This window comes from Frankia sp. AgB32, from assembly GCF_023243045.1.
Lineage (GTDB): Bacteria > Actinomycetota > Actinomycetes > Frankiales > Frankiaceae > Frankia.
The window spans coordinates 57672-115342 of the sequence record NZ_JALKFX010000001.1; the positions used below are offsets into that span (position 1 = coordinate 57672).

Below are 57671 nucleotides of genomic sequence, written 5' to 3' on the forward strand. Positions count from 1 at the left end.
GGCGAGCCCGGCCAGGGCGGTCGCCACCGCGCCCAGCAGCACCCGCCGGCGCCCCCGCCGGACCGCCAGCCGACCGGCGACGGTCGAGCTCACCGTCCCGGCCAGATAGGCGGTGAACACCAGGCCGATCGTGCTGCTCGGCAGGTTGAACGGCGCCTCGGTGAGCCGGTAGGTCAGGTAGTTGTAGGTCGCGACGAAGCCGCCCATCAGCAGCATTCCGACGCCGCACAGGCGCAGGACGTCGCCGTTGCGCAGATGCTGGCGGATCACGCCGCCACGGCCGCTGCGGCCGGCGGCGGTGGCGCGGCGCCGGCCCGGCACGGTGGCGCCGAACACCACCGTGCAGACGGCGCCGAGGACCGCCACCGCGGCGACGGAGACCCGCCAGCCGCCGTGCTCGTCCAGCCCGGCCGGGACCAGCCGGCCGAGCAGGCCGCCGAGCGACGTCGCGGACACGTACATGCCGATCGCCGGCGCCGCGGCATCGGCACGCACCTGGTCGCCGACGTGCCCCATCGCCACCGCGACGACGGAGGACAGCGCGACCCCGGCCGCGCCGCGCGCCACCAGCAGCAGCGGCAGGTTCGGCGCGGCGGCGCCAACCCCCACGCAGAGGCAGCCCGCCACCAGCCCCCCGATCATCACCGGCACCCGGCCGACCCGCTCGGCCAGCGCGGACATCGGCAGCACCGAGAGGGCGAGCGCACCGGTCGTCACCGACACGGTCAGGCTCGCGAGCGTCGCGTCGACTCCGAAGGTCCGCGCGATCTGCGGCAACGACGCCTGCGTCGAATACAGCATCGCGAACGCCGCGAGCCCCGCCGCGACGATCGCGACCTGCAACCGCCGAAGCTCGCCCGATCCGGGCAGCAGCGGCGGATCGGGCGAGGTCACCCTGCCGACGCTAGGACGGTCCGGGCCCGGCCAGACGTCTGTGTGGCCTACCAGGCAGACACCGGGATGTCGTCAGCTCGCCCGGTCAGAGGTGCACCAGCGGTCGCGGGAGGCGCCGCCGGGGCGGTGTTCGTGACGATGTCGTACGCGGTGCCGGTCGTGTTCACCCGGACGGCCGAGTAGCTCAGGCCGGCGATCCGCGCCCCGTACTTCTGGAGCTGGTGCCGGCCGTAGCCGCCGACGGAGAGGATGACCTTGGTGTCCGCGCCCGATGCGCGGATGCGCTGGCCCAGGTCACGGGCATCGCCGACGTTCGCGTCGTACACCACGGTCTGGCTGGGGATGACGCTGGACTACTACGCGGGGCTCGCGGCCGAGTTCACCTTCACCGACACCCGGGCCGGCATGCTCGGCCCCGTGGTGGTGCGCCGCCAGTCAAGCTCGGCCCGGCGCTGCTGGCCGGCTGCACGGTGGTGCTCACGTGGTCCCGGCCGACCGGGCGGCCAGCGAGTACCTCGTCACCCACCCGGGCGTCGACTTCACCGACGTCGACCCGAGCATGCGCATCGCCCAAGGGTAGATCTTCGGCCTGGTGCTGACCGTACTCCCCTACGACGCCGTCGACATCGCCAACGACACCCCCTACGGACTGTCCGGGTCGGCAACGTCAACGTCAACACCTTCATCCTCGACAACGTCGCGCCGTCCGGGCTCCGACCCGGTGGGTGGAGCGGGCTGTCCGGCGACCGATCCGCGCTGCCGTGTGGCCTGGCGGGGGAGTCGCCGGGCGCGGCTGACCCGCGGCACCGGCATCCGCGCCGATTGCGGCCGGGTCAGAACAGGGTCGGCGGCGGGGGTGCGATCGCGCCCTCGATCACGAGCATGCGGCGCTTCGTCTCGATGCCGCCGGGGGCCGAGAATCCGTGCATCGCGCCGCCGGCGGCCAGCACCCGGTGGCACGGCACGACGATCGGCACCGGGTTACGGCCCAGCGCCTGCCCGACCGCCTGCGCCGCGCCCGGCATCCCGAGCCGGGCCGCGACCTCGCCGTAGGTGAGCGTGCCTCCGGGCGGGATCGACCGGGTGACCTCGTAGACCCGCCGGTGGAACTCGGGCGCGCCGCTCAGGTCGACGCGCACGTCGGCCAGGTCGTCCGGCACTCCGTCGAGCAGCTCGACCATCCGGGCGATCGCCACCGCCACCTCGGCCGGCCGCGAGTCGTCGCCACCGTCCGTGATCTCAGGGCCGGTGGCGTGCGCGCGGGTGGCGAGGTAGCGGCGGAGCAGGGCGCGGGTCGCCGCGTCGCTGGCGGCGGGCAGCGCGACGGCGACCAGCCCGGCGTCACTCCATGCGACACCGCAGCGGCCGACCGCCGTGTCGAACAGCGTCATCCCCGTTTCCGCCATGGCCTCATCGTGCCCGAGGGGTCCGACAGTTCACGGGAGAGCCGGCCGCGGTGGCGCGGGGGCCGATCCCGCCGCGTCCTTCAGGGCAGGCGTCTGCGCGACGAAGGCGTCCAGGCGTTCCCAGAGCAGGCGGCGGGTGGGCGCGAAGGTGTGCATGTGCGCCATCCGCCGCGGCCGGAACACGGCCACGTCCCGCGCCGCGATGAACGCGGCGGCCTCGGTGAGCAGCGGACGGGTGACGTCGCGCTCCCCGGACGCCAGCAGGACGGGCACGTCGACGGCGGCGACCTCGGCGGCGGCCAGCGGTGCCAGTTCCTCCACCCAGTGGAACGCCCACGGCCAGTCGATGTCGGACAGGTCGTCGGCCCTCCCGCGGGTGCCATCCGGCGCGGGGCCGGCGCGTGGCGAGGAGCAGAGTTGGACCGGTGGCAGTGGAGGAAATCGGTCCTGAGGCCGGCGGCGGCGCGCGGTGAGCCCGGGACATGCCGTCGCGCTGGCGTTCGCGCTCGTCGCCGCCCTGGGCTACGGCGCCGCCTCGATCGCGCAGGCCGAAGGCGCCCGCCGCGCGTCGGACACGCTGCGGGCGCTGCGTCATCCGCTGTACCTGGCCGGCCTCGGCGGCGACGCGCTGGCCTGGCTCGCGTCCCTCGTCGCGCTGCGGACCCTGGCCGTCTACCAGGTGCAGGCCATCCTCGCCGGGTCCCTCGCCGTCACCGTCATCGGCGCCCGGGTCGTCCTGGCCGCGCGGGTCCGCCGCCGCGACGTCGTGGCTATCGCGGTCACCGTTCTCGCGCTGACGGTCGTGGCGGCCGCGGCCGGGCCGCAGGACCAGGTCCACCCGTCCGCGGCGCTGCGGTACGGCCTGGCCGCGGCGGCGGTCCTCGTGGCGGCCGGTGGATGGCTCACCACCCGGGCCGGTTCACGACCGGCCACCGGGACGCCGCCGTCGCGAGCCGCCCGCGGGCCGGTCGGGCTGCCCGCCGCGGCTGCGGCACTGGCCGGGCTGGCCTACGGGGGCACCGCGGTGTGTGCCCGCGCCCTGCCGACGCCGACCGGTGGCCTGCACGATGCGCCCGCGCTGGTCGGCTCCCTCGCCGCGGATCCGCTCACCTGGGCGTTGGCCGCGTTCGGGATCACCGGAACGCTGCTGTACGCGCACGCGTTGCAGCACGGCCAGGTCGGTCCGGTGACGGCCGTGCTGTGGATCGTCGAGGTCCTCGCACCGTCCGCCGTCGGCGTCGCCGTCCTGTCCGACACGGTCCGGCCCGGCTGGATGCCCTACGCGCTGTGCGCCGTCCTGGCGACCACCGCCGCGGCCGCGGTCCTCGCCACCGCCCCCGCCACGGCGGCCGCCACCGCGGAAGGCCCTCGATGACGCGGCGGCCGCCGGCGCGGGACGCCGAGCTTGCAGGTCTTCGGCCATGGCGCCGGGCCGCTTCACGTCCATGCGGACGACCTCTCGGAAGCCGCCCTCGATCGCTGGCTCGCCTGGCGGCATGATTGCCAGCGAGGTGCCGCGGCAGGTCATGTCCCTGTCCGCCTTCGCGTCGAACCCGCTTGACCTGCTTCGCGATGTAGTGGCCGGCTGTCTCCTCGGCCGAGGCGGGTGACCGAAGGCTCGAAGCGCGCCGAGTGCGCCCTCGGCCACTGTGATCCCTGGGGGCCGTTCGCGATCAGGTCGAGCTGCTGGCCTTTGTGCTGACAGAGGATGCGACTGCCTACTGATGGCTACCCGGCGGATTCTCGCTGTTGAGTGGTGTGTGTGTCCGTGAGCGGACAGAGAAGTTGGGGAATGGCCGGGATTGGGGTGGCTGCGGGCGGGTAGTCCGAAGTCATCGGCATCGTCAACGGCGGGACGGCACACATGGGCAAAAGTTCTTGGCCTGTACCTGGTGTCGTCATCGAAAAAGTTTTCCGGGGCGGTGGGGGGCGGTGGGCCGGCCGGACGTTGCCGGCGCGGTCGAGACAGGCGACATGCTGCACGTTGACCAGCCGGAAGGCGCGGCTTTCCGCGCGAATTCGCTGAATTCGCATCCATGCGCTCGGCCTGGCATCCGTTGTGGGCGGTCGTCGGCGGTTGCCGGAGGGCGCGTAGCATACCGGGCCCGTCGGTGAAAATCTAGGGAGGACGGATTGACTCTCTCCGTCAAACGTCCGGCCGGCCGCCACCTTCCCGTCTTCCTGGGCGAGCGTGCCCGCTGGTCGGCCAGTCGTTTCCTGCGATTCCGCTCATGGTGACCGAGGAGACCGAGGAGTTCAGGATCGGCCCGGACACCAGGGCCGTGAGTGACATGCGGCGTGCTGTGCACCGGATGTGCTGCGACGCGAAGCTGTCCGCCGATGTCTGCGACACCGCCGTCCTGTTGACCAGCGAGACGTTGACCAACGCCATCGTGCACGGCGGCACCGCCGCGCACCTGGTCGTCCGGACGTCATCGGACGGTGTGCGGGTCGAGGTCACGGATGGCAGCAGGCTCCCGCCCGTCGACACCCCCGCGGAAACCGACGCGACGCACGGCCGGGGCGTGGGCCTGATCGACGCCCTGGCGACCCGGTGGGGCGTCCGGCGTCATCCGCCCGGAAAAACGGTGTGGTTCGAGATCGCGCCGGAATCCCGGCCGCGCCGAGTCGCCTGACCCAGCCGGTCGGCAATCGGCGGGTGGACCGGCGGGCGCCTTTCTCGCCGCCCGGTCCAACCGGTCGGGACGTGCAGGATGAGCAGGGCGGTGTCGTCGCTCGCGTGACCCTCGGTGAAGTTCAGGACGGCGGTTTCCAGTGCCTGCGCGAGATGGGCGGCGCCCTGGCCGCCGTCGGCCCGCACGATCTGGCGGAGCCGGTCGTCGCCGAAGAACTCCCGCGTGCGCGGCTGCCGGGCCTCGGTGACGCCGTCGGTGAAAAGCAGCAGACTGTCGCCGGGTTTCAGGGCGAAACGGGTGTCGGTCAGGCTGGGCACCGCCATGATGCCGAGCGCGGTTCCCGGTTCGCCCAGTGAGGTGACGGTGCCGTCGGCGCGGCGCAGCAGCGGCGGTTCATGGCCGCCGAGGGCGAGATTCCCGTGAACCGAACCATCGCCCCGCGGGGGATGCAACACCGCGTAGATCGCGGTGAGGAAGCGGTGGTCGTCGGGTCGCTGCGTCGCCAGTGCATCGTTGAGGTGCGCGAGGACCTGCGCGGGTGACCGTTGCCAGGTGGCGGCGGCGCGGATCGTGTAGCGCGCCAGGGCGGTCACCTTCGCCGCGTCGAGTCCCTTCCCGCAGACATCGCCCAGGGCGACGCCCCACAGCCGATCGTGATGCGGGAACAGATCGTAGAAATCGCCGACGACGTCGGTCCCGACCGCCGTGGCCGGCAGGTAGCGGGCGGCGACCTCGAGGCCGGCGACGTCCGGCAGCAGCGGCGGCAGGAGACTGTCCTGCAGCGTGCGGGCGAGCGCGACGGCCTGCGCCGTGCTGGTCTGGGCCCGGCGGGCGGTCTCGCGCAGCGCCACCTCGCTGGACGCGGCCTTCGCCAGCCCGGAGATCGTGAGGATGTCCCGGTCGGTCCACTGCCGGACGTGGCTGTCCACCGCGCAGAACGTGCCGAGGATCAACCCGTCCGGCGAATGGATCGGGAACCCGATCCACGCGCCGATCCCCATCGACTCCACCGACGGGTTGTCCCTGGTGCGGGGGTCGGTGGCGGCGTCCGTCACGATCAGCTCGGTGCCAGACTCGATGACGTACTGACAGAAGCTCTCGCCCACGGCGTTCTGCCGGTCGGCCGGATCGGTCGCGTCGATGCCGATGCAGCTCTTCCAGAACGACCGCCGGTCGTCGACGACGGTGACGAACGCCCACGGGGTCTCCAGCAGCGTCGCGGCCAGCCGGGCAAGGTTGTCGAACGGCTCCTCGGCCGGCGTGTCCAGCAGACCCGTCGCCCGCACCGCCGCGAGCCTTCGGGGGTCGACCACACCGGGCCGCGGCACAACCCGCTTCCCCGAGGTCACAACGTCTATAGCCGGCATTCTAGGCCGAGTGCCCAGCCCGAGGTCTGCAAACCGCACCCACTCCGCGCGGACAGCATGATCACGATCTCCGGGGCGCTCGCGGTCCGGAGAAAGTGATCAGACCGGGGCGGGATGACCGTCCGCGTCAACGATCGAGAGCCGGACGCCCAGCGGCGTCGCCAGCCTCACAAGGGTGCGCCGACGTGACGGCGTTCCAGCTCGATCCGTCCGCCTACGCTCCGTGGACCAGCACGATCGTCGGTTGAGTCACGATTCTCCCTCGCGGTCGTCAGCGCCCGGCCGGCCAGACGGTACGCGGTCCAGCCGGCCGGGAGATGACACCTGGCCAACGCGCGCGTGCGGGAGGGCCAGGGTGGCTCACCCGATCCCGACCTCGATGACCGCGCCCGCCCCGGTCGGGGCGCGGGCCGCGGCCAGCCGCCAGCGGTCAGCGTCGCCCGCGATGTCAGGATGGTACGCGCACCGCGAAGACCTGTTCGTGGTCGGCGGGCGTCCACATCCAGCCGGCGCCCAGGCGTGAATCCATCTTCTCGGTCGCGTTCACCGGGAGCGGCTTGTCGGAGTTGGTCATTCCCCACCGCTGTGCGATCACTTGGGCCTCGGCACGCGCGGCAGAAACGGCTTCCTGCTCCTCCGCATACATTCCGATGATCCTGAGCGCCGGTTCCTCGATGATGCCGCATTCGATGCAGCCGACCTTGCAGACAAGCCAGTTGACGTTCACAGGAGTTTCCCTCCGCAGGGTCCGCGGACGCCCGCCGCGACCCTGCGGCATACGGCGCCTCACCAGATGCTCGGTCAACTCCCTGACGGCTCCGCCTCGGCCCGCCGGCCGAATCCGTCGCCCACCGCGTCGATCCTAGCTCGCCGTGCCCTCTCGTCCCCGGGCGTTGGATCAGGGGCGAATGAGGACTTTGCAGGATTCCCGGTCGGCGATCGCCTGATAGCCGGCCGGGGTGTCGTCGGGGCAGACCGTCGGCACGCATCGGTGCCCGATGGGGTCACACGTCGTCGACTCTGGTGCGGCTGGGCCGGTTCGGGGAGTGCCTGCCCTTCCAGGTAACGGCAGTACCTCCTCCGGCCCGGTGGCTGTGCCTGCCGTGGACGAGTGGTGGTGAAGGAGGGTCGGACCTGTCTGGGGCTCGAGTTCTTCGGGATATGCCACGGGGAATCCGTCGAAGTGAGCTGGCAGGCCTTCCAGCGCGACCTCCGAACCTTCCCCGAGGAGTGCGGCGGCGTGCGGTACATCCGCGATCAGGGGGCGGACAGCCTGCTCGTGGAACCGTCGAGAGAGATCACGACCGGCCACGGCGCTGATCCTGGGGATGTACGAATGGGGAGGGGTGCTCCTTCGCCGTGGCCCGGGCGGTCAGCCGGCGAGGCCGGCGCGGTCGATGAGGTCGAGGCTGCGTGTCCAGAGGGCGGTCCGGACCTGCTTGTCGAAGGCCTGGGCGTTGGGAGCGGCTTCGCGGGTCCGGTCGTAGAAACGGCCGGTGGTGCCGGCGAGATCGGGGCTGAGGGCGAGGCGGTGGGTGGCGGCGACGCCGACGTCGAGGCTGTCGACATGCCGGCCGATCTCCGCGAGCACGATCTTGGTGGGCATGTAGGTACCGGGATGCAGGCTGTTGACGGTGATCTCAGCCGCGGGCAGCTGCCCGGCCAGCTCGAAGCCGGACATGATCTGGGCGAGCTTGCTCTGGCCGTAGGCGCGGCCGCCGTTGTAGCCGCGCTCGATCATCAGGTCGTCGAAGTCCAACGGATGCTGGCCGAGGGAGGCGACGTTGACGACGCGCGCCGGAGCGGACCGGCGCAGCAGGGGGAGCAGGCCGAGGGTGAGCAGGAAGCCGGCCAGGTAGTTGACGGCGAACCGCAGCTCGTAGCCGTCGACGCTGGCCTGGCGGGTGCGCCCGTCGGGCGCGCCGGTGCCGATGCCGGCGTTGCTGACGAGCACATCGAGCCGGTCGGTCGCCTGCTGCACGTCGTCGGCGAGCCGGCGTACCTGGGCCAGTTCGGCCAGGTCCGCCTGCACCGTCCGGGGCCGCGGGACGCTGTGGGCGGTCTGGATCTCGTCGGCGGCGCGGGCGAGCCTGTCGGGATCCCGGCCGTGCAGGATCAGGGTGGTGCCCTCGCTGGCGAGGCGGTGCGCGAGCGCGCGACCGAGGCCGTCGGTGGCGCCGGTGATCAGGACGGTTCGCTGGTCGGTCATGCGCTTTCCTCTCCCCGTGAAGCGGGCGTTGTATCGGGTGGCGGCAGAGCCTTGCGGTCTGATCGCCGGCGTAGCCGGCTGAACCAGCCCGCGGTCGCGACCGCTTCGCCGATTCCGCCGCCGGCCAGCAGCGCGCCGGCCGCTCCCAGCAGCCGGTCGCCACACTCCTTGCACAGCCGACGACCGGTCACGGAGACGGTCGGCTGCCCAGACCTGCGATTCCCGCACTCGTCACACGTGAAGGCGTTGATGGCAGGTCCTCCGATCCGTGCTCACCGGACGTCGACGTCGGCCGCCCGCTGGCCGCGTTCCTCTAGCCGTCGGCCGCCGTGGCGGGAACCCCGCGGTCAGGGCTGGCCGGCGCCCTGGGGTCGGTCTTGCGGGCGATCCATCCGATGATCTGGTCGATCGGGATGAAGAACTCGTTCAGGGCCGCCGCGCCGTCGTACTCGATCGAGGCGAGCTGGTCAGCGACCAGGCACTGTCGGAGGACTCCCTGGTCGAACTCGATGATCTCGATCCGGGCGTTGCGTATCTCGCACCAGTCACCGTTCGCGGGGAGGACCGAGCGGACGCGGGTGATGTCGATCTGACGTTGCTGGATGGGTGCGGCCATGGTCGGGTGCCTCCTGGTGGACGGGTCGGGCGGGGTCCTCGACGTCAGGCCCGAACATGCGATCGATCGCACCCATCCAAATCATCCCACCTGGCGCGGGGTCCTGCCCTCCTCCGGACCCGCCGGGTAGTAACGGATCCGCGTGCGGCTGACCGGTTCCAGGATTCGGGCGGTGGTGAGAGAGTGCCAGCGTGGGGGCTCCCGAACCTGACGGCACCGCGATCGAGCTGGGCGTGGCCGTTCGCGGTGGTGACGTCGACGCCGTCGTCCGGATCATCGCCGCTGCGCCGGAACTCGTCGCGGCGCCGCTCGGTGGCCCGTTCAAAAGTCGTACCGCGCTGCATGTCGTGACCGACTGGCCCGGTTACTTCCCGAACGGTCCCGAGATCGTCCGGCTGCTGCTGGCCGCCGGCGCCGACCCCGACGGCCGCAGCCCCGGCGAGGAGACCCCGCTGCACTTTGCGGCCAGCAGCGACGACGCCGACGTCGCCGCAGCCCTGATCGACGGCGGCGCCGACCTCGAAATCCCCGGAGGTTCCATCGGCACCCCGCTCGACAACGCCATCGGTTACGCCTGCTGGCATGTCGCCGCCCTGCTGGTGGCCCGCGGCGCCCGGATCGACAAGCTGTGGCACGCCGCCGCGCTCGGCCAGCTCGATCGTCTCCGCGAGCTGCTCGACACCACCGACCCCGCCGCGCAGGACGTGTCGCAGGCGTTCTGGCACGCCTGCAGCGCCGGGCAGCGCCGCGCGGCCGAACAGCTCCTCGCCGCCGGTGCCGAGCTCCACTGGGTGCCCGACCACGCCGAAGGCACCCCGCTCGACGCCGCGCGCAACCCCGGCACCCGCCGAGAAATCCTGATCGGTTGGCTCGTGGAGCAGGGAGCACCCGGGGTGGGGACGGATCCGGGTCAGTAGCGGGGGAACGGGGCCCACTGCCGGATGGCGAACGAGTCGCCGCGGTGTTCGATGAGCCGGGCGAAGAAACTCGACCGGGCCCGCGAGGACCTGGCCCGGCTGCGCCGCGGAAGCCTCCGCCTCCTCGAACAGGGCACGCAGTTCCTGGCGCGGCCCGTCGTGCGGCTGGATACGTGGTTCGTCCGCCGCGAGAATCGTTTCGGCAGTCATGTCCAGTCCTTTGGTGAAGCCGAACGGGTCGGGTCGGAGATCAGGTGTGCCGCATTCAGGGCTGCTTTGTGAGGACGGCGCGGGTGTAGAGCAGGTCGAAGCCCTGGCGCTGCACGTTCTGCTGGGACCTCGAGCCGGGCTGGGTCGTGACGACGGCGATGTCGCAGCCGGCCGCCGTGGCGTCGACGAACCGGGCGGCGACCAGCGCGCTCTGGATGCCGCGGCGGCGGTGCGCGGGTACCGTCGCCGCGCCGCCGAACTGGGCGACGCCGTCGCTGATCCGCAGGCTGCCGCCGCCGGCGAGGACGCCGTCGCGCAGCGCGGAGTAGCGCCGGACGCCGCTCGCCCCGGCCAGGTCGCGCATCGCCCCCAGCAGGACGTCCCGTGGGAACTCCTCGTGCGAGGGCAGTCCCTGGGTGTCCGGCTGGGCGACGCCGTCCGCCATGACGTCGAGCCACGCGTCGAACTCGTCCTCGCGGCTGGCCCGGATCGTCACGCCGGCCGGGGTGACCTCGCGGTGCTCGCCGGTGAGCGCGCAGCCGAGCACGTTCTCGAACGAGACGAGCCGGTAGCCGCGCTCGGTGAGGAACACGCCGATCTCAGGGTCGACCAGGTGGGCGAGCTCGATCTGGACTCCGACGCCGTGCGCGGCGAACGCACGCTCGACCTCGTCGAGCTCGGCGGCGTTCGGCCCGCCGCCGAACCCGAGGCCCGCGACCTTGTTCATGGGCGAGTCGTGCTCGGCGAAGCTCGCGACGCCGCCCGCGATCGGGATCACGAAACCCGCCGCGTCGCCGCGTCGACGGCGGGTGGCCGCACTCGCCTCGGCGATCAGGCGGACCTCGGCCTGTTCGATGCGGGCAGCGAGGTCGACGTCGCAGAACAGCGGGGTCCGGCGGGTGGTCTCAAGGGTCGGGCTGACAGCGCTCATGGTGGTCAGTCAGCCGAACCTCGCCCGGCGTTACACCGCGACCTTGTCGCCCAGGCGACAGACCGGGCCCGCCGGCGGGACGGCCAGACGTCCGACGCGATGGGACGGCGACGGGGCCGGCGCCGCCTAGGCTGGATCGGTGGAGGGCCGACAGACCGCGCCGGTGAGGTCGGCACCGGGCGAGGCGGACGCCGGGCTCGTCCAGGCGCTGCGCGGGGGCGACGAGGCGGCGTTTGCCGCGCTGGTGGCGCGGATGACGCCCGCGATGCTGGCGGTCGCGGCCGAGCACGTTCCGAGCCGGGCGGTGGCCGAGGAGGTCGTGCAGGAGACCTGGCTGGCCGTGCTGACCGGGCTGGACCGGTTCGAGGGTCGATCGAGCCTGCGGACCTGGGTGTTCGCCATCCTGTTCAACGTCGCCAGAAGCCGGGGCGCGCGGGAGGGCCGCACCATCCCGTTCAGCAGCGCCTTCCCGCCGGACGACGCCGGCCCGGTGGTCGACCCGGCCCGGTTCCGCGGACGCGGCGAGGAGTGGTCCGGCCACTGGGCGAGCCCGCCCCGCAGCTGGGACCTGCCCGAATCCGCGCTGCTGTCCCGCGAGGTGCGGGTCCTGCTCCGGGCGGCGCTGGACGCCCTGCCGCCCCGTCAGCGGGCGGTCGTGCACCTTCGCGACGTCCAGGGACTGGCCGCGGAGGCGGTCTGCGCGCTGCTCGACCTCGAACCCGGCAACCAGCGGGTGCTGCTGCACCGCGGCCGGGCCAGGCTCCGCCAGGTGTTGGAGGACTACGTGGATGAGGCGCGCGGGTGACCCGGGGCCAGGACATGAACTGTGACGAGCTCGTCGAGGTCGTCACCGACTTTCTCGACGACGCGCTGGACGCGGCGACGCGCCGTCGTTTCACCGAGCACCTCGAGGAGTGCGACGGCTGCGACGCCTACGTCGGGCAGCTGCGAACGACGGTCGGTCTCACCGGCATGCTGCGGGAGGACGACCTGCGGCCCGACATGCGCGATCGGCTGCTCGCGGCGTTCCGGGACTGGAAGGCGGACACGCCGCCCCGGTGAGGCGCGGTCAGCTCACCGACGGCCGCAGCCGGGGAGTTCCGACCCGGCGGACGACCGTGCCGGCGAGCACGATGAGCGCCGCGACCGCGTAGGCGGTGACCCGCAGCGTCCAGGCGTCGCCGGGCACCTCGGTGAACAGCGAGATGTACAGCGGGTAGGCGGCCGCGGCCACGGCCAGCCATTCCAGCCGGCCGGCGACGATGGCGAGGGTGGCCAGCAGGATGCCGTACCAGGGCTGGGCGGGCGTGGCCGTCAGGAACGCGGCGCCGACGAGCCACAGCGCGGCCCGTTCCGGCGGCACCCGGTGCGGATCGCAGCGCAGCACCGCGACCGTGACCGCGGCGAGCGCACCGACCGCGACGGCCTTCGCGGCGGTTCCGTGCAGGCCGACACCGGCGAGCAGGAGGAACCGGCTGCCCTGGTCGTAGCCCTCGACGTTGAGGTACTGCGGGAGGAAGCCGATCACGGCGGTGCCCACCGCGAGGACATGCGGAAGGTAGGTCAGTCCGACGACCGCGCCGGCCGCGCACAGCAGGCTGACGGGTCGGTATCGCCGCCCCCGTCCGATCATCGCCGGGACGAGCAGCGCCGGGTAGAGCTTGACCGCGACGGCCGCGCCGAGCAGCGCCCCGGCCAGCCACACCCGCCTGCGGGTCGGCGCCGCCGGTCTCGCCGCTTCCGCCGCTTCCGCCGGTGCCGCCGCTTCCGCCGGTTCTGGCGTCCGCGCGGGTTTTGAGGTCTCCGCGCCGGCCGATCGCGGTCCACGCGGGTGGGGTGTCCTCAGCGCGGCGAGGGCGCCGAGGACGAGCAGCGCGCCGAGGACGTCGACGTGCGCGTCGGAGCCGGCGTCGATGCCGGCGAGCGGCGTCAGGACGTAGAAGGCGGCCAGGCGCGGGTCCCGGCCGCGTGACCGCAGCGCCGCCATGAGGCCGCCGACCAGGGCCAGTGAGCCAAGGGAGGCGTAAAGCTGCAGTTTGTGCTCGCGGGGCGGACCGGGCAGCAGGTGCACCGCGGTGAAGTATGCCTGGGCGACCGGCGGGTAGATGGTGTGCGCCCGCGGATAGTTCAGCCGGGTGCAGTGGGGGAGAGGGTCCTCGGCGGTGCAGCCGGCCGAGTTGGGGAACAGCCACTCGTCGCGCTGGCCGTCGAGTTCGGGGGCGAGCGGGCCGTAGCGGTAGGGGTCGATACCGGCGGCCTGCACCCGGCCGTCCCAGGCGTAGCGATAGAGGTCGTCGGACAGCCGCGGGCCGCCGGTGAGGGCAACGGCGTGGATCGCGACGGTGGCGCCGAGGAGCAGCCCGACCGCCAGCCGGCGGGGCGCGGCGAACACCAGCAGGGCAGCGGTGATCATGCCGAGGGCCCACCAGAGCATGGTCAGCCAGAGCAGGGCGGGCCGGCTGACCAGGTAACCCGGCTGCTGCCGCACCGCCACCTCGGTGACGAGCACGCCCGCGAGTCCGACGGCGGCCGCGACCAGCGCGGCCGGGCGCCATCCGGGCGACCGGGCCGGCGCCCCGGCCGTCGGCGTGGCAGGCCCCCGGTTCTCGAGGGCGGTCAGTGCGGTCGGCATGCTGCGAGACTGGCACCGGTTTCGGCCGGTGCGGTGCTGACGGGCCGGAGCTTCTCCGTTCCGTAAGGCTTCGCGACCGCCTGCGCGGGCGGCGGCGGACCTACGGTGCGTGGGTGCGCCTGCTGACGAGACGACTGCCGCATCCGCCCGCGGTCCTGCGGCGGGGTCCGCTGCGCGAGGGCGCGTTCCCAAGCCGACTGCATGATCCGCGGGTGGCCGCGCTGCTCGGCATGTGGCTCGGGGTCACGTTCGGGGTGTGCTTCCTGACGGGGCTGGTGTCCCATTTCATGCAGCACCCGCCGTCATGGCTGGAGTGGCCGGCCCGGCCGACCTGGTTTTACCGGGCGACGCAGGGGCTGCATGTCGCCACCGGGCTCGCGAGCGTTCCGCTGCTGCTGGCGAAGCTGTGGACGGTCTATCCGCGGCTGTGGGAATGGCCGCCGGTGCGCACGGCCGCGCACGCGCTGGAGCGGCTGACGATCGTGCCGCTCATCGCGGGCTCGATCTTCCAGCTCGCCACCGGGATCGCGAACATCGCCCAGTGGTACCGCTTCCGGTTCTTCTTCACCGTCACGCACTACTGGGTCGCCTGGATCACCATCGGCGCGCTGCTGATGCACATCGCGGCGAAGCTGGCGATCGTGCGGGCGAACGTCGGTTCCGGCCGGGCCGGCCGCGCGGAGCTGACCGACCGGCTCAGCGAACCGGAACCGGAGGGGGCCGGCCTGTCCCGGCGCGGATTCGGGATCGCCGTCGGCACCGCCGCCGGTGTGATCACGCTGACCAGCGCCGGCCAGTTCGCGCCCGGGCTGGCCTCGCTCGACCTGCTCGGGCCACGCCGACCGGACATCGGGCCGCAGGGACTGCCCGTCAACCGGACGGCCGTCGCGGCTCGGGTCCTCACGGTCGCCCGGGATCCGGGCTACCGCCTGGAGGTCGTCGGCCCGCGCCGGTTCGTCCTCACCCTCGACGAGCTGCGGGCCTTCGAGCACCACACGTCGAAACTGCCGATCACCTGCGTCGAGGGCTGGGCCGCCGACGCGACCTGGCGCGGTCCCCGGCTGCGGGACCTGCTCGACGCCGCCGGTGTCCCGAGCGGGGCCACCGTGCGGGTCGAGTCGCTGGAGGCACGCGGCGGCTACCGCACCAGCGAGGTGAACCCGTCGCACGCCCGGGACCCGCTGACGCTGCTCGCCACCGGCCTGAACGGCGCCGACCTCGACCTCGACCATGGCTTCCCGGCCCGGCTCATCGCGCCGAACCGTCCCGGGGTGCTGCAGACCAAGTGGGTGCATCGGGTGGTGATGGTGTGAGGACGATCGGGTTCATCGCCGTTCGGGTCCTGCTCGGGGCCGCCGGCCTCGCCGCTCTCGGGTACGGCGTCGATGGGCTGCTGACCATGACCCGGGCGACGCACCCGCCGCAGGCCGCACGCTGGCTGGTCGGCGGCTTCCTGGTGCACGACTTCGTCGCCGTGCCGGCCGTGGCCGTCGTCGGGCTGGTGCTCACCCGGTTCGTCCGGGCGCCGTACCGGGCGGTGGTGCAGGGGGCGCTGCTGGTCAGCGCGACGGTGGCGCTGTCCTCGCTGCCGCTGTGGCGGGGTTACGGCGGCGCGGCCGACAACCCGTCCGTCGACCCGCTGCCCTACGGCCGGAACCTGGCGATCGTGCTGGGCACCGTCTGGGCCGTCGCGGCGGTGCTCATCGCCGCCCGCGTGGTGCGGGCCCGCCGGGCGCGGGCGCTACCGGCCGTGCCCGACCGTCCCTGATCGCCCCGTGCCCCGCAGAGCAGCCAGCCAGAAGCGCGCCCGGCCCGCTCAGGGGCAGCCGGACCCTTGACCGCTACTCCCCGCAGCGGGGCTGCGTGGCTGCGGAGCTTTGTGGTCGTTTGGTATGGATAAAACGGGCGTCGAACCATACAGAACGACAACCGTGGTCCCTCTGAACCGCAGCGGCCCCTGGTTGACGTCGCTCACCGTGACCTTTGAGCCCACCGGCCGGCAGCGGGCGGCAGGGAGCCAGGCGCACCTGACCGGCCAACCAGGCCCCAGCACACACAGAGACGACTCGCCCACCAGCAAGATCGCCCGGACAGGACCTGGCGGCGGCGCCGGGCCAGGGCCAGCGCGGCGAACCGCCGGCCGTGGCCACCCCACAGCTCCGCGAGCTCAAGCCCGGCGGCGGTGGCGTGGTCGTGGATGTTCGCGGGGCCGACGAACGACCAGGGGAAGGGCCTCGACACCCGCCCGTCCGCGCCTTCCAGACGGACCAGTAGCGGGCCGGGCGGCGCCGGGTCGGGTTCCAGCTCGACGAGGACCCGCCCGGCCGGGCCGAGCAGCGCGGCGGCGCGGGTCAGCAGCCGGGTGGGATCGCCGCCGATGCCGATGTTGCCGTCGGCGAGCACCAGCGTCGACCAGCGTCCCTGGCCCGGCAGCGGGTCGAACACGTCGCGGCACAGCGCGGTGGCGCCGGCCCGGCGCGCGAGGCGCACCGCGAACGGCGCCACGTCGATGCCGAGCGACGGCACCCCGCCGGCCGCGAGGGCAGCGGCCAGCCGGCCCGGGCCGCACCCGATGTCGAGCGTGGGCCCGGCGCAGCGGCGCAGCAGGGAGACATCACCCGGGGCCAGGCCGCCGCGCCAGCAGTGCACCGGCAACCGGTCGCGCCGGCCATCCGGGTGGCGCACCCACAGTCGGCCGTCGACGGAGCGCAGCGCCGCCTCGTAGACCGCGGTCGGCGAGGGCTGCGTGGTCGGCGAGGGCTGCGTGGCCGGAAGGGGCTGCGTGGCTGATGGCGGCTGCGCGGCCGGTGAGGGCGCGACGCCCGGGATCGGGGGAGGCGCGGTCGTCCAGCCCGGGGCCGCGGTGGTCGTCATCGCGCTGCCCGTGGACTGGCTGCGACCGGCGCCGATCCTTCGGCCCGGATGGCCCGCACGGCGGCGGCGAACCGTCCGCGGGGGGCGAGCCGCGCCACGGCGTCGGCGTCGGCGGGGGTGTCGACGTCGCGCAGCCTCGGCAGGATCGAGACGCGCAGGCCGGCCTGGGCCAGGCGGTCTCGCTGCCGGGCTCCGGTGTCCGGCCGCGACGTGGGGATGCCGCGCAGCAGGCGGCCGTCGGGGCGGCGCAGGCCAAGGGCCCACCATCCGCCGTCGGCGGCGGGCCCGAACACGGCGTCGGTGTCGGTGTCGGTGTCGACGTCGGTGAGCGCGTGGCAGGCGTTCGCGAGCAGGGCCGTGGTGACCTGCGGGGTGTCCATGCCGATGAGCAGCGCGGGACCCGTGACGGCGTCGAAGGCGGCGCCGAGCCGCGTCTCGAACGGGCCCGCGACCTGCGGGATCACCTCGATCGGGACACGCAGCCACGGGCCGACGGCGCCGTCGAGGACGAGGACGGCGCGGACCGGGCCGAGGTCGGGCTGCCGGGCCGACCGGGTCAGTCGGGTGACGGCTGCGAGGGTGTCCGCGATGGCCGCCTCGGCGACGGCCGCGGCCTGCGCGGGCGTGAAGGGGGGCGTGAGCCGGGTCTTCACCCGGCCGGGGACGGGCTCCTTCGCCATCACCAGCAGCGTCACTGCGGGCGCCGGCTCCGGGGGCTGGGGGCCGGTCACCGCAGGCTCGCGAGGGCGGCCGTCATGTCCCGCACGGTGCGGGCCGTGCCGAGCGGGGTTCCGGTGACCTTCGACCGGCCGGTCCGCTGGTGGTAGTCGACGTCGATCTCGGCGATGCGCCAGCCCGCCTGCGCGGCGCGCAGCAGCAGTTCCAGCGGGTAGCCGAAGCGGCGGTCGGTGATCGGCAGGCGTAGCAGCTCCGCGCGTCGCGCGGCCCGCATCGGCCCGATGTCGTGGACCGGCACGCCGCGGCGGCGCAGCCGCTGGGCGACGACGGCGTTGCCGAGGCGGGCATGCGGCGGCCAGGCCCGCGCGGACGTCGGCCGGCGGCGGCCCAGCGCGAGGTGGGCACCGTTGGCCAGCGCGGCGACGAGCGCGGGAAGCTGCGCGGGGTCCAGCGAGGCGTCGGCGTCGCAGACGCAGACGATGTCGGCGTCGGCCGCGAGCAGTCCGGCCTGCACGGCCGCGCCGTAACCGCGCTGCGGGACGTCGACGACGACGGCGCCGCGCTCGCGGGCGATCTCGGCCGAGCCGTCGCGCGAACCGTTGTCGGCGACGACGGCGCGATAGCCGGGTGGCATCCGGTCGAGGACCCAGGGCAGCGCCTCGGCCTCGTCCAGGCAGGGGAGCACGACGTCCACCGACATCGCATCCTGACGTTGCGTAACCATGATCGCGACTCTAGTGACGATCCGCAACATCGACCCTTACCAAACGAGGAAATCGGGCCAGCAGGCGATCATCATCCGGGCGGACCGCCCGGTCTGCTTACGAATCGGTGACGGACCGCCCGTCGCGGGCCGCAGCGTCCACAGGCGACCTATGGTGGCCAGATGCCCCGCGTCCTCGTGGTCGACGACGACCCCACCGTCGCCGAGGTCGTCGACCGGTACCTGCGCAACGCCGGCTTCGACGTCGACCGGGCCGCGGACGGCCCCGCCGCGCTGCGCGCGGCCGAGGCCGACGCCCCCGACCTCGTCGTCCTGGACCTCATGCTCCCCGGGCTCGACGGCATCGAGGTCTGCCGCCGCCTGCGGGAACGGACCCCCGTCCCGGTGATCATGCTGTCGGCCCGCGGGGAGGAGACCGACCGCATCGCCGGGCTCGAATGCGGCGCGGACGACTACGTCACCAAGCCGTTCTCACCCCGGGAGCTGACCCTGCGGGTGCAGTCGGTGCTGCGCCGCGCCGGCGAGCAGTCGTCGGCCGGCTCCGGGGTCCTGCACGCCGGCCCGCTCGTCGTCGACGCGGACGCCCGCACCGCCACCCGCGACGGCGCCGGGCTGGCCCTCACCGTCCGCGAGTTCGACCTGCTCGTCCACCTGCTGCGCCATCCCGGCCAGGCGCTGACCCGGGCCGCGCTGCTCGAACAGGTCTGGGGCTGGACGTACGGCGACCAGTCGACCGTCACCGTGCACATCCGCCGCCTCCGGGAGAAGATCGAGGACGACCCGACGGCCCCGCGGCTGCTCGTCACCGTGTGGGGCGTCGGCTACCGCTACGACCCGCCGGCATGAGCGACACCCTGCAGGTCATCGCCATCGCGCTGGCCTGCTCCGCGGCCGCCGCGCTGACCGGCGTCCCGCTGCTGCGCCTGCTGCGCGCCCGGCCACTGTGGACGACGGCGGGCGTGCTGTGCGTCGTCCCGATCCTCGCGGTCGCGGCCGGCGTCGTCGGGACCGCCCACGCCATGTTCCTCTCGCAGCACGACCTGCGGGTCGTGCTGATCGTCGTCGTCGTCTCCGCGGTGGTGGCGACGGTTGCCGCGATGCGGCTCGGCCGGCCGGTCGTCACCGCCACCGGCGCGTTGACCCGCGCCGCGGACACCCTCGGGGCGCCGTTCTACCGCGCCGCCGGGCGGCTTCCGACCGCCGAGCTGACCGCCCTCGCGGACACGCTCGACGCGACCCACGTGCGCCTGGTCGAGTCGCGCGACCGCGAACGCGCGCTGGAGGCGAGCCGGCGCGAACTGGTCGCCTGGATCAGCCACGACCTGCGCACCCCGCTCGCCGGCATCCGGGCGACCGCCGAGGCGCTCACCGACGGCCTGGTCGCGGATCCGGTGACCATGCAGCGTTACCACCGGCAGATGCTCGCCGACGCCGAACGGCTGACCGGCATGGTCGACGACCTGTTCGAGCTCGCCCGCCTCCAGTCCGGCGCGCTCGAACTGGCGCTGGAGCGGGTCAGCCTCGCCGACGTCGTGTCCGACGCCGTCGCCACCGTCAGCCCGATCGCCCGGGCCCGCAGGGTCGTCGTCACCGGCAGCGCCGACGCGGCCGTCCAGGTCGAGGCGGACGCCACCCAGGTCGGCCGGGCGTTGACGAACCTGCTGGTCAACGCGATCCGCCACACCCCCGACGACGGCACGGTCGACGTCCAGGTCGGGTGGGCGGACGCCGCCGGCGCACCCGGCGGCGGTGGGACGGCCCGGCCGCGGGACAGCCACGCGATCGTCGCGGTCGCCGACCGCTGCGGCGGCATTCCCGCCGAGGACCTGCCCCGGCTGTTCGACCTCGGTTTCCGCGGCGGGTCCGCGCGCACCCCCGGCCAGGACGGTGACCATCCCCATCAGCCGCGGGTGCGTTCCGGCATCGGGCTGGCCATCGTCCGCGGCATCGTGGAGGCCCACGGCGGTGAGGTCACCGTGCACAACCAGGACGGCGGCTGCCGCTTCGTCGTCGCGCTCCCCGCCGCCTGACGCCGCCGCCTGGCCCGCAGCCCGACCCCGCCGCCCGACCCTGCCGCCCGACCCTGCCGGCGGGGCGTGCCGGCTTCCGCGATTCGTAAGATCCATCCGGCCGCGGTGCCACTAGCGTCGCGGACATGCGGGTTCTCGTCACCGGCGGCGCCGGCTTCATCGGATCACACATCGTCGACGTCCTCGTCGACGCGGGTCACGGCGTCCGGGTCCTCGACGCGCTGCTGCCGGCCGTGCACCGGGTGAAGCCCGCGGTTCCCGACGCTGCCGAGTTCGTCGTCGGGGACGTCACCGACCGGACCGTCGTCGACGCGGTCCTCGACGGCGTGGACGTCGTCTGCCACCAGGCCGCCATGGTCGGCCTCGGCGTCGACCTCGACGACCTGCCCGCCTACACCACCCACAACGACGTCGGCACCGCTGTGCTGCTCGCCGCGATGGCCCGCCGCGGGCTCGGCCGGCTCGTTCTGGCCAGCTCGATGGTCGTCTACGGCGAAGGGGGCTACCGCTGCGCGGACGACGGTCCAGTGCGCCCCGGCCCGCGCCGACCGGCGGACCTGGCGGCCGGCCAGTTCGAGCCGCCCTGCCCGCACTGCGGTGCGCCGCTGCTCTCCACGCCCGTCACCGAGGACGCGCCGCTCGACCCGCGCAACGTCTACGCGGCCACCAAGGTCGCCCAGGAACACCTCGGCGCCGCGTGGGCCACGGCCACCGGCGGCAGCGTCCTGGCGCTGCGCTACCACAACGTCTACGGCCCGCGGATGCCCCGCGACACCTTCTACGCCGGCGTCGCGTCGATCTTCCGCAGCGCCCTCGAGCGGGGCGAGGCGCCGCGGGTCCACGAGGACGGCGGCCAGCGCCGCGACTTCGTCCACGTCCACGACGTCGCCCGCGCCAACCTCGCCGCGCTGCAGCACGACGCCACCGCCGGCCGGCTCGTCGCCGTCAACGTCGGCTCCGGGCAGCCCCACACCGTCGGCGACATGGCGGCGGCGCTCGCCCGCGCCTTCGGCGGGCCGATGCCCCTCGTCACCGGGGACTACCGCGCCGGCGACGTCCGCCACATCGTCGCCTCCTCCGACCGCGCCCGCGACCTGCTCGGCTACCAGGCGGCGGTCCCCTTCGCGGAGGGCATGGACGCCTTCTCCCGCGCCCGGCTACGTGACTGACGGATCTACCGCCCACTGAAGGCTGTCGCGCAGCGCCGGTCGCCACACGCCGAACTCGTGACCGCCGGGCCGCAGCCGCAGGACGACATCGAAATGCGGGCGGTGGGACAGGGTGGACGCCATGCTCAGGGTGTCCGACAACGCTTCATGGTCGCTGCGCCCGCTGTCCATCCACACCCGCATCGGTGGGGACGGTGCCAGGGTCGGCGCGTAGTCGGCCGGAGTGTTCGACGCGGCGACGAGCGCGAGATCGGGCCGTTTCCCGAACAGGCCGACCATCCCTCCGGTGTGCGTGGGCCTGTCCATCCCGGACATGTCCACGATCGTCGCGACGAGGTCGCGGTGGCGGAGCCCGAGATTCAACGCGCAGAAGCCGCCGGCGGACATACCGGCGAAGATCCGGTCGGTGCGGCGCGGGATCGTGTGCAGCCGGGCGTCGACCGCGGGGATGACGTCGTCGACCAGGTAGGTCTCGATGTGCTCGCTGGGCCGGTCGACGCACTCGCTGTCATCGAGCCAGCTGCGGCTCAGCCGCGGGGCGACGAGGATCGCCGGCCGGCCCTCATCGGCAAGCAGCGCGCCGACCTCGGCGGCCCGGTTCGCCCGGTACCAGTCGACCGGGGCGCCCGGCGAGCCGTGCATGAGGTACACCACCGGGAAGCGTGCCCGCGGTTCGGTGAAGTACTGCGGCGGGAGGTAGACCAACGCCTCGCGGACACCGAAACCGCTGCGGACCCCGGCGATCGGCAGGCCGACGACCGACCCGCCCGGGTGCCGTCGCGGCCGGGGCGGCGCCGGAGCCACGGCCTCGTGCACCGATGCCGTCGGCCACGACTGGATGCCGAGGACGTCGTCCACCCGGGGCAGGTAGCTGTAGTGGGCGTTGACGAGATCCGCCGCTGTCGCCAGCGTCAGCAGCACCGAAATCCCCGCCATCGCGACCAGCGCCGCACGTCGCCGCCGGGCCAGCAGCACGCAGCCCACCCAGGACAGAATCGCAAGCGCGGCCAACGACAGGATGAACCACCTGCCGATGACGACCAGCGATCCCAACATCCACCTCCACCCGGCACGGAGATCCCCGCTGGCGGAGCCCGCGAGCTGCGCCGTGTACAAAACCATCCGATCCTGCCGGACGGATGGTGTGACGGACATGAGAGACTGTACGGCTCGTGCGGGTGCAGAAATTGCGGTCCTGGACGGACCGCGCTGTGCATCGATCCCGCGCATCACCGGCTGAGAAGCCCGAACGCTTCCAGATGTCACCGGTGGCGCATGAATGGTTCGGTCAGCCGTCGATGATAGAAAATGTCTGACCGTAAGGGGGCGAGATGTGTCGGCATCACGACGTCAACTGATCGCCGGTGCGATGCTCGGGGCGCTCACCGGTTGCGCGGCGAGTGGTCCCGGCGCCTCCCGGCACGGCGCACCACGGGGCCCGGCCGCCGCCGGCCGAGGCGGCCCCGGGACCAGGGTGCCTGCCGGCGGCCCAAGAACGATCTCCACGGGACTGCCGGCACTGCCCGCCGTGCCGAGCCGCGCTTCGATCGTGGCCCGCTACGGCGGGCTGGCTCCCCACGCCTGGGGTCTGCACCTGCCGGGAACGATGGGCACGCTGCCCCCGGCCGGAAAGGTCCTCGCGCTCACCTTTGACGCCTGCGGCGGGCCCGGAGGCAGCGGTTACGACCACAGTCTCGTGACCGTTCTGCGGCGATATGCCGTACCGGCCACGCTCTTCCTGAACGCCCGGTGGATCGACGCCAACCGACCGGTGTTCGCCACCCTTGCCGCCGACCCGTTGTTTGAGATCGGCAACCACGGAACCCGGCATCGTCCGTTGTCGACGACGGGCCGGTCGGCCTACGGGATCGCGGGAAGTCGTGACTGCGGGGAGGCTTATGACGAGGTGGCTGGAAACCACGCGAAGCTGACCGCGCTGCTCGGCGCGCCACCGCGTTTCTTCCGCCCGGGTACCGCCTTCTGCGACGACGTCGCGGTCCGCATCGTCGGCGAGCTCGACGAGACGGTGGTCGCGTTTGCCGTCAACGGTGACGGGGGCGCCACCTTCACCCCGGCCCAGGTCACCTCCGCCCTGCTCACGGCCCCGGTCGGGTCGATCGTGATCGGGCACATGAACCATCCCGGCCGGGGCACCGCCCGCGGAGTGGCCGCCGCCCTGCCCCGGCTGCTCGACGCCGGATTCCGGTTCGTCCACCTGCCCCCTCCCACCGTCGGGCCACGCTCGCGCTGAACGACGGATGATCCGGTGCCTGCCGGCGCGGATCAGTGGAGGCATTCCAGCAGGCGCTGGAAGGCGGTCACATCGCCTTCGACGGTGTAGCTGTCCGGGGCGGTGTAGGTGGGGCGGTGTAGGTGGGGCGGCCGGTGATCGGGCGGTGCAGGATCCTGGTGTGGTCGGGGTGGTCGCAGACCACGGTGGCCGTCGGTGGCGCGGGGGGTCGTCGTCGTGCGGGTCGAGGGTGGCCTGTTCTTCGCCAACACCGACTTTCGCGGGCGGCTGATCGGCCGCCGCGCGGTGGGCCAGGCCGCCAGGGCTGCTGACGCTAGGCCGGCAGGGCGCCGAGGCCGGCGACGGTGGCCACGACGGCGTCGGCGAGTTCCTGGCCCTTGACCTGGAAGTGCTGGGCGAAGAACCCCTGGTGCTCGGCGTGCTCGTGGAAGGAGTGCGGCGTCAGCACGGCGGAGAACACCGGAACGTCGGTGTCGAGCTGCACGCGCATGAGGCCGTCGACCACTGCGGCGGCGACGAAATCGTGCCGGTAGATCCCGCCGTCGACGACGAAGGCGCAGGTGGCGATGGCGTCATAGCGGCCCGAGAGCGCGAGCCGGCGGGCATGCAGGGGGATCTCGAAGGCGCCGGGCACCTGGTACTCGTCGACCTCGTCGACGCCGCGCTCGGCGAGCCGCGACCGGAAGCTCGTCACGGCCTGGCCGACGATGTCGGCATGCCAGCGCGCCGCGACGATCGCCACGCGGAGGGAGTCAGCTCGGGCGGGGGTCGGAGTGGGCGACACCGCTCCTCCTCATGATCGTGTCCGGCGGTTCCGCCCAGGTGTCAGGGTGCGCCGCCACCAGCGCCTGGCGAATCATGGTACAGGGCAGCGACTCCGGGTGGCCGATGGCCCCAGAGCTGCTGGACCGTGCTCCGGCTGCGGTGCGTCGCATTCCGAGGGTGGCTGAGTGTTCGCCCCACGGTCCGGCTTCGACGTCCGCGGAGGTATTTCCGCTGCGCCCGCCGCCGGCCCGCAACCCCGTCCGCCGACCGGAGCCGGCCGGCGGACGAGGCGCCGATCTCAGGCGGTGAAATCCAGGTCAATGATCTGGTAGAACCCCTTGGGGGTGTCGGCAACCTCCCAGACGCTGAGCAGGACGTGATATCCCTTCCGCCGTGGTAGGACGATCTCGTGGCGGGTCGGATCCTCCGGGACGAGATCGTCCGCCGCCCAGAAGGGCTGCCCATTGTTCTGGACCTGGTGGAACGGGTCCGGGTCGAACTGGGCTCGACTCAGCGGAGCAGTCGGGTCCCAGTTCTCCCGGGTGATGAAGTAGTTCCATCGTCGGGTCTTGTGGGGGGCATGGAACCCCCAGGTGACGGGCAGCCGCTGGCCGGCCGAGACGGAGTGCTTCTGCCAGTCCGAGCCCGGTCTGTCCAGTTCGGCGGCAAAGTCCTGGCCGGCGCTCGCGATCTTCCCATCGGCGGGCGGGGCGTCGTTCCGGACATCGTCCGGTGCGAATGGATCGGACATTCCGGCGCTCGTGGCGGGAAAGAACTTCCCGGACTCGAGTCCGGCGGCCTGCCATTCGGTGAGATAGATGTACCCGCGGGAGGCCGGTTCCGAGATCGTGCCGTGGCGTGGCGCCACTCTGCTCTGAGTCATGAAAGGAGGGTAGCGCCGCATTTGCTGGTTTGCATTCCGGTAGGACGGGAACGGCGCCGCGCGCACAAGAATTTCTCGGTGCCGGAAAATTCAGCATCCGGCATTTCGGTGAGGTTCGACCAACGGGTCCGCCAGGCCGCTTTCCCGGCCTCATCGCCCAGGCCGGGCGGCCGATGCGATCGAGAGGCTGGCGGCCTGGTCGGTCACGGGCACCGGCCAATGCGAGGCGTCCTGTCGTCCCGACCCTGCCTCGGCTGCGCTCGCCGCGCCGGCGGCCAGGCCGTGGGGTCAGGTGCTGGCCCCGGAACCGGAGCTGCCGGTCATCGTGGATGATCGGCTCTTGCGATGTTCGGTTGTCGTATTTCGGGTATGCCTGAGCTGTCGGCCTTGGGTCTTCGGGTGAGGGCGCGCAGCGTCGTGGGGGTTGTGCATGAACGGCGACATGATCGCGCGGCCCATGGATCCGGACGTCGGGCCGGGCCGGGCCCCTGCCCCTGCCGCTGCCGTCGCGAACGGCTGGGCCCGGGGCACGCACGGGTGGCGCCGGAGCATCGTGCTTCTCGGCGCGATGGCAGCGGTGGCCTTCCTCGGTGGGTGCGGTGGGGCAGGGTCCGACAGTCCGTCCGCAACGCCGCCGCCGGTGATGTCGGCGACCCCGGCCCCGACATCACCGTCGCCCGGTGGCGCGTCGGACGCGCGCTCCTTCGCAACGCCCACCTTCGCGTCCACCGGCCCGCGCAGTGATGCGCGCAGTTGGTCGAGCCAGCCGGCGTCCGAATCGCCTCGGCAGTCGGCGCCCGTCCGGCTCGTCTCCATCCGCAGCGCGCCGAACGTCGACAACGGCGTCCGCTACGAGCGCCTGGTGCTGGAGTTCGCCGGCGGCGCTCCGGGCTACCAGGCGCAGTACGTCCGGTCGGTGGTGCGGCCGGGTTCGGGCGCGCCTCTACCCCTGACCGGTCAGGCCACCTTCGAGGTCGTCCTGACCTCTGCCACCGCCCACGACGACAACGGCACCTCCACGCTGCGCACCCCGCCCGACGGGCACGGCCAGTCCGGTCTGACCAGCTATGCGATCGCCGGCGACTTCGAGGGCTCGGTGCACATCGGTGTCGGGCTGACCCGCGTGACCGGGTTCCGGGTCATCGAACTCACCGATCCCGACCGTCTGGCCCTCGACTTTCTCTTCTGACGCTGCCTGTCTGGCGCCAGCGGCACAGCCCCGCACACCCGAGGTCGGCCGGCGTGTGCGGGGCTGGGCGGACACCATGCGGTCAGTGCCGCCGCGGCGCTGGGGCCACCCCGCTGGGATCCGGCCCGGGCGGGACAGTCGTCGTCAGCTCTGGGCCAGGGGTGGGGGGTTGTGTGGGGGGTTGTGTGGCGGGCGGGCTGGGGAGCGGTGGGGGAGTCGGATCTGGGGGCGACGTGGTCTGGTTCGGCGGTACCGGCGGGACGCTTGGGTGCGCGCCGGCGGCGTCTGTCGGTTCCCGCTGTGCACGCGGCTGTCCTCCCGAGGCGGCCGGCGCGAGCCCGGTCGGCGCCGATCGGGGGCGCGGTGGCGGCGCGGGCAGGGGTAGCGGCGGAGCCGAACCGGTCTGACCGGCGAGTCCGGCTGGCTGCTTGGACAGGATCGTCCGGCGATCGCCGTCGATCAGTACGAGCGCGGGGCTGTCCGGATCGTTGATCCAGACCTGGTCTCCCTCGGTGGTGACGGTCAGCCGTTCCGGCGCTGCCGGCGGGGTCGATGCCGAACCCGGCGCCGTCGGCCCCGGTGCTGGCGTTTCCTGGCCCGCGAGCCGGATCGGGTCGGCGAAGCGCTGGGTGCGGGTGTCGAACACCCAGACCGTGGCGGCTGGCCAGTCGGGCACGTACACACGCCCGTCGTGCCAGAGCGGTGCGCCGAGCTGACCAAGGCTGGAGGCGTCCCCCAACCGGACCGTGTCCCCTCCGGTGCGGGGGGTGTGGCCGCCCGGCTCGGCGGGCCGGGCGATGTCAGGTAGCCCGGTCGGACTGGTGGCCACCCCGGACCGGCCCTGGTCCCCGCCCGGTCGGGCTGGCGGGGGTCCGCCCGCGGCCCCGCTTTCCGGCAGGCTGACGGAACGTGTCCTGCCGGTCGACACGTCGGCGAGCAGCAGCTGGCCGGTCACAGCGTCGAGGACGGGGACAGTGCTCGCAGCCGTGACCGGCGCGGCCACGACCGCGACGGCGGACGAGGCCGCGGCCACCGTTCCCGTGGGCAGTGCCGTGGTCTGACCAGCCTGGCCGCCGACGAGCGGGGTGACGGTTCCGGCGGTGCCGTCGACGACGACGGGTCGGCCGTCGGCAAGGACGAGATCGATGGCGTGCGCGGGCGGGGCGACCCGAACAGGCGTCGCGGGCACCCCGCCGCGGACCGCAACCACCGTGCCGCGGGACCGAACGGGCACCCACAAGGTTCCGTCGTCCGTCTGGACGGTCGATCCGAGGGCACCACCCAGGTCGAGAACGGGGCCGAGGACGGTCAGTCGTCGCCCGTCGAGGCGGCGTATCCGTCCGTTCGGGCCATCGATGACGTAGACGGTGCCGTGGGCTGCGGTGAGCGTCGCCCCCGCGGGTAGCTTCGCCGTGCGGGTCGGAGCGAGTCGCTGCGGCTCGATCAGGTGGAGCAGGTCGGCGTCCTCATCCGCCACGAGGAGATCCGGACCGTCGGCGAGGACCGACAGATGATGGCCGGCGCCACCGGGGATGGTGACCGCCGCATCGGCCCGCCCGGTCGTGCTCTGCAGATGGGTCACGACACCGGTCGTCTCCCAGGGCAGCCAGGCTCCGCCGTCCGTCGGGCGAAGGATGATCGGATGCCCGCCCGGCGCCGTGACGGCCGTCCCGACGCCGACGCAGAGCGCCACGCCGGCGGCGCAGGAGAGGGCCTGGCGAAGTCGTCGCCGGAACATCGAAATGATCGGCTCCAAGCGTGGTGATGAGACGTCCGTGATGCGGCGGATGTGCGGTGCGGCCCGGCGATGGCGAGAGGTCACCCACGACGGGCGAGACGGATGACGGCCTTCACTGCGAGCCGTGGCGGCCCCCGGTCGCCGGGCGCAGGACGGCGTCACTACTGCCCCGCGCGCTGCGGTCCGGCCGGGGCGGTGTCTGTGTGAGGGTGCCACCACGCCAACCCACACAGACACCGCCGGGTGAGCGCCGTGGGAGGGACGCAGCGCTCACCGTTCCCCGCGTGCATTTCTCAATGCGCGCGGGAAGTAGTTGTTGATCACATGATGAATCGTTGACTGTTCGGAGAGGTAGCCCGGAGGGCGTCGTCGTCCTTGGCGGGTTGGACGCGCCATGTCGCCGACAGGTTGCGATGCTCCTGCTGCCATTCGTGACATCCGTGCCGGCGGACGGCGCATCGTGTCGGAACCGCCCCGGCGGGTGGTTGGCGGGCCAGTCCAGCCGATCATCGGATCAACAAGTTTTCTGGTCCATGACACAACGAAGTGAGGCTGCCCGCCGTCTACCGGTGCGGAACGGCAAGTCCGCATGGCGACGACGGTCGCCAGGGTGGCCGTTCCCGGGCGGACCTCCCCCACCGCCCGCTCGGCGGACCGGGCCGGTCGTCCCCCTGGGCCGGCACGGTCCGCCTCCCCGCACGACTGCACGAGATGGTCCAGCCCGATCGGTCCCGATCCAAGGAGGCCCCGGTGACGAACAACCAGACCGCCTGCCCCGATCGGGCCAGGAGCCAGGCATGACGGGCCGGGGAGACGACCGCGCCGACCTGCGCGGTGACCAGCTCGGCGTGGCCGCGTTCTCGACCGCGTTCCACGATGTCGTGGCCAACATCGAGAAGGTCATTCGCGGCAAACGTGAGATCGTGGAACTCGCCACGATCTGCCTGTTCGCGGAAGGCCATCTGCTTGTCGAGGATGTTCCCGGGCTGGGGAAGACGTCGTTGGCCCGCAGTCTCGCGGCATCTGTGAACGCCGGCTGTCACCGGATCCAGTTCACCCCGGATCTGCTGCCGGCAGACATCACCGGGACGCTGGTGTACGACCAGCGCGCGAACGAGTTCGATTTCCGGGCCGGGCCGGTGTTCGCCAACCTCGTCATCGGCGACGAGATCAACCGTGCCTCGCCCAAGACGCAGTCCGCCCTTCTGGAGGTCATGGAGGAGAGCCGGGTCACCGTCGATGGAACGGGCTACCCGGTGCCCCGTCCGTTCATGGTCGTCGCGACGCAGAACCCGATCGACATGGACGGCACGTACAGCCTTCCGGAAGCCCAGTTGGACCGGTTCCTGATGCGACTGAGGATGGGTTATCCATCCGTCGAGGCGGAGCTGGAAATCCTGGAAGGTCGGCAGGTGGGCCGACGGGTGGAGGACCTCAGGCCAGTGATGCGGGCCGAGGACGTCATCGCCCGATCGGCCCAGACACTCGCCGTGCACGTGGCGCCCGCGCTGCGCCGCTACCTGGTGGACCTGGTCGTGGCGACCCGGGCGGTGCCGGACATGGTCCGGCTGGGTGCAAGCCCACGCGGAAGCATCGCCATGCTGCGCGCCGTGCAGGTGCGCGCCGCCGCGCAGGGCCGCCTGTTCGCCACCCCCGACGACGCCAAGGCCGTGGCGGGCCCCGTTCTGTCCCACCGACTCGTGCTCAGCCCGGAGGCCGAGCTGCGGCGGGTCATCGCCGAGGACGTCATCGACGAGATCCTGCAGTCGGTTCCGTCGCCGCGCCGGCTCGTCGGCATCTGATCGTGCCCTCGTCCGAGCGACGTCCCGGTCACGGCGGCCATGACGTCGGGCTGTTGCCGGTCGGCGAGAGCGAGGCGGTGACCACTCCGCTGGCGGCCCCCGCGGCCCCTGGCCACGGGGCGTGGCGTCGCGAGCCGCCGGTGCCACCGGCCCGGCGCAGCGGACAGGCCGCGCGCGGCCTGGGTGAGAGGCATCGCCCAGACGTGGAACCGATCTGGTCGGTCTCCGCGGAATCGCCGAGGTCGACCTGGCGGCGCCGGCGGGTGCCCAGGCCTCGCACCGGCCCGCCCGCCCGGGTGGCCGCACGGCCCGAACGCGCCTCGGGAGGACCCCCGGAGCCGGCCGGTGTCACCCCTGCTCGCTCCCGGGCGCGGCTGACCCCGCTCGGCTGGGGGATGCTCGCGGCGGTCACTGTCCTGCTGGCCGGCGCCCGCATCCTGCGGTACGCAGAGCTGGACGTGCTCGGCGGCACGGGGATCGCGTCGGTCGGCCTCGCGGTCGCCTTCTGCGCCCGCCGCCCGCGGGTGTCGGCGGTGCTACGAACGTCGCCGGGACAGGTTGCCCGGGGTGAGCCGGCCGAGCTCGTCATCGCCCTGACGAATCTTTCCCGCTGGTCGTCGCCGGCGTTCCTACTCCGGCTCGCCGCCGGCCCGGACCCTGACCTCGTCGACCCGCCGGCTGCTTCCGTCGTCGCGAGTGGTTCCGCCGCGGATCGGGCTGAGCTGGCTGGAGCCGCTCGGCAGGAGGTGGTGCTGCGCATTCCCCATCTGCGGTGTCGTGGGAGTAGGTCGTTCGTGCTTGCACTGCCAACGCACGACCGGGGGGTGCTGCGCCTGGGGCCTGCCGAGGTGATCAGATCTGACCCGTTCGGGCTCGTCGTCCGTCGACAGGCACTGGCGACCGATGCGACGTTGTACGTCCGCCCCCGCGTGCGACACCTCGCCCCGCTGGCCTCGGCCCCGTCCCGAGAGCCGGATGGTCAGACCGGGCGTGGCACGGTCGGGGGACTGGAGATTCACACCCTGCGCCAGTACGCGGCGGGCGAGGACCTTCGTCTCGTGCACTGGCCGTCGAGTGCCCGCACGGGCGAGCTCATGGTCCGCACCCACGTCGATCCCACCGAACCGGCCGCCACCGTCGTGCTCGACGTACGGCCGGGCGCCTATCCCCCGGGACGGCCGGGAGCCGCGGCGTTCGAGGAGGCGGTCGAAGCCACGGCTGCCATGGTGATGACCTGTGCGCGGGAGGCGTTCGGCGTCCGTCTCGTCACCACCGCGGGGCTTCGGGTCGCTGGCCGGCGTCGCCGGCAGGACGCCGACGTGCTGCTGGACGAACTCGCCGCCGTCCGTCTCGATGAGCGCGCCACCCTCGACGTCGTCGGCACCCTGCGTCGGGGCGGGTTCGGCACCCTCGTCCTGGTGACCGGTGGCTTTGACCGGCAGGCGCTGGCGGCGCTGGCACCCGTCGGTCACGCGTACGGCCGGGTGGTGCTGGTACGCGTCGGGCCGAGGTCAGTGGCGACCGCCCGCGCCGTGGACCGGCGGGACTCCTCCGATCGGGCGCGGCTACGCCATGTGCCACCCGTGCGCGCCACGGGGCTGCCCGGTTGGGCAAGGTCCCGGCTCCCCGGTGGGTACCATCCCGACGAGCTCGGCCTGCGGACCGCCGGTCGAACGACCGTCATCGATGTGCCGGAAGCGGCGGCGCTGGCAGCTCGGTGGCCTGCGGCGGGCCGGTCGGGCTGGGCCGTGGCGTGGGACGGCCGTCGGTGAGCGCCGACACCGGGAGACGGCCCGGTCCGGTGGGGCGCGACATGCACCCCCCGGCCGGGCCATCTACCGCGGTCAAAGCTGGCCTCGTGCCCGAGGGCGCGGAGTCGGGCGACGGCGCCGGGTCGCCCCGAGGAGGTCGCCTGGGCGGACTGGTGCTGGTCGCGGGACTCGCGCTCGTGGGCGGCTTCGGGTTTCGTCACGTCTTCGCCGGCCATGATCTTCAGGTGATCGTTCCGGTGGCGGCGTTCGTCCCGGTGATCCTGGTCGGGGCACTCGGCGGGCGCCGTCGACCCCTGCCGCTTGCCGTCACCATGGCGGCCTGGGGCGGCGGCTTCGTGGTCTGGGCGGCGGCGACTCTCGCATCGTCGGCGGGCGATGTGCAGGGTCGGCTGGACCTGGTCCGTTCCGGGGCCCTCACCGGCTGGTCACGCCTGCTCGACACCGCGCTTCCCGCCCCCGCCGAGGCTGACCTGCTGCTTGTACCAGCCGTGCTGACCTGGTTCGCTGCCGCGCTCGGCGCCGAACTCGTGGTGCGCACCAGAACCCGGCTGCTGCCCGCGTTGCCTGCCGCGGTTCTCCTCACGGTCGGCGCGGCCTACGCGGCCCCCGGCGCCTCGGCCGACCTGCCACTCGCCGGCGCCTTCGCGGCGCTCGCGGCCACCCTGCTCCGCCTGCGCCGGGAAGGCCGGGTGTCAGCTTCGTCCACCACGGCCTCGCTGACGTCCGCGACCAGGTCGGCCTGTGCGGTGGCCGTCGTCGTGGCGGTCGGGGTGGGCCTGGCTGGCGGTCCGCTGCGCGTGTCCGGACACCGGCCGCCCGCGGATCCGCGGACGCTGCGCACCACAGCCGCGACCTCCCTGCCGGAGCTGAGCCCCCTGAGTCGGCTCGCCGGCTGGACCGCCCATCCCGACCAGGTTCTCCTTCGCGCTCAGCTGACGCCTGCCCCGTCCGGACCAGTGGCGCTGCGACTGGCCGTCCTGGATTCGTACGACGGCGCGGACTGGACGACCACCGCTCGTTACCTGCCGGCGGGGCAGGCGGTCAGCCTGCCCCCGGCCAGCAGTCCACCCGCACCTGGCCCGAGCGGAGCAGGCAACGACCGGTCGACCCCGGTGACCCAGGATCTGACCATCGAGGGTCTCGCCGGCAGCCTGGTGCCGGCCCTGGCTCGGCTGAGCCAGTTCTCGCTGTCGCCAGCAGCCGACGGCCGCGGCGACTTCGCGGTCGCACCGAGCGACGGAACGCTGCTCCGGACCAGCCCACTGCGACCCGATGACAGATTGCGCCTGGTTTCGGCCCCGCCCGTCGACCGGACCGCCGGGCAGCTGCTCGCCCTCACGGTCTCCCGGACAGCGGACAGCGCCCGGTACCTCGCGTTGCCGACCGATCTTCCGCCGGTACTGCGCGGGCTGGCCGTCGTCGCGACCGACGGCGGCACGTCCCCCTACCAGCAGGCCGCGCTGCTACGGCAGTACCTGATGGCCACCTTCGTCTTCGATCCGACCGTTCCCGCCGGCCACAGCCTCGCCCACATCAGCCACTTTCTCGAACAGACCCGGCGCGGCACCTCCGAGCAGTTCGCCACTGCCTTTGTCCTGGCGGCCAGGCTCCTCGGACTGCCGGCGCGGCTCGTCGTCGGCTTCACCGCGGGTGGCACCGGTGGTGGGCCGCGCACGGTCCGCGGCGCTGACGCCCTCGCCTGGGCAGAGATCGACTTTGCCGGTGTCGGTTGGCTCCCGTTCTTCCCCACCCCCCGAGCGGGCGATGCGCGCGGCGCGACCGTCGCGGGATCAACGCAGGGCGAGTCCTCCGCGCAGACGTCTCTGGTCAACGCGGTCCTCAGCGCGGCCGCGCCGTCCGATCGGGCCGGTACCACCCGGCCGAGGGACACGGTCGTGCCGTCACACGGGCTGCGGCCGCAGTCATCCGACTGGGCTCGCGCGGCCCGATCGGCGGCGGCAGGGACCGGTGTGACGTTCGCCGGCTACCTCCTCCTCGCCTGGGCCACGCCGCGCCTGCGGCGACGGCGATCACGCCACGGCGGCGACGGCAGATCCCGGATCGTCGCCGCCTGGCGCCATGCGATCGACCTGGTCGAGGACGCCGGACATCCGGTGTCACCCGCGGCGAGCCCGACCGAGGTCGTCGCCGCGGTGGGCCTCGTGGACGAAGCGGGCGGAACCGCGCTTCGAGGCCTCGCTGATCTCGCCACGCTCGCGCTGTTCGGGGACGGTCCGGCCCGGTGGGGCGCGGCCGGTGGCCGGCGCGCTGCCGACGAGGCGTGGCGGCAGCTTGGCGCGCTGGAACGTGCCGTGCGGCGCGCGGTTCCGCGTCATCGCCGGCTGGCACACCTGATCGCGCCGCATACCGTGGCCGTCGAGATCCATCGATGGCGGGTTTCCGCAGGCCGCGGCGGGTATCCCCCAACCGGACGGTCTGTGCGGTGCGACACGCCATCCGACCAGGCCAGCTGTCGAGGGAGGGGAACCAACCATGGCGCAGGCGATGAAGGGGCACACCAGGCCCGCCGGAGCGGGCACCTCCGACCACGAGATGGCCAGACAGGTGGCTAGCCAGATGTCGAAGGACCGGGTCGCCGAGGCGATCTTCCAGCGGGAGCGCGGCGGAGCAATGAGCGACCGGGAAGCAGCCAAGAGCGAGAAACTCCCACGTTGACAGCGGGCGCCGTCCCGATGGCCGTGCAGCCCGCTGCCAGTTGCCGTATGCATGAGTCATGCAGCAGCGTCCCGCCGAAGTGGGCCAGCGTGGGCCTGGCCCGGACGGGCCGGGTGGCGAGGGCGAGGGAGAGGCAGCGTCGGCGGACCGTCCCTTCAGCACAGCCGGCACCCCCGAATCGGTCTGGCAGGACTGGCGACCGGGCTGGGCCGAACTCGATCTGCGTAGTCCCCCGCAGCGCGTGGTCGTGGTGGCGCCCCACCCGGACGACGAGGTTCTCGGCGTCGGGGGCCTGCTCGTCCTCCTGCGCTCGCTAGGGGCGACGATCTCCGTGGTCGCGGTGACGGACGGCGATGCCTCCCACCCCGGATCACCGACCCTGTCCGCCGCGGAGCTGGCCCGCCGGCGCATCGCCGAGCAGCACGCGGCGTTGGTGGTGCTCGGGCTCGGCGACGTCGCGGTGCATCGCGCCGGGCTCGGCGACGGTCGGGTCGCCGGCCACGAGGAGGCACTGGCCGACCAGGTCGAACCGCTGTTGACGCCCGACTGCTGGGTGCTGACGACCTACCGCAACGACCGGCATCCGGACCATGAGGCAACGGGGCGTGCTGCCGCGTTGGCGGCTGGCCGGGCGGGCTGCCGGCTGATCGAATACCCCGTGTGGACCTGGCACTGGGCCGTCCCGAACGACCCGCGCGTGCCCTGGTCCAGTGCTCGGGTCGTGCCGTTGCCCGCGGCGACACAGCAGGCCAAGCACCAGGCCGTGGAGTGCTACCGGTCGCAGATCGCCCCGCTTTCCGATCATCCCGCCGACACGGCGGTCCTCACGCCGGAGATCCTCGCGAGGCTGCTGCGCCCCGCGGAGACGGTGTTCGTCTGAACGGCGGGTAGTCCGTTCGGAGGGGCCCGGCGGGGATAGGAAGACTCTGGTCCGTGTTGCGGATGTGTTAAGGAGTCGTGCTCTGGTGGCCCTGGATTGGCTTCGCGACTAGTGTGCCACTGAGAACTGCATACCGCTGCCGCTCACACCCGCGCGGGAGAGTCCCGGGGCGCATCGCGCCGGGACGCCGAAGGAGCAAGCTCTCCCCAGAAACTCTCAGGCCCCCAACCGCCGGGTCAGGCAACTCTGAAAAGTGGACATTTCGATGTTCCGCCGACGGTGAAAGCTGCGGCCACCGGCCACGACCCTCCGGGTCACAGGCCGTAGACGGTGGTTCAGTGAATCTCTCAGGCCAATGACAGAGGGGGAGGCCCGCTGCGGCGTCGGTTCGATCCGTCGTCGCCCGACCTCCGGAGCAGCTCACCGTGCCTGACAACCTCCCGGCCGCCCCCGGCGCCCAACCCTGCGTGGACACGATCCCGTCGGACATCCTCCGTCCGGGCGGTGCGCCTTGTCCGGCGGTGCCAGCGGCGTCCTACCCCCAGTTCGCCGACCGCCACATCGGCCCGGACGACGGCGCCCAGCGCGCCATGCTGTCCGCGCTCGGCTACTACTCGCTCAGCGCGTTGACCGATGTTGCGGTTCCGGTCAGCATCCAGGACCGCACCCTCGACCTCCCGGCACCGCTGGACGAGTCGGCCGTGCTCGCGTCGCTGCGGGCGCTCGGTCGCAACAACCGGCCGGTGCCGTCGATGATCGGTCTGGGCTTCCATCCCGCGGTGATGCCGGGCGTCATCCAGCGCAACGTCCTGGAGAATCCCGCCTGGTACACGGCCTACACGCCCTACCAGCCGGAGATCTCGCAGGGCCGGCTGGAGGCGCTGCTGAACTTCCAGACGATGGTGACCGACCTGACGGGCCTGGACGTCGCGGGCGCGTCCCTGCTGGACGAGCCGACCGCGGCGGCCGAGGCGATGCAGATCGCGCTGCGCTCGGCCAGGCGCGGCCGCCGCACGTTCCTCGTCGACGCCGACACCCTGCCGCAGACGATCGCCGTGGTGGCGACGAGGGCTGAGGCGATGGGCGCGAGCGTCGAGGTCGTCGACCTGGCCGACCCGGCCACGGTGCCCGCGGCCGTCTGGGAGTCGGCGTTCGGGGTGCTGCTGTCGTACCCGGGGCCGAGCGGGGCGGTGCGTGACCCGAGCGCCGCGATCGCCGCGGCGAAGGAGCGGGGAGTCACCGTCGCCGTCGCCGCCGACCCGCTGGCGCTGACGCTGCTGCGCTCGCCCGGCGAGCTCGGCGCGGACATCGCGGTGGGCACCACCCAGCGCTTCGGTCTTCCGCTGTCCTTCGGCGGCCCGCACGCCGGCTACCTCGCGGTCCGCCAGGGCCTGGAGCGTTCCCTGCCGGGCCGGCTGGTCGGGGTGTCCGTCGACGCTGACGGCGCCCCCGCCTACCGGCTCACCCTGCAGACCCGGGAGCAGCACATCCGCCGGGAGAAGGCGACCAGCAACATCTGCACGGCACAGGTGCTGCCGGCGGTTCTCGCGTCGATGTACGCCGTTTACCACGGTCCACAGGGCCTCGCCGGGATCGCCCGGCGCATCCACGGCCTTGCCGTGCGGCTGGCCGCGGGGCTGCGAGCCGGCGGTGTCGTCCTCGAATCAGAGTCGTTCTTCGACACGGTGGTCGCGACGGTTCCCGGCGCCGCCGCCGAGGTGGTGGCGCGAGCCCTCGATCATGGCGTGAACCTGCGCCTCGTCGATGGTGATCATGTCGGGGTCTCCTGTGGAGAGACGACCGCCGAGGCGGATCTGCGGGCCGTGTGGGCGGCGTTCGGCGTGCCGGTCGCGGCGGCCGCGGCGACGGTTGACGTGGACGGCCCGGTGCCCGCGGCGGTTCCCGTCGCGCTGCCCGCTGATCTCGTGCGCACGAGCGGTTATCTGGACCATCCGGTGTTCCACCGGTACCGGTCCGAGACCTCGATGCTGCGTTATCTGCGGCGGCTGGCCGACGTCGACCTCGCCCTCGACCGCGGCATGATCCCGCTCGGTTCGTGCACCATGAAGCTGAACGCGACGGCCGAGATGGCCGCGGTCACCTGGCCGGAGTTCGCGGACATCCATCCGTTCGCGCCGCTGGACCAGACCGCCGGCTATGTCGAGATGATTCGTGACCTGGAGGAGTGGCTGGCGCGGATCACCGGGTACGCCGGGGTTTCCGTGCAGCCGAATGCCGGCAGCCAGGGCGAGTTCGCGGGGCTGCTGGCAATCCGCGCTTATCACCGGGACAAGGCGGCGCCCGGGGCGCCGGTGCGTGACGTCTGCCTCATACCCTCGTCGGCTCACGGCACCAACGCGGCCAGTGCGGCGATGGCAGGAATGCGGGTCGTCGTGGTCGCCTGTGACGACGACGGAAACGTCGACCTCGACGATCTCGCCCGCGCGGCGCGCGCGAACGCGGAGGTACTCGCGGCGTTGATGGTGACCTACCCGTCGACGCACGGGGTCTACGAGGAGGGCATCGGGCAGGCCTGCGCGATCGTGCACGAGGCCGGCGGCCTGGTCTACGTCGATGGCGCGAACCTGAACGCGCTGGTGGGACTCGCCCGGCCGGGCCAGTTCGGTGCGGACGTCAGCCACCTGAACCTGCACAAGACGTTCTGCATCCCGCACGGCGGTGGCGGCCCGGGGGTCGGGCCGGTCGCCGTCGGTCCGAAGCTGCTGCCCTACCTGCCCAACCACCCGTTGCAGGCGGCGGCCGGGCCGGAGACCGGCGTGGGGCCCATCTCGGGCTCACCCTGGGGTTCGGCAGGCATTCTCATGATTCCCTGGGCCTACATTCGGATGATGGGCGCGGAGGGCCTTCGCAGAGCCACGTCGGTCGCCGTGCTGAACGCGAACTACATCGCCCACCGGCTTCGTCCGCACTATCCGGTCCTGTACGCGGGCCGGGATGGTCTGGTCGCGCACGAGTGCATTCTCGACCTGCGGCCGCTGACGAAGGAGACCGGGGTTACTGTCGATGACGTGGCAAAGCGTCTCATCGACTACGGTTTTCACGCGCCGACCATGTCTTTTCCGGTCGCGGGAACGCTGATGGTGGAGCCCACCGAAAGCGAGGACCTGGCCGAGATCGACCGTTTCTGCGAAGCGATGATTGCGATTCGCCGCGAGGCCGATCAGGTGGGCGCGGGAGTCTGGCCGCGAACGGACAACCCGCTGCGTAACGCGCCGCACACCGCTCAGATGGTGACTGCAGACGAGTGGCCGCACCCGTATTCCCGCTCGGTTGCCGCCTATCCTGTCGCCGGGCTGCGGGCGGCGAAGTACTGGCCGCCGGTCCGGCGCATCGACGGGGCCTACGGTGACCGCAACCTGGTCTGCACCTGCCCGCCGGTCGAGGCGTTTGTCGAGGTCGTCGAGGACGACCCCGTGCTGGTAGCGGCCAGCTGACGCAGCCGGTGCCACCCCCGCCGGAAGTCATCTCCTGGCCGGCGGATCCGTCCTGGCTTCCGCCGGCCCGAGCAACTGCTTCCGCGTCGTGACCGGACCGGCGCGGGGAGTGCCGGTCGCCCTGGCAGGGGTGCGCGGGCACCAGAACCGTAGGTTTCGTTTGCATGCCGGCAGTGTGAATCCTGTGGATCCCGGCGGGGTCCGGATTGTCGCCGCCTCGGCTCCCGCTCGCCATCCCGCAGTTGAGGTCACCGGCGTGGGCGGCGAAGCCTGAGGCGACGGGCGTACATCGTCGGAAATCCGGGCGGCAGCATACCTGGGACGAGGCTGGCCAGCCGTCCCGACGTGCGCTTTCGCTGCGCTGGGTTGCTGCGGGTGAGGTATTTGGTGACGCATCGTCAGCGATCTGATCGCCGACTTCTGTGACCCTTCCGTAAGGTCATGGTTGGACACGCGGGAATCTCACGTAACGGAAGAATTCCGGGTCGTGGCCCCCTTGCTCGGCGGTGCCCGGACGGGTGGCTATTGACCACTGATCGGTTGAGCCTAATAGTTGGGGCCAACTGTCGTGGTGGATTACGGGGTTTAGCCACTCCGACAGATCACCGATTGGGCAACGGAAGGGTGCGGCGGATGGATCTACGGTTGGAGAAGCAGGTCGCACATCTGCGCCGGAAGGCGGTTGACGTCGGTCTCGGGCCGGCTCTGAAGCTGGTGCGGGACAACATCGTCCCGACGGCTCGACGTAATCGCAATGACGACCGCCACCTGGCGCTCCTGGTGTCGTTCGTGCTGCAGGAGACATCGAACTGCATCGATGTGGGCGCGCACCGTGGCGATGTGCTCCGGACAATTCTGCAGCATGCACCGAGGGGGCGGCACATTGCGTACGAACCCCTGCCGCACATGGCCGCCGCACTGCGGACGGACTTCCCCTCGGTCGAGGTGCGCCAGGCCGCGCTGGCCGACGAACCCGGCGTCCTGCCGTTCGCCTACGTCCGCAGTCGGCCTGCCTACAGCGGACTGCAGGACCGTGTTCCGGACACGGAGGACGTCGAGCACATCGAGGTCGAAGTCCAGGTGCTCGACGAGTCGCTGCCCGCTGACTACGAGCCAAGCCTGATCAAGGTGGATGTAGAGGGCGCCGAGTACAGGGTGTTCCGGGGGGCCCGCAAGCTGATCTCCGCGAGCCGTCCCCACCTGGTGTTCGAGTTCGGCGCTGGCGCCCGCGACTTCGGCACGACGGCGGACGAGATGTACACGCTCGTCGACGGCGATCTCGGGATGCGGATCTTCGATCTGGATGGCAACGGTCCGTACACCCTGCCGAAGTTTCGGGACACCTTCGACACCGGGCGGCACTTCAACTTCGTCGCACATCCCTGAGGACTGCCCGAGGCGACGTCCCCGATGATCTCCTGTGCGGTCGGCGGTGACCGCTGGACGGCTCGCTGGGTGACCCGCGACGGTCGTCCGGCGGGAACCCCCCCGCGCGGGAGGTGAGAGTGGCTGCACGCTCGCCGCTGGCGCTTCGCGGGCCCGCATGGTGGCCGCCGTGGGCGCGAGATGCCGACTCGCCGTCCCCCGATCGGGCCGCCTCGTAGGGGCCCCCAGCTCGACGGGGGCTGAACTTCTGGTGAGGAACCGTTCCGCCGCGCCCCGAGTGGGTCCCGGCGGCCCCGCTTCCCACTGCGCGACCGCGGGTTCTGGCCAGACATGGCCCCCGCCGCCCGGGTGGCCCACGTGCCAGGTGGCCCACTTCTGCCGGTAGACAGCCCGGTCGGGCGATGCCGGCCTGGCATCGTCGAGCCAAGGCGCGGGTAGTTCTTTCCCGATCGTGCTCGGAGTTACGGCTCCGGGTGTCCATCTGGGTACCGAATGTGCTCACGTGCGGGGCGCGTACCGATGCGCGCGCCGTGGCGTGATCGCGACCTGCCTGAGGTGGCGGTGGATACGAGCCGACAAACGGGGGGAGTGACGGATTCGGCCGGAACACCGATACTTTGACGCTCCGGCATCTGGAACATGCCGGATCGGTAGTGCCCGGGATCCTCGTGGAGGGCGCCGGCGAACCGCAGCACAAGGTTGTGCCGGAAACGACCGCACAGGTGGTGCGTTGCGGACAGAGGTAGGTAATCATGCGATCAGCGGGGTGGGAGGGAATCGTCGACCGGTCCGCGTGACACCCACCGGCACATCCGCGGCAGGTCTCAGGACGTCGTCACCGGTACGGGGGCTGTCCGTACCCAAGAAAGGTCACGAGAGAGGGGCGTCCGTGCGAACGCTCGAACCCACCAGCCTCGACCTCGACGCGATCGAGGCGGACAAGCTTGCCAAAGGCATCACGCTGAGCCTGCTGATCCCGGCCCGTGGCCCGGAGGCAGCCCGGACCGTCGGGGAGATCATTGCTCAGAACCGCCAGCGGTGGATGCAGGAACGCGGCGTACTGGACGAGATCGGCGTTGTTGTCGACCCGTCCTCGGACGGCGACGAGCACGATCTGGTGCGCATCGCGACGGAAGCCGGCGCGAGCTGGGTCGTCCGCGGGCAGTCCGTCCTGCAGCGACATGCTGGGCGGGAGTCGACCGCGGCGGGTGGCAAGGCCGGTGCGATGCGCAGTCTCGCCTACCTTGCCTTCGGCAACCGCCTCATCTTTCACGATGCCGATCTGGAAAGCTACGATCCGTACACGGTCGGGGTGCTCGCGGCGGCGACAACCGCCGGCAACGCGCCACTACTCGTCAATGGCAGTTCTCGCCGGGTGACCGGCGATGGTCGCCCGGGCGGGCGAACCACCGAGATGCTGCGATCGTTGTTGTCGAAGCAGCTAGCCCGATATGTGCCCTCAATCACGCGGACGATCCAACCGCTGATCGGGGAATTCGTGATAGACGCCGATGTCTTCGCCTCCCTGGCCTTCTCCCGCGGGTATGGGGTGGAGACGTCGCTGAAAGTTCTCGCGCTCGACCTGCTGGACTACTCCGACAGCCTCCAGATCGAGTTGCCGATCAAGTACCAGGTTGGCCAGCACTACCATGCCCTCGTGAAACAGTTCCATGAGATCAGTTTCACAATCGATGTTCTGGAAGCGTACTTCCAGCGTCGCCGGGTGGATCCCCATGTCGCCATCTGGCAGATCGCCGACAACTACGACCTGTTGTTTCCCGGCCGGACGTACGCACTCCACCGACCCGCGGGCTACGACGACTCGGACTTCGTGCCGCGACACGGTTTCTACCAGCCGCTTGCCACCGCTCCGGCCTACCAGGCCCGGCTGCCGGAGATAAAGAGCGCCCGTCGGCTGGCCCTGGACGCCCTTGGCCGGCGGATGCGCACCTCGGCCTGATCTGGTCATCATGGGATGGGTGGTCGGACCGGGCGGTCCACCGGCCGGTCACCCGCTCCACCGGCGCACGTCGTGGCCGGGACGGCTGTCCCGCCCGGGACGCCCGACGCGCCAGGGCGTCCCGCCTCCTCCACCGATCGCCTACGCACGGGGCGCCACCGCCGAGCTCCTGCGGCCAGTCGGCTTCACTAGCTCTTCGGGTGGAACGAGAACATTGTCCTAATGTCACTCGTTCGACCTGCGGAGGATGCCGTGTTCGCACCCCTGGTTACGCTGGTCACGCGCCGTCCCCGCCTGATACTCGCCCTCACTGTCATTGTCCTGCTCGGCGGCGGAGTCTTGGCCGGGACCGCGTTCGGCAAGCTCCAGACCGGGGGCTTCGACGATCCGGCATCGGAATCCTCGCGGGCGGCCGATCTGCTGGACGCCCACTTTCACGGCCGCCCGAACGTGCTGCTGCTCGTCACCGCCCGACAGGGCGACGTCGATGACGCACCCATCGTGGCCGCCGGCCGCTCGGTGGCCGCCGACCTCGCGGCTCAGCCAGGCGCCCGCGACGTCGTGTCCTACTGGACCGGCGCGGGGTCGCTACTGCGCTCCCGGGACGGTCGTTCGGCCCTGGTCATCGCCAGCGTCGCGGACGATGACCAGGCTGCGGACGTAGTCGATCGCTACGAGTCCGGTGCCTACTCGCCGTCCGACGTCACCGTCCAACCGGGTGGTGCGGCCACGGCCGGCGCGGACATCGGCAGCCAGGTCTCCAGCGACCTGGCGAAGGCCGAGCTGTTCGCGATCCCCGTCACCCTCGTGCTCCTGGTCCTCGCGTTCGCCGGCGTGGTCGCGGCCCTGCTGCCGCTGGGTGTCGGACTGCTCGCCATGGTGGGTGGCCTGGCGGCGCTGTCCGTTATCGCGAATATCGCCGATGTGTCGATCTTCGCGGTCAATCTCGCGACCGCGTTCGGGCTCGGGCTCGGCATCGATTACTCGCTGCTGATGGTGAGCCGGTTCCGGGAGGAACTGGCTGCCGGACGCGACCACACCGACGCGGTGGCGGTCACGGTGCGTTCCGCCGGCCGGACGATCCTGTTCAGCGCCGCGACCGTGATCGTGACTGCCGCGGTGATGTTGCTGTTCCCGCCTTACTTCCTGAAGTCCATGGCGTACGCGGGCATCTCGGTGACCGTGGTGGCGGTCCTGGCCGCGCTCGTCGTGTTGCCGGCACTGCTCATGCTTCTCGGCGAGCGGGTGAACGCGCTGCGCGTCGGGGGCATCGTCGGGATGGTCCGCAGGCGGTGGGCCAGCCCCCCGTCCGGGCCAGCCGTGGGAGCGTCGCGGGCAGCGGCCCGGGAGGCTGCCGAGTCACCGTTCTGGCGCTCGCTCGCCACGGCGGTGATGCGGCGGCCCGTGCTCGCCGGACTGCCGGTGATCGCCGTGTTGCTGCTGCTCGGAGTGCCTTTCCTGCATGTCAACTTCGGTACTCCCGACGAGCGGGTCCTGCGGCCAGGCTCGGCACCGAGCCGGATCGTCGGCGACGCGTTGCGTGACCAGTTCCCCGTCGACCTCGGCGGCGCCCTCAACCTGGTGGTGCAGGCCCGGGACGGTGCCTCGTCGATCGACCGGTCCGCGCTGGCCACCTATACCGCCAGCCTCTCCCGGCTGCCCGACGTGGCCCGGGTGGACGGTTCGCTGGGTAGCTACGTGCATGGCGAGCGCAGCGTGCCGCCCAATCCGACCAGCGCCCGATTCGCATCATCCGGCGCGCAGATGCTCCAGGTGATCCCCACGGTGGACTACGCGTCCAGCCGGGCGCAGGCCCTGGTCCGGGCCGTCCGGGCGGTGCCCGCGCCAGCGTCCACCACCATCCTCACCGGCGGTGCGCCGGCTGTCCTGGTTGATGGCAAGGCCGCGATCGCCCATCGGCTGCCCCTCGCGCTGAGCCTGATCGCGTTACTGACCGTCGTGCTGCTGTTCCTGTTCACCGGGAGTGTTCTGCTGCCCCTGAAGGCGATCGTGCTCAACGGTCTGTCCACGTGCGCGGTGTTCGGCGTCGCGGTGTGGATCTTCAGCGACGGGCATCTGTCCGGCCTGCTCGACTTCACCCCGGGTCCGCTGGACACCTCCATGCCCGTGCTGCTGTTCTGCATCGCCTTTGGGCTGTCGATGGACTACGAGGTCTTCCTCCTGTCCCGGATCAAGGAGGCCTACGACGGCGGGGCTTCGAACACCGAGGCAGTTGCCGCCGGGCTGGCGCGGGTCGGCCGGATCGTCACCACTGCTGCCGCCCTGCTCGCCGTCACGTTCGTCGCGTTCGCGACGTCCTCCGTTCGGTTCATGCAGATGTTCGGAGTCGGCACGGCACTGGCCATCGTGCTCGACGCGACCCTCATCCGGGGGGTGTTGGTGCCGGCGTTCATGCGGGTCGCGGGTGGGGCGAACTGGTGGGCTCCCCGCCCGCTACGTCTGCTGCATAGCCGGCTCGGGCTGCACGAGTTCCAGCCGTCGCCCCCCGCCCCGGCCCGGCCGGCGCCGCGCGAAGTGGTCCGAACGGGCGGCGCGGAGACGGCCGGTGAGGGCACATCCGCGTGATCATCTCTGGTTAGTGCCGCACCGGTGCCAGGTGCGACACGGGTCACGGTCTCAGAATCGTTCGAAGCCGCGACGGCGCTCCCAGTCGGTCACCGTCCGCTCGTATCCAGCCAGTTCGACCTCAGCCGCGTGGGCCAGATGGGCGACGACCCGCTCGCCGAACATGGCCCGGGCGATCGGGCTCGACCGCCACCGTTGCGCGGCGTCGCGCAAGGTCAGGGGCAGCGGCGGCAGGCCCGCACCCGTGAGGGCGTTGTCGACGCGGCCGTCCTCCAGTGCCAGGCCGTGCTCCATCCCGTAGCGGCCGGCGGCGAGAACTCCCGCGACCGCCAGGTACGGGTTGGCGTCTCCGCCCGGTACTCGATGCTCGAGTCGCAGACCAGGCCCGCTGCCGACGACCCGTACCGCGCACGTGCGGTTGTCCCGGCCCCAACTGATCCCGGTCGGGGCGAAGGCCCCGGGAGCCAGGCGCTTGTAGGAGTTGACATTCGGTGCGAACAGCAGCGTGAAGTCGGCCATGCAGGCGAGCTGGCCGGCGACGAACGAGCACATCAGCGGCGACATGCCGGCGGTGTCGGCCCGCGGGTGGCCCGCGTGACCAGACGGCACATCACCAGCCACGGCGGACAGGTCCGTTGACCTGCCCCGGTCGACGGGGGCCGCGAAAACGGGCCGGCCGCTCTCCGCCTCGCGCAGTGAGAGGTGGACATGGCACGAGTTGCCCTCGCCGGCGTCGTACTTCGCCATGAAGGTCAACGCCTGTCCGGAAGCCGCGGCGAGTCGCTTCGCGGCCGTCTTGTAAAGGACATGGGCATCGCACGTCCGAAGCGCCTGCGCGTAGCGGAACACGATCTCGTACTGGCCGGGATGGACCTCCCCCCGGGCGGACTCGACGGCAATGCCGGCCTGGGCCATCGCCTGCCGGAGGCGGCGGCCAAGCTCGTCGAGTTCCTCAGCTCCGGAAAGCGCGTAGTCGATGTTGTAACGGCTCGCCGGGGTCAGGTTGGACCAGGAACGCCGCGCCGCGCGCTCATAGGACTCGCGGAACGCCAGGAACTCCAGCTCGGTCCCGGCGAGGGCGGTCAGACCCTGCGCGGCCAACGCGTCGAGCTGCCGGCGTAGCACCGCGCGAGGAGAGACGTCCACCACCGTCCCGTCCGGCCAGTAGGCGTCCGCCAGCACCACGCCGCTGGACCGGCGCCACGGCGCTCGGGACAGGCTGGCCAGGTCCGGTCGGAGCCGGAGGTCGCCGAAGCCGTCCAACCAGGGGGTGCGCGGGTAGCCTCCGTCGGTCTGCATGTCGACGTCGACGGCGTGCAGGTAGGCGCAGGCGCCGAGGCCCCCCGGAACGATCTCGTCGGCGAAGTGCTCCGGAGAGACGGCGCTGCCGACGAGCCGGCCCTGCAGATCGACGGTCGCGACGACCACCTCGTCGATGGGATCGTCACCCGCCAGCAGGTCGGTCAGCACCGTCCAGTTGGGCCCGTCTGCCGGCGGTGTGCCCTCCCCCGAACGGGCCGGGGGGCCCGGGACCGCCGTCATCCCGTCTCCGGCCGGGACGCTGGTGCCCCCCGGTCGGGCCCCGGGCCCGTCGGGTCGCCGGGTGGCGCCGCCACCGGGTTCGCGACGGAGCCGCTTGTCAGGTCGAACCCGCCGTCCCGTTCGGCCCGGTCATGGAACCCCGCCCCGGCGAACTGCTCGCGGTTCAGGCAGACACGGTCGAAACGCGGGACGAGCAGATCGATCTGGTGAAAACGTCGTCGCAGCTCGGGGAAACGTGCGTGATAGCTGTCGACGGTCGCGCGGACCAGTCGCCAGAACTCGCTTTCCGCGATCTCAAGATGGTCTTCAACGAGTACGGAGAAGAAGCGGAAGTGGCCGGCGAACACGGCGGAGAGCACCGAGTGCGCGAGCATCGCCCCCGGCCAGCGGCGGCAGTGCTCGGCCACCGCCGGGGGCAGCGGCTCCCGCTCCGGGAAGTCACCGTCGACCAGCTCGATGTCCGCCCCGAAGTCCTTGATCGCGATGCGGCTGGGGAGCTGGTCGGCCGCGAATACGCACAGCACGTTCTCGCCATGCGGGGTGAAGGCGATGCCGTAGCGGTAGAGGTAGTGCAGCAACGGCGGGAGCAGGGCGGAGAACAACGCGGTCAGCCAGTCCTGTGCTGGCTGGCCCGATCGGGCTACCAGCTCGGTGACCAGCGCCCGTCCGTCCGATCCGACCAGGAGCAGCGACGCGAGGCTGCGGGCCTGCTCGCCAGGATCCAGGTGCTGGTCCACCGGATCGCGCCAGAGCACGCCGAGCAGCTCATGCAGCCGGTAGGGCGCTGCGGGGATGCGGTCGTAGGCCGGATGGCGGACCGTGGCGCCCGCGACCTCGGGCAACGGCGTCACCCTGGTCGCCTCGCGCAGGAACGCGTCGGACGTGCGCACGCCGAGCAGCCAGCTGGACACCGCCGGGCCGGCAACGGCGTCCGCCGCCGACATCCCCCGCCATACCAGGGTGTTGCGGATCATCAGGGAGAGCTTGACGTTTCGGCGGCTCGGCACGTCGACATTGGCGAGCGTGCGGACGGCCTGAAGCGGGACGTACCGGTCGGGCGCCTCGCCCAGCGGGACCAGCTGCCCGGTCGCGAGTTCGGCGGCGAACAGCGGGACGATGACGTTCGCCCACTGCCAGGGGTGGACGGGCAACCAGACGTAGTCCTCGGCGGTCGTGTCGATCGCGCCCGTGCCCAGGGCATGGGTGAGGACGTCCGCGAAACGGGCGCGGGTGCCTTCGTCGAGTTCGGTCGTCAGCAGATCCGAGTCGATCATGGCTACCGTCTCGGCGCCGGCTGGTGCGGGGTGCTCCGCCCGGGTCGCGGTGACGGAGCCGATCTGCCGGAAGAGCCCGATCGTCGGATGGGCCGCGACCCAGCGCAGCCGGAAGGGCGTGCGGGCCTCCGGGCTGTAGAGGTCCGTCTGGGCGCCGAAGCCCAGGCGACCCTTGTTGGCGACCAGGCACGGGTGCCCGGCCTGGCGTCCCTCCAGCGCGACGAACGGCAGGTCAGCGAGGTCCGCCGCCGGGATGGCCGATTCCAGCAGGTGCCGGTCCGCGGCCTGCGTCGCCAGTAGGTCCCTGATCACATCGGCGAGCACCTGGTCGGACCAGCCGAGCTGGGGCTGCACGTCCCACAAGAAACGAACCGGGTCGTCAGCGGCATCTTCCCCGAGCCCGGCATGGTCCTCGCGGTGGTCGGCAGGGCCATCGGCCCGTCGATCATCGACGGCCGGGTTGCTCGGCGAGCTCGTCCGGACCAGGGTCGAGGGCTCTATCCACCATGACCCGAACGTGCCCCGCCGGGCCCGAAAGACGTAGGTGCAGCCTGCTGCCGCCAGTGCGTAGGTGCGTGCTGGTCCTCGCCCGATCGGGGGATCATCGACCCCGTCCGTGCCAGCCTGCTGGTCGAGAACTTCAGGGTGGAGAAGGTCCTCGTAGGCCAGCTCGGCGATGAGTCTGACGAGGAGAGCCTGGCCGGCCGACCGCCAGCCGGCCGCCGACGCCCCCGGCGTCCCAGGGTCGCCGGGCGCCGTCGCCGCGGGTGGCGGGGATGTCATCGCTGTTCTTCCTGGCGGAGGACGGCGGGATCCGGCTGGTGCGTCCGCCGGCCCGCAGCTGGCTGTCTCGTGCCCGCGGCTCCTGGCACTACCCGCCCGCTGCCCTGCTCCTGGGGCGAACGGGGGTGCGGGTGGCGCCCGGCTGGTGATGCGCCGAGTCCAGGAACGTCGGCCGGGCTGGTGTCCGACGGGTCCGATTCGGTGGGTGCGCCGAAGGTGGTGAACGCGGAAGGCGGTGGGAGCCGGTGCGCGCGTCCCCCGGTCAGGTCATCGAGGATGACCGCGGACCGCCAGGCGCCGAGGCCGAGATCGGGGGAGCCGACCCCGTGCGTGTGCAGCTCGGCGTTCTGTACGTAGAGGCGGCCCGTCAGCGCGGGGCGGGTGGCCACCCGGTACCGGTCGTCGACCTTGAAACGTCCCGCGTCGTCAAGGTCGAGCAGGTCGGCCAGCGGCTCGAGCAGCGCCGGGCGCCGCGGGGCGTATCCGGTGGCGAGCACGGCTGTGTCCACCGTCAGCTCGAAGGCGCGGTCCTGGTCGCGGTGCCGGCACGCGAGGGTGATCTCGCCGCGCTCGCCATGCTGGGATGCCGCCTCGACGGTCACCCCCGGCAGCAGGGTGGCGGCCGGATCCGGGGTGTCGATCGTCCGTTCGTAGAGCAGGTCGTAGATCTCCGCGATCGTGTCTGCGTCGATCGCCTTGTAGAGCTGCCACTGGGCTGGGACCAGGGCGTCCCGACGGTGTCGGGGCAGTCCGCGGAAGTACGCGACGTAGTCGGGAGTGAACTGTTCGAGCCCGAGCTTCGAGTACTCCATGGGCGCGAACGAAGGGGTGCGGGTCAGCCAGGTCAGCTGCTGCACCCCCGGCTGCTGGGTGCGCAGCAGGTCGGCGAAGACCTCCGCGCCCGACTGGCCCGATCCGACCACGGCAATCCGGTGCTGGCCTGCCAACGACGCTCGACGCTGGCGGTACTGGGCCGAGTGGAACGCGAGGTCGGGGGAGATACCGGCAGCGGAGAAAGCCGGCGGAATCGCGGGTTCCGTGCCGATGCCGAGAACGAGATGCCGCGCGGCCACCACCCGAGTGGGCCCCGCGGAGGTCCGACCGGCGGGTGCGGCGCCGGTCTTCTCGGTGTGGGATCCGGTGTGCGTGATGGCCACCCGGAACAGGTCGGCGGACGCGTCCCAGGTGACCGCTTCGACCCGAACCCCGAAATGGGTCGAATCGAGCCCCTGCGCGACCCAGCGGCAGTAGGCGTCGTACTCGCGCCGAGGAATGTGGAAACGTTCGTAGAAGTAGAAGCGGAACAGCCGGTCATGGGCCCGGAGGTAGGCGAGGAACGACCACGGGCTGGTCGGATCGACGAGGGTGACCAGGTCCGCGAGGAACGGCACCTGCAACGTGGTGCCCTCCAGCAGGAGTCCGGGATGCCAGCTGAACGCCGGCGCCTGCTCGAAAAACGCCGTCCGCAGTCCGGGCAGCCCGTCCGCGAGCGCGGCCAGGGACAGGTTGAACGGTCCAAGGCCGATCCCCACGACGTCGTGGACCGGCTCCTCCGACCGGGGCAGGGCACGCCCCGGCGACGGGGCGGCCGCCAAGCCTGGACCGGCGTCGGAGACAGGCGGATTGCTGGACGTCACGCGGCGGCCTCCAACAGCGGGTTCGGGATCTGCACGTAGACCGATTGGGTGGCGACCGGCCCGATCAGCTCATCCCGCCCGTCGACGCAGGTGCGCAGATTGCCCTTGCTGGGCAGCGTGGCATCAGTCAGGAGAATGGTGAGCAGGCGGCGGCGGGAGCGGGGTGGCCGTTGCGGGCCATGGTCCAGTCGGGCGGCCCGCTCCAGGCGCCCGAGCAGGTCACGGAGTCGTCCGAGCAGGCGGGACTCGGCCACGATGCCAGCCGCGCCCAGCGCCCCGACGAGAGCGAAGACGTTGTTCACGAAGAGGTAGTAGATGATCCTTTCGGTGATCAGTGCGTCGTCGAAGACGACGTCCAGACCAGTAGCGAAACCAGGCAACATGGCTTCCGTGGCCACGACGGCCGACTCGGCGACGTAGTAGCCCTGGCTGTCGCGGTACCAGCCGGCGACCGGCCAGCCGTCGTCGTCGAGGCTGACCAGCGTGTTCTGGAGGTGCGCCTCGACGCCGACGCCGAACCGCAGGAACAGGTCCAGCAGGGGGACCACCAGCACATCCAGGTAGCGCGCGAACCAGGCGTCCGCGAGCGCCGCGATCGGCTCGTGGTGGCGCTCTGCCAGCCGGCTCAGGATCCGCGCCAGCATGGCTTCGCGGGCCCGTCCGCGACTGCCGGTCGCCCGGTCCGGCCGCGGGGCGACGAGCGCCGCGCCGCACGCCACCCGGTCGTCCTGTCCGAACGGGTTGGTTCGAAAGGCGGTCTCCAGCCCAAGGGCGCCATGGTCACTGTGCCCGCCAGGAACGTCCGTCGAGAGGTCCGCCTCTTCGTTGCCCCGGGCGGCACCGGAGGCGGAGGTTCGCCGGAGGTCGGGATGGACCACCGCCACCCACTCGGGCTCCCCGATGAGTCGGAAGCTCGGATGCCGCCCGGCCAGTTCCCGGCCCAGGCCGGCGTCCACCAGGCCAGTGATCATTTCGGCCAGGCGGAGCTCTCCGCGTTGCAGGTTCCGCCGGGAGTTGGTGATGCGCAGGCCCAGGGAGAGCTTGAGCATCACGGGGCTGTCGGGGCGCCAGACCGTCCGGACGGACGTGGTCGGATACCACGACGGACCGGACACACCGAGATCGACCAGGAGTCCGTCCGCGAGCAGGTCGCCGAGCGGGCCGTCGCCGGGCGCGAGAAGGTCCTGGGCCTGCCAGGGATGGGCCGGTACCGGCAGGTAGCCGGGAGGCACCCTGCCGCCGGTCGGGTAGCGCGAACCGGTCACGGCAGACCCGCCGGGGAGGGCGGGGGTACGGCCGGCCACAACGGGCCAGGCCAGGCCGCCCGCCGGATCGGCGTCGACGTGGCGGTCCCCGTCCGGGCGATCAGGCGATGCTCCTTGCTGGAGGTCCCCCGAGTCGCGGAACAACGCCGTCAGCAGGCGCTCCGCGGTGCCTCGACCGGCCTGCCGCGCGGCGCCGGCGGCCTGGCCCGACATGTCCAGGACGGAGGGATGCGCGGCGAACCAGTGCAGGGAGAAGGAGCCGGCCCGTTCGGGGGAGTACGCGGCCATCGCCCGGTCGGAGGCCCCCTGCCGACTCGCTCCGGCGGGGTGGAAGGGATGGCCCGTGAGCGGTGCCCGCTCGGCGGACAGGAACGGGGCTGACCGGGCAGGATCCGCTGACGATCGACGGGCGTCGAGATGGCCCGCGATGCGCCGCGCCGAATCGACGATGCGTCCCAGCGCCTCGCTGCCGGCCGCGGCGGGGCGCCCGAGCTCCGCGGTGATCTCCCGAACCAGCAGGGCGGCGAGCAGGCCACTGTCCAGCGGCGACGCCGTCCCGTCCGCAGGCAGCAGCGCCGGCGCGGAGAAGCGGTGCCAACCGGTCGGCGAGCGGTGCGTCAGCGCCACCCGGACGGTCAGGCCGGAGGCTGGTAGCCGCAGCTCGACCGCGCCCTCGGCGGTGATCGGCGGCACCGGACCGCTCTCCCGGAGCCAGCAGCGCAGCAGGGTCTCCGTGACGACGTCGTCGGCGATGACCTCGGCGGCCGTCTGCTCACGCCTCACGGCACGCCTCCTTCATCGGTGGCGTGCTCGTCCATGTCGTCATCGCGCAGGTCGTGGTCCCGGCTGGCCAGCTCGTCCCCGGTCGCGGCGATCAGCGCCAGCAGGGCATCGACGTGGGCCGGGGTGGCGTCGGGATTGAGCAGAGTGAGCTTCAGCTGGACCGCCCGATCGGGCCCCGTCCGGGTCCTTCCGACCACCGCCCGCCCGTCGACCAGCAGTGTGCGCCGGATCTCGGCGTTCAACTGGTCCAACCGGCCGGGTGCGGGTGGCTCGCCCGACCGGGCGGCGGTGGACGGCGGCCGGTAGCGAAAAACGACCGTGCTCAGCGTGACCGGGAAGGCGAGCTCCAGCCGGTGATCGGCGCGGATCGTCCGTGCCGCGTGGCGGGCGAGCTCGTGGCAGGCGTCAACGCGGGTGCCCAGCCCACCCCGGCCGAGGGCACGCAACGTCACGGCGATCGGGAAGCAGTCGGCTCGGCGCGTGGTCCGCGGCGAACGGTCCAGGAGGCTGGGGAAGCCGGCGTCCTCATCGTCGTCCGAACGGAGGTAGTCAGCCTGGGCGGCACGAAGGCTGGGCCACCCGTCCGGTCGGGGGGTGAGGAACACGCCCGCGGCTGCTGGCTGCCACCCCAGCTTGTGTAGATCCAGGGCGACCGAGTCGGCCTGGGCGATCCCGGACAGGAGTTCGGCGAGCCGGTCGGAGAACAGCGCCCCCCCGCCATAGGCGGCGTCCACGTGCAGCCAGCCGAGGGACTCGGGCCGGTGGCCTCCCGGCGGCCGACGGTGGCGTAACCGGGCGCGGTGATCGTCGACGGCGGCGACGAGGTCCGGCAGGGGATCGATGGCGCCGGCGTCGGTGGTGCCCGCGGTCGCCACGACCACGGCGGGTCCGTCATGCGCGGCAAGTGCCTGGCCGAGCAGGTCGACCCGCATCCGATCCCGGTCGTCGGTGGGAATCACCACGACGGGTCGACTGGCCAGGCCAAGGATGGTGGCGGCCCGGTCGATGGACAGGTGAGCGGCGGCGGACCGGAACACTCGTATCGTCGGCTCGTTGGCAGCGTCACGGGCGAGTAACAGGCCCAGAAGATTGGACTCGCTGCCGCCGGTGGTGATCGTGCCACTCGCCCGGGATGGATCGAGACCGGCCAGCTCGGCGAGCGCGGCAACGACCTCCGTCTCCACCGTCGTCGCTGCCGGCGCCTGATCCCACGAGTCCAGGGACGGGTTGAGCGCGCTCACCGCGAGATCGGCGGCGACGGCGACGGCCAGTGGTGGGCAGTGCAGATGCGCGGCGCACCACGGGTCGGCGGGATCGGCGCTGCCCGCGGCGAAAGCGGACACGAGAGCCGTCAGCGCGGCCGGGGCACCGATGCCCTCCTGGGGGAGCATGCTGGCCCGGTCGGGGGAGGCGCCGAGCGTGGCACGGATGGCTTCGCGCACCTGCGACGGTCCACCACGCGGCAGGGGGCCGCCGCGCCGCCGGTTACCGTCGGTCAGCGCTGCCAGCGTGAGACCTACGAGCTCCGGCAGGTCGGACCGGTGGTCGACGGGTCGGGTCACTGCGCCCCGCGCCCGGCGTCCTCGCGGTCTGCCGGGGTGGGCTCGCCGCGCGGCCGGTCGGTCGGGTTCGACCGGTCGGGCGCGGTGACGAGCCGACGGACCGCGGCGTCGAGGGCGTCGGCGAGGGTGGCCAGGACGCGGCTTGCCTGGGCCTCGGTGATGATCAAAGGGGGTAGCAGGCGGATGACCGCGCCATGGCGACCGCCGAGCTCGATGATCAGACCGCGGCGCAGGCATTCGGCCCGGACCAGCGCGGCCAGGCGAGGGTCGGCCGGATGGGCGCCGGCCGCGTCCGCGGCGGCCGCGGGGTCGACCAGCTCGGCGCCCAGCATCAGACCCCGGCCCCGTACGTGGCCCACGTGGGGGCGCGTTCGGGCCAGTTCGCGCAGACCGGTGAGCAGCCGCGCACCCAGGTTCGCCGCACGCTCGTCCAGCCCGTCGCGGCGAACCCGGCGCAGGGTGGCCCGACCGGCCGCCATCGCGAGCTGGTTGCCGCGGAAGGTGCCGGTGTGCGCGCCGGGCGTCCAGACGTCCAGCTCGGCGCGGTACGCGATCACTGCCAGCGGCTGGCCGCCGCCGATCGCCTTCGACATGACGAGGATGTCCGGGGCGATTCCGCTGTGCTGGGCGGCCCAGAACCGGCCCGTTCGGCCTACGCCGGTCTGCACCTCGTCGAGGATCAGCAGGATCCCCCGCCGACGGGTGATCTCCCGGATCGCGCGCATCCAGTCGTCCGGTGCGGGGACCACGCCGCCTTCGCCCTGGACCGCCTCGACGATCAGGGCCGCCGGGGCCGTCACCCCGCCGAGCGGATCGTCCAGCAGACGCTCGATGTAGCGGATGGACAGATCCGCACCGTCCGGACCGGCGGTGGGGAGCTGGCCGAGGCCCACCCCGAACGGGCAACGGTAGGGGTGGGGGAACGGCAGCCGGACGACGGACATCGCGGCGGGCAGCGGGCTTTTCACCGCCACGTTGCCGGTCACCGCCAGCGCACCGGAGGTCATCCCGTGGTAGCCCCCGGTGAAGGCGAGCAGGGTGTGGTTGCCCGTCGCCGTCTGCGCGAGCTTGAGCGCCGCCTCGACCGCGTCGGCGCCGCTCGGCCCGCAGAAGTGCAGCTTGACGTCGCTGCCCAGGCCGGGTGGCAGACAGGCGCGCAGCTCGTCGGTGAACGCGTCCTTCTCCGGCGTGGCCAGGTCGAGGGTGTGCAGGGGAGCGCCCCGCGACAGCGTCTCGGTGATCGCCTGGACCACGTCGGGATGGTTGTGGCCCAGCGCCAGGGTGCCGGCTCCGGACAGGCAGTCCAGGTAGCTCCGCCCGTCCGCGCCGAAGATCGTCGCGCCTTCGGCGCGAACTGGCACGATCGGGAGGGTGCGAGCGTAGGTACGCGCCGCGGACTCTCGCTCGCGCTGACGGGCGAGGATTTCGGCGGGATCCATCGCCGGAGCGAGACGGCCGGCGTCGGTGCCGCTGTATGCGGAAATCGTCATGATGGGCGACTCCCTTCCGAGCGGGCCTTTTGAGGGGAGCCTAACCTAAGTTATCGGGTGGCTGTTGGTTCCTGTGGATGGATCGTGCCTGGCGCCATCGGCGGACCACTCCATAGTCCGCCCGCATAGCTCGCATCGTCGTGTAAACGCCGGTCCCGACGGCGTCCGGAGTGGTTCCCGCCCCAGCGTCGGTGGTCTATCGCACACCCGGGAGGGCTCCATCGGTCCAGACCCGCCGATTCTGCCTGGACCGTCCTGACCATTGGTGTCCCACGGCATTGGCCGCCGCCGGCCGCGGATGTTCCCGCTCTCATGATCGCGACCTCGATACGGGCGGAATGAGACGGCGATCATTTGCTGGGAATTCGACCGTATCGCCACGCTGAAGTCGCGAACCGAGCCAGTCTCGGACGAGGGCCTGTGTCGGCCGGTTACCCGCTGGCGGCGGTATGGCCCGGGCCGGGTGGTGGACACCCCCGTTCAGGGGGTTCCCGACCCGGCATCCGGAGGGAGAACGTGAATGGATCTGCCGCCGTCGGCTGCGCCGCTGCGCGCGTTGCCGGCCGAGCGTCTGCCCCCTGCGGTTCTTGCCGCGGTGCAGGCCTGGCCGGCCGGCGCGGAGACCAGCGCCTATCTTTATGATCTTTCCGTCGCGGCCCGCAACGCCACGGCCCTACGTGCCTGCCTGCCGGCCTGGGCGGAGATCTGCTACGCGGTGAAGGCGAACGGATTTCCGCCGATCCTGGACGCTCTCCTGGCGGGGTCCGGCCAGCCCGGAGCCAGTTCGGCGGAACCCTCCGGGCCGCTCGGGTGGGCCGGTGTCGATGGCTTCGAGGTCTCCTCCGTTCGGGAGGTGCGCCTCGCCCAGGGCGCCTACGAACGGGCTGGCGCGGTCGGGCCACGTCGGTTGGTCGCCTCGGGCCCGGCGAAATCGGTGGCGCTGCTGACCGCCCTCGCCCAGTCGGACGGCTCCGTGGTCAATGTGGAGAGTGTCGGCGAGCTTCGGCGCCTGGCGGCCGTCGCGGGCAGTCTTGGCCGACAGGTCGCTGTCGCCGTGCGGGTGAACCCCGCGCGCGTCGCTCTCGCCGGATCCCTCCAGATGGGCGGGCGGCCGAGCGCGTTCGGCATCCCCGAACCGGACGTGCCCGCCGTACTCGAGCTGGCGGCCGGGCTGGCCCACGTCGATGTGGTTGGCTTCCACGTCCATGCCGTCTCCGCGAACCTCGACGCCGTGGCCCACCTGGACTACGTCCGCTGGTGCCTCGACTTCGCCGTCCGCACAGCAACTGCCGCCGGCGTCGATCTGCGCCTGGTCGACATGGGCGGGGGATTCGGGGTGCCGTTCGAGCCGGACCGGCGCGGCGAGGTCCCCTTCGACCTGGCCCGTTTCGGGGATGGCCTGGCGTCGATGCCCATCCCCGCGGACGTGCGGGCGATTTTCGAGCCGGGGCGGCTACTCGTGGCGGACGCCGGCTGGTACGTCGCCGAGGTGATCGACGTCAAACGTTCCTACGGGACGCACTTCGTCGTGCTGCGGGGCGGCATCCACCACTTCGCCCTGCCGACGTCGTGGGAGATCGTGCACAACTTCGCGGTCGTCCCCCGCACGGGCCAGTCCGTCGCCGGGACCGCGATTCCGGAGATCCCATGCGAGCTGGCGGACACCGACGGTAGACCGGTCACCGTCGTCGGCGAGCTGTGCACGCCGGAGGACACCCTGGCTCGTGACATCACCGTCGGGCCGGTCCGGCCCGGCGATGCCGTCGTCTTCCCGATGGCCGGCGCCTACGGCTACGAGTTCGCCCTCACGGACTTCCTCGGCCATCCCCGGCCGGATCGGATCGTGCTCGACGCGAGCGGCAACCGGGTCAGAACAGCCGGGTGACGATCGTCGTGTCGGTCGGATCGACCTCGGCGTCGGGGCCGGTCGCCTGCCGGCGGGCCATCGGCGTTGCGCGGCCATTACCGAGCAGGACACCCGGCGGCCCGCCGCGCAGCGTGGCGGCCGCGCGCAGGGAACCCGCCAGTCCCGAGCCCGCCCGTCCGGAACCCGCGAGCCCGGAGCCACCCGACGACCGGGACCTGCTCGCTGGCGCCGAGCCCTGCGGCGGGTCCGATGACGGCGGCGTCGACCGGCCGGCGTGATCGCTTTCAGCCTCGGGGCCCGATCGGGGGACTCGGCGTCCGTCGACCGGACCGGAGCCGTCATCCGGCGGCTCCGGTCCCGTTACCCGCGTCGACTCCTGGGAGCCGCCGCCCGATCTCGGCGCCGGGGTGTCGCCCGGCTCGCTGATCGTGGCGGTCGGGCCCGTCTCGCCGCGGGTGGACTCCGCCGGAACAGGCAGATCGAACCAGAGGTACTTGCCCGAGTCCGCGACCACCGTCCCCCAGCTGCCCGCGAGCGCGTCGAGGACCAGCAGGCCGCGACCACCCTCCGCGTCGGGCGCGACGGTCCGGCGCTGCGGCAGGGCGGTCGAGGTGTCCGAGACCGAGGCGTGGATCAGCCCCGGCCGCATCTCGATGAGCAGCCACAGCGGCGGCTGGCCGTACTTCACCGCGTTCGTGACCAGCTCACTGACCAGCAGTTCGGCGGTGCTGCGGGCATCCTCCGGGATGGCCGCCATCCGCATCCCCTGGCGCAGGACGTGGCGAGCCTGCGGAACGGCGGACGGCAGATAGGGAAGCTCGGCGAGGATGTG

46 protein-coding genes and 2 riboswitches (2 of these 48 cut by a window edge) are annotated in these 57671 nt (G+C 72.3%); of the genes, 22 read left to right on the plus strand and 24 right to left on the minus strand.

Features of this window, described 5'->3' with window-relative positions; translation table 11 throughout:
* The 4 genes from MXD60_RS00210 to MXD60_RS00230 all read right to left on the minus strand — a co-directional run.
* Positions 1–894 carry the 5' portion of an MFS transporter gene (locus MXD60_RS00210; protein WP_248816612.1) on the minus strand. 363 nt of this gene lie to the left of the window's left edge, so the window shows 894 of its 1257 coding nt (coding positions 1–894); its start codon is at positions 892–894; its stop codon lies beyond the left edge, outside the window.
* A gap of 47 nt (positions 895–941) precedes the next feature.
* Positions 942–1220, minus strand: a complete 279-nt coding sequence (locus MXD60_RS00215; protein ID WP_248816613.1) for a hypothetical protein — start codon at positions 1218–1220, stop codon at positions 942–944.
* A 507-nt stretch (positions 1221–1727) separates the two neighbouring features.
* Positions 1728–2300, minus strand: coding sequence for a methylated-DNA--[protein]-cysteine S-methyltransferase (locus tag MXD60_RS00225; protein ID WP_248816614.1), 573 nt, complete (start codon positions 2298–2300; stop codon positions 1728–1730).
* Positions 2301–2330: 30 nt separating this feature from the next.
* Positions 2331–2621 carry a hypothetical protein gene (locus MXD60_RS00230; RefSeq protein WP_248816615.1) on the minus strand — a complete coding sequence of 97 codons (291 nt, stop codon included), beginning with the start codon at positions 2619–2621 and terminating at the stop codon, positions 2331–2333.
* A 148-nt stretch (positions 2622–2769) separates the two neighbouring features.
* Here MXD60_RS00230 and MXD60_RS00235 point away from each other — a divergent pair, with 148 nt between their 5' ends.
* Together MXD60_RS00235 and MXD60_RS00240 are read left to right on the plus strand one after the other, a co-directional pair.
* Complete coding sequence (locus tag MXD60_RS00235; RefSeq protein ID WP_248816616.1) at positions 2770–3675, plus strand: hypothetical protein; 906 nt, start codon at positions 2770–2772, stop codon at positions 3673–3675.
* A gap of 856 nt (positions 3676–4531) precedes the next feature.
* On the plus strand, positions 4532–4936 hold the full coding sequence (locus tag MXD60_RS00240; protein WP_248816617.1) for an ATP-binding protein: 405 nt from the start codon (positions 4532–4534) through the stop codon (positions 4934–4936).
* Here MXD60_RS00240 and MXD60_RS00245 read toward each other — a convergent pair.
* The 4 genes from MXD60_RS00245 to MXD60_RS00260 form a co-directional block, all read right to left on the minus strand.
* Positions 4870–6222 carry a PP2C family protein-serine/threonine phosphatase gene (locus MXD60_RS00245; protein WP_248816618.1) on the minus strand — a complete coding sequence of 451 codons (1353 nt, stop codon included), beginning with the start codon at positions 6220–6222 and terminating at the stop codon, positions 4870–4872. The two genes, MXD60_RS00240 and MXD60_RS00245, sit on opposite strands and share 67 nt — an antisense overlap.
* 529 nt (positions 6223–6751) lie before the next feature.
* Positions 6752–7030 (minus strand): hypothetical protein, encoded by a 279-nt coding sequence (locus tag MXD60_RS00250; protein WP_248816619.1) that lies wholly within the window; start codon positions 7028–7030, stop codon positions 6752–6754.
* 645 nt (positions 7031–7675) lie between these two features.
* On the minus strand, positions 7676–8512 hold the full coding sequence (locus MXD60_RS00255; RefSeq protein WP_248816620.1) for an SDR family NAD(P)-dependent oxidoreductase: 837 nt from the start codon (positions 8510–8512) through the stop codon (positions 7676–7678).
* 313 nt (positions 8513–8825) lie between these two features.
* Entirely contained in the window at positions 8826–9128 is a 303-nt protein-coding gene (locus MXD60_RS00260) for a hypothetical protein (protein WP_248816621.1), read from the minus strand.
* Positions 9129–9319: 191 nt separating this feature from the next.
* Here MXD60_RS00260 and MXD60_RS00265 point away from each other — a divergent pair, with 191 nt between their 5' ends.
* Both MXD60_RS00265 and MXD60_RS00270 read left to right on the plus strand, forming a co-directional pair.
* Positions 9320–10045, plus strand: coding sequence for an ankyrin repeat domain-containing protein (locus MXD60_RS00265; protein ID WP_248816622.1), 726 nt, complete (start codon positions 9320–9322; stop codon positions 10043–10045).
* Between the two features lie 51 nt (positions 10046–10096).
* A complete protein-coding gene (locus tag MXD60_RS00270; protein WP_248816623.1) occupies positions 10097–10327 on the plus strand; it encodes a hypothetical protein in 231 nt (76 codons plus the stop codon).
* Here the strand turns inward: MXD60_RS00270 and MXD60_RS00275 are convergent.
* Entirely contained in the window at positions 10311–11186 is an 876-nt protein-coding gene (locus MXD60_RS00275; RefSeq protein ID WP_248816624.1) for a GNAT family N-acetyltransferase, read from the minus strand. The two genes, MXD60_RS00270 and MXD60_RS00275, sit on opposite strands and share 17 nt — an antisense overlap.
* Before the next feature lie 139 nt (positions 11187–11325).
* Here MXD60_RS00275 and MXD60_RS00280 point away from each other — a divergent pair, with 139 nt between their 5' ends.
* Together MXD60_RS00280 and MXD60_RS00285 are read left to right on the plus strand one after the other, a co-directional pair.
* Complete coding sequence (locus MXD60_RS00280; RefSeq protein WP_248816625.1) at positions 11326–11991, plus strand: RNA polymerase sigma factor; 666 nt, start codon at positions 11326–11328, stop codon at positions 11989–11991.
* Positions 11988–12248, plus strand: a complete 261-nt coding sequence (locus tag MXD60_RS00285) for a zf-HC2 domain-containing protein (RefSeq protein ID WP_248816626.1) — start codon at positions 11988–11990, stop codon at positions 12246–12248. The genes MXD60_RS00280 and MXD60_RS00285 overlap by 4 nt, the downstream gene beginning before the upstream one ends.
* A 7-nt stretch (positions 12249–12255) precedes the next feature.
* Here the strand turns inward: MXD60_RS00285 and MXD60_RS00290 are convergent, their stop codons facing one another.
* Complete coding sequence (locus MXD60_RS00290; protein WP_248816627.1) at positions 12256–13818, minus strand: glycosyltransferase 87 family protein; 1563 nt, start codon at positions 13816–13818, stop codon at positions 12256–12258.
* Positions 13819–13931: 113 nt separating this feature from the next.
* Between MXD60_RS00290 and MXD60_RS00295 the strand changes: the two genes are divergently transcribed.
* A complete protein-coding gene (locus tag MXD60_RS00295; RefSeq protein ID WP_248816628.1) occupies positions 13932–15131 on the plus strand; it encodes a molybdopterin-dependent oxidoreductase in 1200 nt (399 codons plus the stop codon).
* Complete coding sequence (locus MXD60_RS00300) at positions 15128–15586, plus strand: hypothetical protein (RefSeq protein WP_248816629.1); 459 nt, start codon at positions 15128–15130, stop codon at positions 15584–15586. The genes MXD60_RS00295 and MXD60_RS00300 overlap by 4 nt, the downstream gene beginning before the upstream one ends.
* A 203-nt stretch (positions 15587–15789) precedes the next feature.
* Here MXD60_RS00300 and MXD60_RS00305 read toward each other — a convergent pair whose 3' ends face one another.
* Genes MXD60_RS00305 through MXD60_RS00315 form a run of 3 tightly spaced genes read right to left on the minus strand, consistent with a single transcriptional unit; the run spans position 15790 to position 18070 of the window.
* Positions 15790–16692, minus strand: a complete 903-nt coding sequence (locus MXD60_RS00305; RefSeq protein ID WP_248816631.1) for a methyltransferase domain-containing protein — start codon at positions 16690–16692, stop codon at positions 15790–15792.
* Complete coding sequence (locus MXD60_RS00310; RefSeq protein ID WP_518467081.1) at positions 16689–17423, minus strand: TIGR04282 family arsenosugar biosynthesis glycosyltransferase; 735 nt, start codon at positions 17421–17423, stop codon at positions 16689–16691. Before MXD60_RS00310 ends, MXD60_RS00305 begins: the two co-directional genes overlap by 4 nt.
* Positions 17420–18070, minus strand: coding sequence for a glycosyltransferase family 2 protein (locus tag MXD60_RS00315; RefSeq protein WP_248816759.1), 651 nt, complete (start codon positions 18068–18070; stop codon positions 17420–17422). The genes MXD60_RS00310 and MXD60_RS00315 overlap by 4 nt, the downstream gene beginning before the upstream one ends.
* Positions 18071–18256: 186 nt before the next feature.
* Here MXD60_RS00315 and MXD60_RS00320 point away from each other — a divergent pair, with 186 nt between their 5' ends.
* The 3 genes from MXD60_RS00320 to MXD60_RS00330 all read left to right on the plus strand — a co-directional run bounded on the left by MXD60_RS00320 (position 18257) and on the right by MXD60_RS00330 (position 21293).
* A complete protein-coding gene (locus MXD60_RS00320; RefSeq protein ID WP_248816632.1) occupies positions 18257–18940 on the plus strand; it encodes a response regulator in 684 nt (227 codons plus the stop codon).
* Positions 18937–20124 carry a sensor histidine kinase gene (locus MXD60_RS00325; protein ID WP_248816633.1) on the plus strand — a complete coding sequence of 396 codons (1188 nt, stop codon included), beginning with the start codon at positions 18937–18939 and terminating at the stop codon, positions 20122–20124. Before MXD60_RS00320 ends, MXD60_RS00325 begins: the two co-directional genes overlap by 4 nt.
* Before the next feature lie 125 nt (positions 20125–20249).
* Entirely contained in the window at positions 20250–21293 is a 1044-nt protein-coding gene (locus tag MXD60_RS00330; protein WP_248816634.1) for an NAD-dependent epimerase/dehydratase family protein, read from the plus strand.
* Here MXD60_RS00330 and MXD60_RS00335 read toward each other — a convergent pair.
* Positions 21282–22346, minus strand: a complete 1065-nt coding sequence (locus tag MXD60_RS00335; RefSeq protein WP_248816760.1) for an alpha/beta hydrolase — start codon at positions 22344–22346, stop codon at positions 21282–21284. The two genes, MXD60_RS00330 and MXD60_RS00335, sit on opposite strands and share 12 nt — an antisense overlap.
* Before the next feature lie 280 nt (positions 22347–22626).
* Here MXD60_RS00335 and MXD60_RS00340 point away from each other — a divergent pair, with 280 nt between their 5' ends.
* Complete coding sequence (locus MXD60_RS00340; protein WP_248816635.1) at positions 22627–23544, plus strand: polysaccharide deacetylase family protein; 918 nt, start codon at positions 22627–22629, stop codon at positions 23542–23544.
* 313 nt (positions 23545–23857) lie between these two features.
* Here the strand turns inward: MXD60_RS00340 and MXD60_RS00345 are convergent, their stop codons facing one another.
* Together MXD60_RS00345 and MXD60_RS00350 are read right to left on the minus strand one after the other, a co-directional pair.
* A complete protein-coding gene (locus tag MXD60_RS00345) occupies positions 23858–24328 on the minus strand; it encodes a 6,7-dimethyl-8-ribityllumazine synthase (RefSeq protein WP_248816636.1) in 471 nt (156 codons plus the stop codon).
* 279 nt (positions 24329–24607) lie between these two features.
* Complete coding sequence (locus MXD60_RS00350; RefSeq protein ID WP_248816637.1) at positions 24608–25192, minus strand: lytic polysaccharide monooxygenase auxiliary activity family 9 protein; 585 nt, start codon at positions 25190–25192, stop codon at positions 24608–24610.
* A 442-nt stretch (positions 25193–25634) separates the two neighbouring features.
* Between MXD60_RS00350 and MXD60_RS00355 the strand changes: the two genes are divergently transcribed.
* On the plus strand, positions 25635–26381 hold the full coding sequence (locus MXD60_RS00355) for an AMIN-like domain-containing (lipo)protein (RefSeq protein ID WP_248816638.1): 747 nt from the start codon (positions 25635–25637) through the stop codon (positions 26379–26381).
* Positions 26382–26463: 82 nt separating this feature from the next.
* Here the strand turns inward: MXD60_RS00355 and MXD60_RS00360 are convergent, their stop codons facing one another.
* On the minus strand, positions 26464–28119 hold the full coding sequence (locus MXD60_RS00360) for a YncE family protein (protein WP_248816772.1): 1656 nt from the start codon (positions 28117–28119) through the stop codon (positions 26464–26466).
* Between the two features lie 797 nt (positions 28120–28916).
* Between MXD60_RS00360 and MXD60_RS00365 the strand changes: the two genes are divergently transcribed.
* From MXD60_RS00365 to MXD60_RS00400, 8 genes are all read left to right on the plus strand, one after another.
* Positions 28917–29921: an AAA family ATPase gene (locus MXD60_RS00365; protein ID WP_248816639.1), complete on the plus strand. Its 1005-nt coding sequence runs from the start codon at positions 28917–28919 to the stop codon at positions 29919–29921.
* A gap of 263 nt (positions 29922–30184) precedes the next feature.
* Positions 30185–31693, plus strand: a complete 1509-nt coding sequence (locus MXD60_RS00370) for a DUF58 domain-containing protein (RefSeq protein WP_248816640.1) — start codon at positions 30185–30187, stop codon at positions 31691–31693.
* Positions 31694–31779: 86 nt separating this feature from the next.
* The gene (locus MXD60_RS00375) at positions 31780–34266 is read left to right on the plus strand and encodes a DUF4129 domain-containing transglutaminase family protein (RefSeq protein ID WP_248816642.1); all 2487 of its coding nucleotides are present in this window, start codon (positions 31780–31782) and stop codon (positions 34264–34266) included.
* Between the two features lie 161 nt (positions 34267–34427).
* Positions 34428–35249, plus strand: coding sequence for a PIG-L deacetylase family protein (locus tag MXD60_RS00380; protein ID WP_248816644.1), 822 nt, complete (start codon positions 34428–34430; stop codon positions 35247–35249).
* 144 nt (positions 35250–35393) lie between these two features.
* Positions 35394–35490: riboswitch (glycine riboswitch) on the plus strand.
* Positions 35491–35618: riboswitch (glycine riboswitch) on the plus strand.
* A gap of 119 nt (positions 35619–35737) precedes the next feature.
* The gene (gene gcvP / locus MXD60_RS00385) at positions 35738–38704 is read left to right on the plus strand and encodes an aminomethyl-transferring glycine dehydrogenase (RefSeq protein ID WP_248816761.1); all 2967 of its coding nucleotides are present in this window, start codon (positions 35738–35740) and stop codon (positions 38702–38704) included.
* A 633-nt stretch (positions 38705–39337) separates the two neighbouring features.
* A complete protein-coding gene (locus MXD60_RS00390; RefSeq protein ID WP_248816645.1) occupies positions 39338–40090 on the plus strand; it encodes an FkbM family methyltransferase in 753 nt (250 codons plus the stop codon).
* Positions 40091–40979: 889 nt separating this feature from the next.
* Positions 40980–42050, plus strand: coding sequence for a glycosyltransferase family protein (locus MXD60_RS00395; protein WP_248816646.1), 1071 nt, complete (start codon positions 40980–40982; stop codon positions 42048–42050).
* Between the two features lie 252 nt (positions 42051–42302).
* Positions 42303–44636: an MMPL family transporter gene (locus MXD60_RS00400; protein WP_248816647.1), complete on the plus strand. Its 2334-nt coding sequence runs from the start codon at positions 42303–42305 to the stop codon at positions 44634–44636.
* Positions 44637–44687: 51 nt separating this feature from the next.
* Here MXD60_RS00400 and MXD60_RS00405 read toward each other — a convergent pair whose 3' ends face one another.
* From MXD60_RS00405 to MXD60_RS00430, 6 genes are read right to left on the minus strand one after another with little or no spacing between them, the layout of a single operon-like run.
* The gene (locus MXD60_RS00405) at positions 44688–46178 is read right to left on the minus strand and encodes a glutamine synthetase family protein (protein WP_248816648.1); all 1491 of its coding nucleotides are present in this window, start codon (positions 46176–46178) and stop codon (positions 44688–44690) included.
* Complete coding sequence (locus MXD60_RS00410; protein WP_248816649.1) at positions 46175–48235, minus strand: IucA/IucC family protein; 2061 nt, start codon at positions 48233–48235, stop codon at positions 46175–46177. The genes MXD60_RS00405 and MXD60_RS00410 overlap by 4 nt, the downstream gene beginning before the upstream one ends.
* A complete protein-coding gene (locus MXD60_RS00415) occupies positions 48232–49872 on the minus strand; it encodes a lysine N(6)-hydroxylase/L-ornithine N(5)-oxygenase family protein (protein WP_518467088.1) in 1641 nt (546 codons plus the stop codon). The genes MXD60_RS00410 and MXD60_RS00415 overlap by 4 nt, the downstream gene beginning before the upstream one ends.
* A complete protein-coding gene (locus tag MXD60_RS00420; protein ID WP_248816650.1) occupies positions 49869–51920 on the minus strand; it encodes an IucA/IucC family protein in 2052 nt (683 codons plus the stop codon). The genes MXD60_RS00415 and MXD60_RS00420 overlap by 4 nt, the downstream gene beginning before the upstream one ends.
* Positions 51917–53482 carry a pyridoxal phosphate-dependent decarboxylase family protein gene (locus MXD60_RS00425; RefSeq protein ID WP_248816651.1) on the minus strand — a complete coding sequence of 522 codons (1566 nt, stop codon included), beginning with the start codon at positions 53480–53482 and terminating at the stop codon, positions 51917–51919. The genes MXD60_RS00420 and MXD60_RS00425 overlap by 4 nt, the downstream gene beginning before the upstream one ends.
* Positions 53479–54972 (minus strand): diaminobutyrate--2-oxoglutarate transaminase family protein, encoded by a 1494-nt coding sequence (locus MXD60_RS00430; protein WP_248816652.1) that lies wholly within the window; start codon positions 54970–54972, stop codon positions 53479–53481. The genes MXD60_RS00425 and MXD60_RS00430 overlap by 4 nt, the downstream gene beginning before the upstream one ends.
* A 520-nt stretch (positions 54973–55492) precedes the next feature.
* Here MXD60_RS00430 and MXD60_RS00435 point away from each other — a divergent pair.
* On the plus strand, positions 55493–56857 hold the full coding sequence (locus MXD60_RS00435) for a type III PLP-dependent enzyme domain-containing protein (protein ID WP_248816653.1): 1365 nt from the start codon (positions 55493–55495) through the stop codon (positions 56855–56857).
* Here MXD60_RS00435 and MXD60_RS00440 read toward each other — a convergent pair.
* Positions 56841–57671, minus strand: partial view of an ATP-binding protein gene (locus MXD60_RS00440; RefSeq protein WP_248816654.1) — the 3' portion only. The gene runs 66 nt beyond the window's last position; the window shows 831 of its 897 coding nt (coding positions 67–897); its start codon lies beyond the right edge, outside the window — the gene reads right to left on this strand; it ends in the stop codon at positions 56841–56843. The genes MXD60_RS00435 and MXD60_RS00440 overlap by 17 nt on opposite strands.

Coding starts and splice junctions, on each gene's coding strand:
- MXD60_RS00225 (WP_248816614.1), bottom strand. CDS start 2,300: ATGGCGGAAACGGGGATGACGCTGTTCGACACGGCGGTCGGCCGCTGC.
- MXD60_RS00240 (WP_248816617.1), top strand. CDS start 4,532: ATGGTGACCGAGGAGACCGAGGAGTTCAGGATCGGCCCGGACACCAGG.
- MXD60_RS00255 (WP_248816620.1), bottom strand. CDS start 8,512: ATGACCGACCAGCGAACCGTCCTGATCACCGGCGCCACCGACGGCCTC.
- MXD60_RS00260 (WP_248816621.1), bottom strand. CDS start 9,128: ATGGCCGCACCCATCCAGCAACGTCAGATCGACATCACCCGCGTCCGC.
- MXD60_RS00270 (WP_248816623.1), top strand. CDS start 10,097: ATGAGCCGGGCGAAGAAACTCGACCGGGCCCGCGAGGACCTGGCCCGG.
- MXD60_RS00275 (WP_248816624.1), bottom strand. CDS start 11,186: ATGAGCGCTGTCAGCCCGACCCTTGAGACCACCCGCCGGACCCCGCTG.
- MXD60_RS00290 (WP_248816627.1), bottom strand. CDS start 13,818: ATGCCGACCGCACTGACCGCCCTCGAGAACCGGGGGCCTGCCACGCCG.
- MXD60_RS00305 (WP_248816631.1), bottom strand. CDS start 16,692: ATGACGACCACCGCGGCCCCGGGCTGGACGACCGCGCCTCCCCCGATC.
- MXD60_RS00315 (WP_248816759.1), bottom strand. CDS start 18,070: ATGTCGGTGGACGTCGTGCTCCCCTGCCTGGACGAGGCCGAGGCGCTG.
- MXD60_RS00320 (WP_248816632.1), top strand. CDS start 18,257: ATGCCCCGCGTCCTCGTGGTCGACGACGACCCCACCGTCGCCGAGGTC.
- MXD60_RS00325 (WP_248816633.1), top strand. CDS start 18,937: ATGAGCGACACCCTGCAGGTCATCGCCATCGCGCTGGCCTGCTCCGCG.
- MXD60_RS00330 (WP_248816634.1), top strand. CDS start 20,250: ATGCGGGTTCTCGTCACCGGCGGCGCCGGCTTCATCGGATCACACATC.
- MXD60_RS00350 (WP_248816637.1), bottom strand. CDS start 25,192: ATGACTCAGAGCAGAGTGGCGCCACGCCACGGCACGATCTCGGAACCG.
- MXD60_RS00355 (WP_248816638.1), top strand. CDS start 25,635: ATGATCGCGCGGCCCATGGATCCGGACGTCGGGCCGGGCCGGGCCCCT.
- MXD60_RS00360 (WP_248816772.1), bottom strand. CDS start 28,119: ATGTTCCGGCGACGACTTCGCCAGGCCCTCTCCTGCGCCGCCGGCGTG.
- MXD60_RS00365 (WP_248816639.1), top strand. CDS start 28,917: ATGACGGGCCGGGGAGACGACCGCGCCGACCTGCGCGGTGACCAGCTC.
- MXD60_RS00380 (WP_248816644.1), top strand. CDS start 34,428: ATGCAGCAGCGTCCCGCCGAAGTGGGCCAGCGTGGGCCTGGCCCGGAC.
- MXD60_RS00390 (WP_248816645.1), top strand. CDS start 39,338: ATGGATCTACGGTTGGAGAAGCAGGTCGCACATCTGCGCCGGAAGGCG.
- MXD60_RS00405 (WP_248816648.1), bottom strand. CDS start 46,178: ATGACGGCGGTCCCGGGCCCCCCGGCCCGTTCGGGGGAGGGCACACCG.
- MXD60_RS00410 (WP_248816649.1), bottom strand. CDS start 48,235: ATGACATCCCCGCCACCCGCGGCGACGGCGCCCGGCGACCCTGGGACG.
- MXD60_RS00430 (WP_248816652.1), bottom strand. CDS start 54,972: ATGACGATTTCCGCATACAGCGGCACCGACGCCGGCCGTCTCGCTCCG.
- MXD60_RS00435 (WP_248816653.1), top strand. CDS start 55,493: ATGGATCTGCCGCCGTCGGCTGCGCCGCTGCGCGCGTTGCCGGCCGAG.